Source organism: Ruegeria sp. YTSA226 (assembly GCF_059609905.1).
Map to the genome: position 1 here is coordinate 394,517 of NZ_JBXWMQ010000001.1, position 55,310 is coordinate 449,826.

The following is a 55,310-nucleotide window of genomic DNA, read 5'->3' on the forward strand; positions in this document are numbered from 1 at the left end:
GGCGATGGAGTTGGTCTGGGGCTTGCCATCTCATCCGGTATCGTGAACGACCATGGGGGACGGCTGACCGCGCGCAACAGCCAGTACGGTGGCGCGGTGTTTGAGATGCAACTGCCGATACTTGGAAGCGATGGCCTTGAGGCCGCTGAATAACGAGGAATGAATATGGCACAGGCCATGAAAATCGCCATTGTTGATGACGAACAGGACATGCGCCAGTCGATCAGCCAATGGCTGGCACTGTCGGGATATGACACTGAAACCTTTTCCAGTGCCGAGGATGCACTGAAAGTTCTGGGTCCGGATTATCCGGGTATCGTCATATCGGACATCAAGATGCCTGGTATGGACGGTATCCAGCTGTTGAAAAAGCTGATGGGCGCGGACAGCACCTTGCCGGTGATCATGATCACAGGCCACGGTGACGTGCCAATGGCGGTTGAGGCCATGCGCGTGGGTGCGTTTGATTTCCTGGAAAAGCCGTTTAACCCTGATCGGATGTCCGAACTGGCCAAACGTGCCAGCAATGCCCGCCGGTTAACGCTGGACAATCGGGCCCTGCGCCGCGAGCTGTCCGGTGGCACTCAGATCATGAACAAGCTCATCGGTGCCAGCCCCGTGATGGAGCGCTTGCGCGAGGATATTCTGGATCTGGGGCAGGCTGACGGTCATGTTCTGATCGACGGAGAAACCGGCACCGGGAAAACCCTGGTTGCACATGCGTTGCACGCTGTTGGCAGTCGCGCAGGCAAAAAATTTGTTCTGGTTTCGTGTGCTGCCCTCGAAGAAGAGGCCTTGGGAAAGCGTCTGTTCGGCCCGATGATGCCAGAAGACAGCCAGTTGCCCGCGATTGAGGAAGCCCGGGGTGGAACTCTGGTTCTGGAGGATGTCGAGGCGCTCAGCGATACGCTTCAGGCGAAACTGCTGAGTGTCATGAACGATCAGGGCACACCTGCCGAAACCCGCATCGTCGCCATTTCTAACCTGCAGGAAGCTGGGAAAACCAGCGAGGACGTTCTGCGCCCCGATCTCTTCTACCGGCTTGCAGCATTGCGGATCACAATGCCGCCGCTGCGTCAGCGCGGTGAAGACATTCTGACCTTGTTCACACGGCTGAGCGAGCAATTCGCTGAAGAATACGGCTGCGATGCACCTCAGGTCAGTGCGCAAGAGGCAGCTCAGCTTTTGCAAGCGCCGTGGCCCGGAAACGTACGGCAGCTGATAAACATCGCGGAACGTGCTGTGCTGCAATCCCGTCGCGGATCGGGGACGATCGCGTCTCTGTTGATGTCTGATCACGAAGAAATGCAGCCCGTGATGACGACCGAAGGCAAGCCGCTCAAGGAATATGTCGAGGCATTCGAGCGGATGCTGATCGACAATACCATGCGGCGACATAAGGGGTCGATTGCCTCGGTTATGGATGAACTTTGCCTGCCGCGTCGGACATTGAATGAGAAGATGGCCAAATATGGCCTGCAACGTTCCGATTACCTGTGACGGGCTTGAGCCGATGCCTTTGTGGCCCTTTGGGTGATACCAAGTAATGTTTTTAGCTGGATAACGAGATCCCGACCGGTGGTCGGGGTCTTCAATGCAGTTTGCCCATTGTCTTTTCCACAGGACTGCTTTTATTGTAACCAGACGGGCTGGGCGGATTTGACGCCGAAAAGTCCCGATCTTTGAGATTCGCTGCTACGCCACTGGTGGAGACCAGGTCCCACACTGGCCAAGCAGACCGATTGTGCCCCTTACCGGGGTGATTGAACGCCTGAGCCCGCAGAAAAGCGGGCGAAAGGAATAAATGGGCAGGCAGCGGTCGTTCGCGCCTGTCGGAGAAGAACCGCGATGACGCGCGCGCAACGACTGAGTGTACGGGCAGGGGGCCACAGTGCCAGACCCTGCAGCGCGCCGTCTGAAATCGCCCTGACAAGACACCACCCCAAAAGCACCCATCCTCCTGGACGGGTTAGGACAACGCGTTTGGCGCGGTGCACCAAGGAAACATGGCTAAGAAAATGCTTATCGATGCCACCCACGCGGAAGAAACCCGCGTCGTGGTGGTTGACGGAAACAAGGTCGAGGAATTCGATTTTGAATCCGAAAACAAACGTCAGCTTGCTGGCAACATATATCTAGCAAAAGTTACACGGGTCGAACCCTCGCTGCAGGCAGCTTTTGTTGACTATGGCGGAAATCGCCACGGATTCCTGGCGTTCTCGGAAATTCATCCCGACTATTATCAGATTCCCGTCGCTGATCGCGAAGCTCTGATGGAAGAAGAGCGCGCCTATGCCGAGGCAATGCGTGCGCGTGATGAGGCTGAGGAAACCAAGCCCAAAAGACGCCGTTCACGCTCGCGCGCCAAGGCTGCCGATATCAAATCGGATGATGCAGTGGAATCGGTCGAAGTCTCGTCCGAACCCACAGGCATGGAAACGATTGACCTGGATGAGAGCGATGAGGCCAATGATCCTTCTGTAGAAGAAGGAACATCTCCGGCCGATCATGTGGCAGAAACTCCTGTAGAAGAGCCGACGGACGAACCGGAGGCGGAAGAAGCAACCGCAGAAACTGAAGACGCGCCTGCGGAAGAAGTCGACCAATCAGATGCTAGCGCTGATCAGGACGGCACGGACAAAGAAGCCGAGGCGCAGGAAAGCACCGCGACTGAGACGGACGCGGATGACGCGACAAGCGCTGAAGCCAACGCCGAAGACGCCCCTGACGAGGCTGGCGACGACGAAGAAGAAAACACCCGTACGGACGCCACCGCAAAAGACGAGACCATTGAGTCGGTTGCCGACGAAGATGACAGCGAAGACATCCGTCCACCGCGCAAACCGCGCGCGCGCCGGTACAAGATTCAAGAAGTCGTCAAAGTACGCCAGGTTCTGCTTGTGCAGGTCGTCAAGGAAGAGCGTGGCAACAAAGGTGCAGCTCTGACCACTTATTTGTCACTTGCTGGCCGATATTGTGTTTTGATGCCGAACACCGCGCGGGGCGGCGGCATCAGCCGTAAGATTACCAACGCGCCTGATCGCAAAAAGCTTAAGGAAATTGCGGCTGAGATTGACGTCCCGACAGGGGCGGGTCTTATCATTCGGACCGCCGGGGCGAAACGCACCAAATCCGAAATAAAGCGCGATTACGAATATCTGCAACGTATGTGGGAACAGATCCGCGAGCTGACGTTGAAATCCATCGCGCCTGCGAAGATCTATGAAGAAGGCGACCTGATCAAACGGTCGATCCGCGATCTCTATAATCGCGACATCGACGAGGTTCTGGTCGAAGGCGAAGGCGGATATCGCATCGCCAAGGACTTCATGAAAATGATCATGCCGTCGCACGCCAAGAATGTGCAGCGGTACGAAGACGCGCTGCCATTGTTCGCGCGCTATCAGGTGGAAAGCTATCTGGCGGGGATGTTCAACCCGACGGTACAGCTGAGATCGGGTGGCTATATCGTGATCGGCGTGACCGAGGCGCTTGTGGCGGTCGACGTGAACTCGGGTCGGGCAACCAAAGAAGGCTCGATCGAGGAAACGGCCCTGAAGACCAACCTTGAGGCCGCCGAAGAGGTGGCTCGCCAGTTGCGCCTGCGTGATTTGGCCGGTCTGATCGTCATCGATTTTATCGATATGGACGAGCGGAAGAACAACGCCGCTGTCGAAAAACGCCTGAAAGAAAAACTGAAAACAGACCGTGCGCGCATCCAGGTTGGTCGCATATCTGGTTTTGGTCTGATGGAAATGAGCCGACAGCGCCTGCGTCCCGGTATGTTGGAGGCAACGACACAGCCTTGTCCGGCCTGCCATGGTACCGGCCTGATCCGTTCGGATGACAACATGGCGCTGAGCATTCTGCGCCAGATCGAGGAAGAAGGCACGCGCCGTCGCTCACGCGAGGTGCTGGTGCGCTGCCCGGTCAGCATCGCCAACTTCCTGATGAACCAAAAGCGCGAGCATATCGCACAGATTGAGGCGCGCTATGGTCTGTCGGTTCGCATCGAAGGGGATGTGCATCTGGTAAGCCCTGATTTCTCGATGGAGAAGTTCAAGACCGCCAGCCGGATTGTTCCCGAAGCCAGTGCGCCGGTTGTATCGGTTGATGCCACGCTGATGGAAATGGTCGACGCCTCTGAAGAAGAGACCGTCGAGGAAGAAACGCCGCAGGCTGAAGATGAAACCAAACCCAAGCGCAAGCGCCGTCGGCGTCGTCGCAAGAAGGGCAATGGTGGTGCCGAGGGGCAGGATTCTAACGGGCAGGAGGCTGATGAAGATACAGCTGAAGCGTCCGAGGAAGCTGTGGAAGAGCCTGCAACAGATGCCGTAGAAGCGGTGGAAGAGACGCAGGAAGAAGCGCCTGCCAAGCCTAAACGCCGCCGGGCTCCGCGTCGCAAGAAGAAGGACGCCGAAGATGCCGAGACGATAACCGAACAGGTCGTCAAAGCTGAACCAGAGGCCAAGGTCGAATCTGAAACGGAAGCTCCGGCAGAAATCGAAACTGTCGAAGCCGAAGCAGCACCGAAACAGGAAACGGTTTCGGAAACTGCCGTGCCGAAAGAAGAAACGCCGGAAGCGGCAGAGCCTGTTCAAGAGGTTGTTGCGGTTGAAGCCACTGAGGAACCAACAGTAGAAGTCACAGAGCCTGTGCTGGAAGTAGTTGCGGATGAACCGGAAACGCCATCGGAGCCTGCCAAGCCAAAACGGCGCGGTTGGTGGTCGTTGGGCCAGTAACTTGAAAAGGCGGGCCTCAGAGCCCGCCTTTTTATTTGATAGGTCTCAAACGGACTTCTGGATGGTGTAGACCTGATGCCCATCAGATTCTTCCTGTGACAGCAAGCGATGTCCACTTTCCATGCAGAAATGTGGAACATCAATGACTGCAGCGGGATCATCAGCCAGCACTTTCAAGACCGCTCCCGCGGGCATTGACTTGAGCCGTTTACGGGCCTTCAGGACGGGCAGCGGGCACAGCAGCCCCAACGCGTCCAGTGTCTCGGTTTGGTTTGACATGTACCTGAGATATTTCCACTTTCAGACGGTGTCCAGCGTGCAACCACGAGGATGTGACCGAATGGCCCCGTGACGCGGGCGACTTCATGACATATGTGCTGAAACATGTTCGGAATTGATATCATTGACGCAGGGCTGTTGCCCGCCATGTTCATCGCATTGCTCGGTGGGTTGATTAGCTTTTTATCGCCCTGCGTGCTGCCGATTGTGCCGCCCTATCTCGCCTATATGAGTGGCGTCACGATCAACGAGATGCAGGATGAGGCCCGTGCACGCAGAAAGGCGACACTTTCGGCGCTGTTCTTTGTTATGGGGCTGTCCACGGTGTTTCTGTTGCTTGGCTTCACAGCCTCTGCGTTTGGGGCGTTCGTGCTGCAGAACCAGGTGCTGTTCGCCAAGATTTCAGGCGCGGTTGTCATAGTCTTTGGCCTGCATTTCCTGAACGTTTTCCGCATCCCATTCCTTGACCGCGAGGCCCGGATCGAAGCCGGAGACAGCGGCGGGTCTGTCTTTGGGGCCTATATTCTGGGTCTGGCCTTCGCCTTTGGCTGGACGCCCTGTATCGGCCCGCAACTGGGTGCGATCCTGTCGCTGGCTGCCTCCGAGGCATCCGTCGCACGTGGGACATTGTTGCTGGGCGTCTATGCAGCGGGTCTTGGCATACCTTTCCTGCTCGCAGCGATGTTCCTGAACCGATCCATGTCGGTGATGAACCGAATAAAGCCCCATATGGCACTGATCGAGAGGATCATGGGTGGCCTGTTGCTGTTTGTTGGTATCATGCTGATCACCGGCCTGTTCACTGAGTTCAGTTGGTGGCTGTTGGAAGCCTTCCCCGCGCTGGCAAACTTTGGGTAACCCTCTTATCTGACTTACTTTGGCTGTAATGCTGCGCTAACCTGCGTCGCAGAAGGTAAGACCATGAGCAGTCAGACAAATCAGCCTCGGGTGAAACGGCGTAGGGTATTCTATATTCCCGGATATGACCCGATCCCCCCACGGCGCTATCGCGAGCTTTACCGCAGTGAAAGCGCAAGACAGGCGGCTATTTCAGGGTATGAAATCTCGGTCTCGCCCAAAACCGGAGAGGGCTTGTATGGATGGCACGTCCATTCGGTTCAGGACGGGGCTGAAGTTCACACAGATGTCGAGGTGCTGGTCTGGTCCGACATCGTACGCTCCAGCATGTCGAACTCGATTGTGGCCACCTATCTGCAGATGCTGCGTACGGCATGGATCTATATCTCGACCGGCGTGTTATGGCGCCTGATGCGATTGCGCAAAGGTCCGGTGATAGCCGCGCTTTATCCGATCGTGATGCTGATCGCACAGCTTTTGGTCGCAATGGCTGTGGTCATCGGATTGACAGTTCTGCTTGCGCCGGTCCTGTCTTTGGTGGCGTTGGTTCTGTCTATTGGTGTTGCCTATGTGCTGATGCTGTGGTTCCGGAAAATCGACAACAAGCTGTTCGTCTATTACCTGATGCACGATTACGCCTATTCAGCGGCTTCAGGCGGTAAAACACCTCCTGAATTGACCGGACGACTATCGGAGTTCACAAATGCGATTGCCGCAGCTCTTACCGATGAGACGGATGAGGTTCTGATCGTCGGCCACAGTTCCGGCGCTCATCTGGGTGTCACGGTTCTGGCCGATCTGATCCGATCCGGACGGGTGGGCACAGACGGGCCAGAGCTGTCCTTTCTGACATTGGGGCAGGTGGTTCCCATGGTCTCGTTCCTGCCCAACGCATATGATCTGCGCGCGGACCTGAGGTTTCTTTCGAAACGCGAAGACTTGGCTTGGGTCGACATTTCTGCACCCGGGGACGGCTGCGCATTCGCTCTGTGTGATCCTGTCGCTGTAAGCGGGGTCGCGGATGCCGATCAGCGCTGGCCTTTGGTGTTATCTGCCGCGTTTACGCAAACGCTGTCAGCAGAACGGTGGCGCGCCCTGAGGTGGCGGTTTTTCAGACTGCATTTCCAATATCTCTGTGCCTTTGATCACCCGGACAGGTACGATTATTTCCGCGTGACTGCCGGGCCTCTGTCGCTTGGGCATCGGTTCGCCGATCGCAAACCTTCGGGATCCCGGATTGTGCGATCTGTATCCAAGTATGTTTCGGTGCAAGCATGACCCCGCCAAAGCCCACATCGCGGTCAGACAGGGTTTCGCTGTGGCGCTATTTCAGGTTGTTTCGCAAGGACATCCTCTCGGCACAGCCGCAGCGATTGTACCGCGCATGGATGGCCGAGTTTAAGACGCCGTTCTTTCGATCATATCTGACGAACCAACCAGAACTTGTTGAAACCGTCCTGAAAAAACGCCCCGATGATTTTCCGAAATCAGACCGTATTGGCGAGGGTCTGCGGCCGTTGCTGGGGAATTCGGTCTTTCTGACCAATGGTGAAAACTGGAAACGCCAGCGCCGGGTTATCGACCCGGCGTTTGAGGGCGGGCGCCTGAAAGATACCTATCCGGCCATGGTTCAGGCGGCAGAGGCCTGCGTCGCGCGTCTGCGCGGACAGGCCGGTTCTGTCATCGAGTGCGAAGAGGTCACCAGTCACGTCGCCGCGGATGTGATCTTTCGAACGCTTTTTTCTGTACCGATTGAAGACCGCGTTGCGTCTCAGGTTTTTGAGAAATTCCGAACCTATCAAAGAGAGCAACCGCTGTTGAATTTGGCGGCATTTCTGCCTCTGCCCAAATGGATGCCGCGGCTACATTCCAGAAAAACTCGCAAGACCGCGCGTGAAATCAGGACGCTGATCACCGAAATGACCGCTCAACGCGCGAGGATGATTGAGGCCGGGCAGGCGCCGCATGATCTGGCAACAAAGATCATGACAACGGCTGATCCCAAGACCGGCAAGTGTTTTGACACGCAGGAGATGGTTGATCAGGTGGCGATCTTCTTTCTGGCAGGCCACGAGACCAGCGCTTCTGCGTTGGCTTGGGCGTTGTACCTTTTGGCGACCCACCCGGATTGGCAGGACAAGCTGGCGGCCGAGGCGCAAGGGCTGGACCTATCCGATTTTACCTCCGTATCGCTGTTGAAGCTCAGCCGCGACGTGTTTCGCGAAACGCTGCGCCTGTACCCTCCGGTCCCGATGATGGTGCGAGAGGCCACATGCCGCGAAAACTTCAGGGGCCGGGCGATTAAACCAGGCTCGCAGATAGTCATCAGCCCATGGCACCTGCATCGGCACGAACGTCTGTGGGCAGACCCCGACGGGTTCGACCCGTCCCGCTGGGCTAAGGGCAATGAGGAAAGTTGTCCCAGAGAGGCTTTCATCCCATTCTCGGCCGGGTCGCGCATTTGCATCGGTGCCGGTTTTGCAATGGTCGAAGGTCCGTTATTGCTGTCGTCACTACTGCGGAAGTTCAGGTTCGAAATCTCGGACATGCCAGAGCCGGTTCCGGTGGCTCATCTGACCGTCAGATCCAAAGATGGAATTTGGTTGCGCCTGGTTGAGCGCTAACAAACTACCATCGGCATGCTCCATGCTGTATGCGGTTGAAAAACGCGGAATCATTTCGAACGGGAAAGTCATATGTCCAAAACACAACAGCGCGAGCAGATGTCCAACGGTGCCGGTTTTATTGCAGCACTGGACCAAAGTGGCGGCTCGACCCCCAAGGCGCTGGCGCTTTATGGGGTAGACGCGTCAGAATACGGCTCGGACGCAGAGATGTTCGGCGAAATCCAGAAGATGCGCGCGCGTATCATTCTGGCGGATGGCTTCACAAACGACAAAGTCATCGGCGCGATCCTGTTCGAACGCACGCTCGGCGAAGAGATTGATGGCCGTAAAGTCGCAGATTTTCTTTGGAACGTAAAAGGCATTGTTCCGTTTCTGAAGATCGACAAGGGCCTCGAGGATGAGGCCGATGGCGTTCAGGTCATGAAACCGATCCCCGGTCTGGCCGATACTTTGGCTAAAGCCGAAGGCGTTTTCGGCACTAAGGAACGTTCCGTGATCCATGAGGCCAACGCCAAAGGCATCGCAAACGTTGTCGCGCAGCAGTTCGATGTGGCGCGTGAAGTCGTTGCCGCCGGGTTGGTTCCGATTGTCGAGCCCGAGGTGAACATCAACTCGACCACCAAAGCCGAAGCTGAAGCAATTCTAAAATCGGAAATCTTGCAGAACCTAGATCAGTTGGATGATGGTCAGGATGTCATGCTTAAGCTTACCATCCCCAGCCAGGCTAATCTGTATGACGATCTGGCTGACCACCCCAGAGTTTTGCGGGTCGTAGCCCTGTCCGGCGGATATTCGACCGAACAAGCCTGTGATCTGCTGGCGCAGAATAGCAAGATGATTGCGTCTTTCTCTCGTGCGCTGACCGAAGGACTGTCGAAAAAGCAGTCAGATGCCGAATTCAACACGGCCCTAGGCAGCAATATCGATAAGATTTCTCGCGCCTCTGCCTAAGCTGCGCTATTCCGGTTTAGTGAAATCGCGGCGCATCTGCGCCGCTTTTGCCCGCATAGAGCACTCGGTCGCATGATCGTTTACAAGACCCATGGCCTGCATGAATGCAAAAACCGTGGTCGGGCCCACAAACTTCCATCCCCGCTTTTTAAGGTCTTTGGACATGGCAATAGATTCAGCCGAAGTTGAGGCTGTTTGTGGCGCTGGCGGTGAACTGGCCTCATAGCGCCAGACATAAGCTGCAATCGACCCCTCAGCTGCCACCAGCTCCTGGGCGCGCCGGGCGTTGTTGATGACTGCTTCGATCTTTCCGCGATGCCTGACAATGCCTGCATCCAGCAAAAGACGGGTGACATCGGCCTCATCAAACTTCGCTATTGCGTTGTAATCAAAATGTTTAAATGCTTTTCGAAAGTTCTCGCGTTTGGAAAGAATGGTGCGCCAGCTGAGGCCGGACTGAAAGCTTTCAAGGCACAGCTTCTCAAACAAACGCTGATCGTCGCTGACCGGATAGCCCCATTCATTGTCGTGATAGTCGAAAAACTCTGGCGCAGACTGACACCATGCACAACGCGGTTGACCGTCTGGGCCGGTAACTGTTTCGCTCATCACTAAGTTCCCTTTTTGTTCTGGTATGAGCATAGGCATTTTCCAGAGGCCAAATCAAGAACGGAAAGTCAGCCGCGATACCAGTTCAGAATATAAACGCGTATTGCCGAAGCCAATCCGACCTCAGGGTCACGGTTAAAATCAATTTCCGCAGCTAAGGCATTGATTGCCATATCCTTATCAGCTGCAATGGCACGAAAGGCTTTCCAAAACTCGTCCTCAAGAGATACCGAGGTTCGATGGCCCTTAAGCGTCAATGAGCGTTTGATGGGACGTCCGCTCATTTGTCGATCTCATGTCCGTCCAGATCGCGCCGCGACTTATCCAGATGCTTTTTGCTGGCGTCTTTCTCGGCTTTGTTGCGCCCGAATGACACGGCGTTTTGGTCCGCGCGGGCCTTTTTCTCGGCCCGCGCCTTGTCTTTTCTGTACCGGTTCAGATTGACCGGCTTTGCCATCAGTCCTTGGGTCCAATCATTTGTTCGGGGCGCACAACCGCGTCAAAGGTTTCGGCGTCGACAAAGCCAAGCGCGATGGCCTCTTCCTTAAGGGTGGTGCCGTTTTTATGCGCGGTCTTGGCAACAGTCGTTGCGTTGTCGTACCCAATGGTTGGCGCCAGCGCGGTGACCAGCATCAGCGATTCCTTCATCAGTTTTTCGATGCGTGGTTCGTTGGCCTGAATGCCTAGCAACATCCGCTCGGTAAAGCTGTCTGTGGCATCACCAAGCAACTGGATCGACTGCAAAAGATTGTAGGACATCATAGGGTTATAGACGTTCAGTTCGAAATGCCCCTGGCTGCCGGCGAATTTTGTGGCGGCATCGTTGCCCATGACGTGTGCTGCGACCTGTGTCAGTGCTTCGGCTTGTGTTGGGTTTACCTTGCCTGGCATGATGGACGATCCGGGCTCATTCTCAGGCAGGATCAATTCGCCCAGACCGGAACGCGGTCCAGATCCCAAAAGTCTGATATCATTTGCAATTTTATAACAGCTGCCAGCAATGGTCGCCAAAGCACCCGATAGGAAAACCATCGCATCATGGGCGGCGAGCGCCTCGAACTTATTCGGAGCGGTAACAAAGGGCAGGCCGGTGATATCTGCCATATTCGCAGCGACCGCTTCGCTCCACCCGGATTGAGTGTTTAGGCCAGTACCAACAGCAGTTCCGCCCTGGGCAAGCTCGTAAATTCCAGGCATCGCGGCGTTGACCCGTGCGATACCCTGACGAATTTGATGGGCGTAGCCGCCAAATTCCTGACCCAGTGTCAGCGGCGTGGCATCCTGCGTATGGGTCCGGCCGATCTTGATGATGTCTTTGAATTCTTCGGCCTTCTGCTCCAGCCCCGAGGCCAGCTTTTCCAGACCCGGCAGCAGAACGTCCCGAACGCTCATACCTGTGGCGATATGCATGGCTGTCGGGAACGTGTCGTTCGAGGACTGGCCCATGTTGCAATGATCGTTCGGATGAACCGGGTCTTTTGTGCCGATTGTACCACCCAGGATTTCGATAGCCCGGTTCGCAATAACCTCGTTAGAGTTCATGTTCGACTGGGTGCCGGATCCTGTTTGCCAGACGACCAGCGGAAAGTTGTCATCGAACTTACCTTCAAAAACCTCACCCGCGGCCTGAATCACCGCATCCGCAATCCGCGCGTCCAGTTTCCCTGTCGACTTGTTCTGCATGGCGCAGGCTTTTTTGATCACACCCAATGCCCGCACGATGGCCACAGGCTGTTTTTCCCATCCGATCGGGAAGTTCATAATCGAACGCTGGGTCTGTGCACCCCAGTATTTGTCTGCGGGAACCTCCAGCGGGCCAAAGCTGTCGGATTCGGTGCGGGTTTGAGACATCGGTCACTCCGTCATGTATACCATTGCATGCCAATTACAGTCAGCAGCGTCGCGGTGCAATCGGCCAGTTGCGCGCACCATAAACTTATGCCTGACAAAGGTATAGGCGCAGAGCTGCGTCATTTTTCTCGTCGCAATCGCCATCACCGCCATTGTACGCGCCGGTGGGTGAGCTACTATAGAGTCAGAGCACGCCGGAGGCCGCAATGCGTCTGAATCACCCGACCACTTGCCTGAAATTCATTATCTATTCCTTTGCCACCGTTCTGTGGGCCTCCTTGGCGGTAAATCCGCTTCATGCGGCAGATATTGAGCCCTTTGTTGGCAGCTACGTTGGGTCTGCCAATGTTGTCGATGCAAACGGGACCGAAACACCTCGTGATATGAGTGTGTCAATCCAGGAATTGAAGAACGGGTTCAATGTTAGTTGGAAGACGACAACTTACAAACTGAATGGCCGCGTCAAGGAACAGGCATTCTCGATTGATTTTCAGACCTCGGACAGATCGGACATCTTTTCCGCGGCCATGAAGCGCAATGTATTCGGCCATGAAGTTCCGCTTGACCCGATGCAGGGGGAACCGTTCGTCTGGGGCCGGATTGAGGGTCAAACTCTGACCGTGTTTTCGTTGTTCATTGCAGAAAATGGCGGCTATGAGCTGCAGCAATATGACAGAACGTTGGCAGAAGGCGGTCTGAACCTGTCATTTTCCCGTTTCCGCAACGGTACCAAATCACGTTCCGTAGAGACGTTCCTGACGAAAGAGTAAGCCCCGCGAACCGCGAGGCTTTCCAGCGCATATACTATTTTCTGAAGCTGTCCAGCGACACGACATCAGCGTCATGCTGTTGCGGTTCTTCTTCGACCTCGATTATCTCATCGTCCATCGGATCAAAGTCATCCTCTTCATCCGGGCTTTCAAAACGCAGGCCAAATTCCACAGAGGGGTCGACAAATGTTTTGATCGAGGCATAGGGAATGTACAAAGGTTCCGGCGCGTCGCCAAAGTTGAGCGTGATGGCAAATCCGCTTTCGCCGACCTCAAGATTTTCGAACCAATGCTGCATCACGACAGTCATCTCTTCCGGATAACGATCATGCAGCCAGTCGGCAATTTCCACGCCGTCACACCTGGTATCAAACGTAATGAAAAAGTGGTGCGCACCCGGCAGGCCATTTTCTGAAACGCTGGTCAGAACCGTCTTGATCAACCCGCGCATGGCGGTGTGCATCAGGTTCCCATAGTCGATGTCTTGCGACATGTGTCATCCTCAAAAGTGGCTTCCCTAAGCATAAGGGATTCCTTTGGAAACGAAAGGCCGGTTACACGCTGACTGTTCAGAGAAAAAACAGGCCGGTGCCAGCAGCTAGCATAACCATTAGCGTAAGCGCCATGCCGAATTTAAGTTTAAAAATCAACGCTCCGGCGAAGACAGTCAGCACAGCAGCTTTCACATCCAATGAGGTCAATTCAGGCCAGGGCAGGCTGATTGGTCCAAAGGTTTTATTTGGCAGTTCTGAAAACAGCACATTCAGGGCAAACCACACGGATAGGTTGAGAATCACCCCAACCACAGCAGAGGTAATACCTTGCAGGGCCGCCGATAACCGGGGCCGCGCAGCGATGTGGTCAAGATAGGGGGCTGTGAGGAATATCCACAGAAAGCAGGGAACGAATGTTGCCCAAAGTGCAACGATACCTGCGGCGATGGCCAGCATCGATCCGCCCGAGATCTGACCGGTCAGCATAGCGACAAATTGTGTTACCAAAATCAAAGGCCCCGGTGTCGTTTCCGCCAGACCAAGCGCGTCGATCATCTGATCTGTGGATATCCAGTTATACTGATCCACAACGGTCTGCGTCATGTAGGCTAGAACAGCGTAGGCCCCGCCAAATGTCACAACTGCGAGGCGGGCAAAGAACCAGCCAAGATCGCTGAGAAGTTTCTGACCAGAAAGACTTAACAGCCACAACGGGCCAAGCCACAGAACCAACCAGATCGACGCGTTCCGCAGCACTTCGCTTAGGCGCGGGGTGGGGGTGTCGACCGGTCGGGCGGCGACGCCGTTGAAGCTCAGATACCCCCAAAGGGCTGCCGCCGCGATGATCGCGGGGAAGGGGAGGTCGAACAGAAAGATTGCCAGAAACGCGAGGCCCGAGATCGCACGATATGAGACGTCCGACAGCGCTTTGCGGGACAGGTTTCGCAGGGCCTGTAGCACGATGATGATCACCGTAGCTTTGACGCCGAGAAACGCGGCCTGCACCAGAGGAAGCGCGCCATAGGCCGCGTATAGTGCCACCAATGCTGAGATAATGATCGCACCGGGCAGAACAAACAGGCTGCCTGCGATCATACCGCCCGAGACGCCGCGCAGACGCCAGCCGGAATAGGTTGCAAGCTGCATCGCCTCGGGGCCGGGCAGCAACATGCACAGCGACAGAGCCCGAAGATAGGTTTCTTCGTCCAGCCAGGGACGCCTTTCGACGAGTTCCTGATGCATCAATGATATCTGGGCTGCCGGGCCGCCGAAGGACAGCAATCCAATGCGGCCGAACACTCGGATGAGTTCAGGATATGTTGGTGTGCTCATTTCTCGACTGCCGGCCAATCATGTTTCTCAACAAACCCGTCGCGGGCCCAGAGATACAAGGCATCGTACAGATGCATCCCGGCCTCGATGGCCTGATGGTCGTCTTTATATAGGCGCGATAGCCCCACCGAGACCGCAAGAAGCCCGGCTGCTTCGGGCGCCAGATCATGCCTGTTCGTATCCGCGGCCCGGACAACTGTCGCAAGCCTGTTCATTGCGGGCGTAGCAAGCTGGAAATCTTTTACCAAAGCATCAAATGTGCAGTTATCCCCACGATGGCTCCAGCGGACGCCCTCAACATCGAACGGGGTGGCGTTAAAGACTTCGGATACCTTTGCCACTTCGGATGGGGCAACAAACAGAAAACGTGCGTTGGGGTCGATGAAACGCCGGATCAACCAGGGGCAAGCAATGCGATCAATCTTAGGCCGATGGCGCGTTACCCAGAGTGAAGGAGACGCTGGTATATCTGCAAATGGGATGCGCGGTGCATCGGGCGTCTCGCGCCAAGCATACATGCCGCCTTCCAGATACTCAGCGGCCACGCCTTCACTCCTCAGCCAGGAAACGACGGCCTGGCTCAGCTTTTTGCCCTTTTGGCAAATGATGATGCAGGGGCGGTTAGCGATGAGCCCCTTCAGCCCATCCAGATCCTTCGCCGGATGACGAACCGAGCCCGGTATCAGATAAGGGTCCTGTTCAAAATCGGTGTCAGTGCAGATGTCCACTAGAACAGGCGCCCGGGACGTTCCGATCAGACGTAACAGTTGTTTCGATGTTATAGCATTAGGCGCAGGCATGGCATGTCTCCTGTGATCGACGGATACATGCGAAACTTGGGCTGTCGCCTCACGGGGCGTTCGCAATCTTACCCCATAGGCTTTGCTACCGCGACAAACCAGTCGGGGTCAAGATTGCGAGCTCATTTCCTAGGCCCAGTCCAGCCGTTGACCAGTCATGCATACGGGCAGGGTGTCCTTGGGAAACTGACCAAGCTGTTCAAATAAGGAAATGAAGTCAAACTGGTTATACGCCTCGACAATACGACCTTCTTTAATGCGGCCAATCATACTGCCAGAGGCCTGCAGTGGTGCGCCGTTATCGGCGCGTGTTGTGCTGACCTGCAATATCGCCGATACCCAATCGCCATTTTCGATGATTTTGGGCAGCTCAACATGGATATCGCCCAGAATGTGGCGAAACGCCATGACCAGATCCCGAAAATCATCGGCCCCCACCTGCATTTCCGGAATCAGTCCTTCGGCTGTCGTTTCCGGCGCGAAATACCGATCAATCGCATCGGTATTTCCGTTTTCCCAAACCTCTGAATACCATTCTCTGAGTATATCTGCGTGTGACATCCCAGCTCTCCTTTTCCTCACGGGCCGAGCATGACGCGAATGAGTGAACAAACTCTGAACGTGAACACAGACAGGGTTAAACAGCAGACATTTAAGGGAAAATGCAGGTTTCTGTTGCCAGGTACCTGCGAACCCCGCCTTACGCTGCTAGGCGCAAGGGCTTAAGTTTCGGTCTTGCTACTGCTTACGCAGCAACTGCAACCGGAGCACGATTGTCATTTGCAATTGTACTGTTTGGGCCGGTACGGTGGCACCCCGCCGAGACAAAGCTAACCCCTTTAGACGTTCGTCGATCCTATTTCGGCCCCGCGATCCTCAAATGAAGGATATTGGTGGAGCCGCCGGGTACCGCCCCCGGGTCCGATCCGCTTATTACGAGCGCGTTTATGTCCATAGTCCCGAAGGACATCCCTTATATAGGTGAGCCACAAGGGGAAAGCAAACCCCATACTTCAACGAAAAGACGGATTATATAATAACGCCTTAGCTTGGTCGGTTAATGTTTGCCAGGATCAGCCACAGCGCCAATATCAGCTCGATTCCCCCAAATGTCATCGCTTTGATCAAAGGGGGGTGATCCAGAATGACGGAAACAAACCGGCCCAAGGCTGCGCCGGCATAAACAACGCCCAACATCGCATAGGCCATGGGAGTGTTCAGCCAAATGACCGCAATTCCGGTGACAACAAAAAGTCCACCGACCGAAGCTCGCATTTCGCTTAGACCCATCGTGCTGTTCGTGGGTGCCAGATCCAGCGAGGCCGCGGTCCAGGCGGGCGCGAGAAACCCAAAGAGGCCGAAACCGATTGTCAGAACCGCCGCTGCAGCATTCAAAATCGACGTCATTGTACCCTCATTCGGTTGGTTTGCGCCGCTGTTTGGCAACGTCCAGGGCAAGCTTACGGGTATAAGCTTCGAGATCCACCAGTGCTGAATCTACCGCAGCAGCGTCCCGCCGATCCAAAGCATCGGCAATCTGGTTGTGCAACACGATGATCTCTTCTCGGGACCGCGCCGTAAACGTGATCATGTTCATCAAAGGCTGCATCGCCTCGACGGCGCCGGCCAGTTGATAGGACAACACCGGATTGCCGGCCCCATCGACCAATGCCCGGTGAAAGGTCACATCCGAGGCGCAAAAGGCTTCGTCTGTCAGCCCGGGTTGAGCCTGCCGAAATATCTCGGCACGCATCGTCGCCAGATGATCCGCCGTCCTGCGTTCGGCTGACAAAGTAGCGCAGGCGCGTTCCAGCGAATACCGAGCCTCGCAAGCCGTTTCAAAACTGACCGCATTCATGGACAGCAGCAACGTGGATGTGGTGATCTGTTGGGAATACGCATCCTGATAGCTCAGCCGGTTGACAAATGCTCCGCCCGTCGCGCCACGTTGGGTGCGGATCAGGGACTGTGCCGCAAGGCGTTTAAGGGCCTCACGCACGGTTGGTCGGGACACCTGAAACTGGTCGGACAGCTCCGCCTCAGAAGGCAGGCGTTCATCGACAATCAACCGACCTGAAATGATTGCATCGCGGATTGATTGGGCGATCTGAACCGAAAGATCAGCGGGTTTCTTGGGGTCGATTTTCATTTTGAGCAGGACCGCAGGCAAAATTTCATTTGTCTGACATTTAAAAGTCTGACATTTGAATTGCAAGGACTGAGTCGGGAGGGACAAGTGAATCGCGCGGTTCTACGAAATGGATTTTGGTTGGGATTCTACGCTCTGATCCTGTGGGCGTGGTGGATGATGTTCGTGATGAACCGCGCCATGGATCTGGACTGGATCGGTCGTCCCGGAGCAATGGGGCAGGCGATGCGCGCCATGGATCCCAGGATGGACATGTATATGCCCATGGCAGAGTTCGGCCCGCTGTTTTGGATGTGGGCCATCATGATGGCTGCGATGATGTTGCCGACCATTATTCCAACTTTGCGCAGCTATGATGATCTGATCCGCAGTGCAAACGGGACGCGGTCCGGCTGGATTGGTGTCTTGGTGGGTTATTTCGTGGTCTGGGTCGGGTTTGCCGCGCTCATTACCGGGGTGCAACTGGTTCTGCTGTTTGGCGGCGTTGTCGACATGCTGGGCATTGCGAAATCCGGGCTTGTTGCGGGCGGGTTGATGATCGCCGTCGGCGCCTTTCAATTCACCCGCGCCAAAGAGCTGTGCCATGGGGTCTGCCATGCCCCAATGACCTATTTTCTCGGCCATTGGAAAACCGGTTTTTCAGGCGGTTTTCGCATGGGGCTTGGCCTTGGTGCGTTCTGCGTCGGATGCTGCTGGGGCTTTATGGCGCTCGGCTTTGTGGGCGGCGTCATGAGTCTGCTGTGGATGGGTCTGGCGACATTTTTCATGGTTCTCGAAAAACTACCCCAGATCGGTCACGTGATTACACGACCGCTGGGATTTGCTCTTATCGCGGGCGGCTGTGCCTTGCTCGTGTACCCCTTTATCTATGGAGGATAAGCTATTGGCTAAGAACAAAAAACCAGAGGCAGATCGCCTGCCGATCAGCCAACGTATCGACAGCCGCATGCCCAACCCCAAGCGGCGTGAGATGAGCCCGACGAATTGGGCGATCAAGGGAGAGCTGATCCTTAACTGCTCGTGCGATCTGTTCTGCCCCTGTGTCGTATCGCTGGGCGCGCATCCTCCGACCGAGGGTCATTGTCATGCCTGGATGGGAATTGTCATCGATGAAGGCCATTTCGAGGGCGAGGACCTGTCGGGCCTCAATGTTGGCCTTCTGGTCGATATTCCGGGTCGCATGGGTGAGGGGCAGTGGAAAGTTGCCGCCTATGTCGACGAACGGGCCAGCGGTAAGGCCTATAACGGGTTGCTCCAGATATTCAGCGGTCAGGCCGGGGGCACGACCGGCTTGTTTACCATGCTGGTCAGCGAAATTATCGGGGCCGAACGTGCTCCGGTTCAGATCGAACGCGACGGGACCAAGCGCCGCATCATGATTGGTCGGAAAATCCAGGGCGAAATCGAGATGTTGGCGGGCAAAGACCCCGAGCATCCTGTGATGGTCTCAAACTCGAAATACTGGATGGGACCGGACATTATCGTGGCGCGCGGCACCAAATCCAAGGTCCGCGATTACGGTCGGGTCTGGGATTTCGGTGGAAAATCCGCCGAAATCTGCCCAATCGATTGGCAAGGGCCGAAATAATACGAAATCACAAAGGATTACGTGCAATACGTGATCCTAATTTTCAATCGCCAGACACGCCATCGCGGCCTGTTGCACCAGATTCTGACGGGACCGCAGGCTTCGAATTGTGATCTGGCATTATGCCCGAGGAGGCTTAAGTGGCCAATATTTCCTTCTCTCGCCGGTTGCGGCGCACACCTTTTTCTGAAGGGGTCGAAGCCGCAGGCGTAAAGGCATTCACGGTTTATAACCGGATGCTATTGCCAACTGTATTCGACAGCGTCGAGGCTGATTACCGGCACTTGAAAAAGCATGTGCAGGTCTGGGATGTCTCGTGTGAGCGACAGGTCGAACTCAGAGGTCCCGACGCGGCACGCCTTATGCAAATGCTGACGCCACGCGATTTGAGAGGCATGTTGCCCGGCCAATGCTATTACGTCCCTATCGTTGATGAGACCGGTGGCATGCTGAATGATCCGGTTGCGGTGAAACTGTCCGAGGACCGCTGGTGGATCTCAATCGCGGATAGCGATTTGTTGTTATGGGTCAAAGGAATCGCGAACGGCTATCGGTTGGATGTTCTAGTGGATGAGCCCGACGTCTCACCCCTGGCCATACAAGGGCCCATGGCGGATGAGCTGATGTCCCGCGTATTCGGCGAGCGCGTCAAAGACATCCGGTTCTTCAAATTCGACATGTTCGAATTTGCGGGCCGCGATCTGGCCATCGCCAGGTCCGGGTATTCAAAGCAGGGCGGGTTCGAGATTTATGTCGAGGGCAGCGATATCGGAATGACGCTGTGGAATGCGCTGTTTTCGGCCGGTGAGGATTTGAACGTGCGGGCGGGTTGTCCCAACCTGATCGAACGCATTGAGGCTGGGTTGCTGTCCTACGGAAACGATATGACCGACGACAACACCCCGCATGAATGTGGTTTGGGCAAATTCTGTAACACGCATACCGCAATCGGCTGCATTGGCCGGGACGCATTGTTGCGGGTCGCGAAAGAAGGGCCGATCCAGCAAATCCGTCCGATTGAAATCGCTGGGCCGGCCGTTGGTGCCTGCGTTGCTCCATGGTCGGTTTACGCGCAGGGGAAACGGGTCGGTCAAATCACTTCTGCCGCTTGGTCTCCGGATTTCAACACCAATGTTTCCATTGGGATGCTCAAACTCAGCCATTGGGATGCGGGTACAAGGGTTGAGGTCGAAACGCCCGACGGTATGCGTGAGGCGACTGTACGGGAAAAGTTCTGGATCTGATCGCAAGCGGCGTATCGGGTTCAGAAACAGGTTATTACACGGGGTCGGGGCTGTACTCTGACGTCCAAAACAGGAGGACATTTTGATGTTCAACGCACTGGTGATGGAAAAAGACGAGGAAAGCGGGCTGGCCAGCCCCTCGGTTCAACAGCTTTCGGAAGGGGATCTGCCGCAGGGTGAGGTTACCGTGGCGGTTCAGTATTCAACGGTAAATTATAAGGATGGTCTTTGCCTGTCGCCCAAAGGCGGGGGGCTGGTACGCAGCTATCCGCATGTTCCTGGCATCGACTATGCGGGGACGGTCGAGTCGTCTTCGGATGAGCGATATAAACCGGGTGACAAAGTGGTCCTGACCGGTTGGCGTGTCGGTGAGGCGCATTGGGGTGGGTACTCACAAAAAGCCAATGCCCGTGCCGATTGGTTGGTTCCGCTGCCCGATGGGTTGGAGCCCCGCCAGGCGATGGCCGTCGGAACCGCTGGGTTCACCGCGATGCTGGCGGTTATGGCGCTTGAGGATCATGGGCTGAAACCGGGGCACGGTCCGGTCTTGGTCACGGGCGCGGCAGGTGGTGTCGGCTCGGTCGCGACGGCGATTCTTGCCAATTTGGGATACGAAGTGGCAGCCGTCACCGGACGGCCGGAAACCAGCGATTACCTGAAGTCTTTGGGCGCCACGACCATTGTGCCACGCGAAGAGTTGAACGAGACAACTAAGCGCCCCTTGGAAAGCGAGGCATGGTCTGGCTGTGTGGACGCAGTTGGCGGCGCAATGCTGGCACGCGTTCTGGGGCAGATGAAATACGGTGCCTCGGTCTCGGCCGTGGGGTTGGCTGGCGGCGCGGGCCTTCCGGCAACTGTTATCCCGTTCCTTTTACGCGGTGTGAACCTCTTGGGGATCGACAGCGTGATGCAGCCTTATGAAAATCGGCTGCGGGCCTGGCAGCGGATAGCAACCGACCTTCCGATGGACAAGCTTGAGGCGATGATCCATCCCGCAAAGCTGAGCGATCTGCCCCAATTAGGGGCGGATATCCTGCAAGGTCAGGTAAAAGGTCGTGTTGTCGTAGACGTAAACGCCTGATCCGGAATGAATATGTCTGACCGACCGCATTGATTTGCGGTCGGTTAATTTTGTGGCTGCAGGTTCGCGGAATTCCGGCAAACACCTCTGGTCAATGGCGTAAATACGGACCATCATTGCTATACATCCCAAATTGAATGGCTTATGAGCCATGCAAACAGTACCTGAAGACGGGGAGTGAGCAGAATGTCTGACGATTTCGAACTGGACACAGACGACCTGAAACGCCGCATGGACGGCGCAATGTCAAACCTCAGAACCGAATTTGCATCGCTGCGCACCGGGCGCGCCTCGGCCTCGATGCTCGAGCCGGTGATGGTCGATGCCTATGGTTCGATGACGCCGATCAACCAGGTGGGAACGGTAAATGTGCCCGAGCCGCGTATGGTAACGGTCAATGTCTGGGATAAAGGGCTGGTCGGCAAAGTGGAAAAAGCGATCCGCGAAAGTGGGCTGGGCATCAACCCTCAGCTTAACGGAACGATCATCATGCTACCGATCCCGGAACTGAACGAAGAACGCCGTCGCGAGTTGGGCAAAGTCGCCGGACAATATGCCGAACACGCGCGCGTTTCGATCCGCAATGTGCGCCGCGACGGGATGGATCAGATCAAGAAGGCCAAGGCCGACGGTATGTCCGAAGATGACCAGAAGTTCTGGGAAAGCGAAGTGCAGGATCTAACCGATCAGATGATCAAGGTAGTAGATGCCGCGCTTGAGACCAAGCAGGCAGAAATCATGCAGGTCTGAGACCGGGTGATGCCCTCTTCCTCGCATACCATGCCCGAAAGAGGGCCCCAGCATGTCGCGATCATCATGGATGGCAATGGTCGCTGGGCGCAGGCCCGCGGGCGACCTCGCCTGTTTGGCCACCACGCCGGGGCAAGACGTGTGCGCGATGTGGTCGAGGCCTGCCCAAGGCTTGGTATTAAGTATCTGACTGTTTTTGCGTTTTCGACCGAGAACTGGAAACGCACTCAGGTCGAAGTTGCCGGTCTGATGAGCTTGTTTCGGCGCTATATTATCAAGGAAACCCGGACGCTCCGAGACTCGGGTGTTCGGGTGCGTTTCATCGGAGACAGGGTCAGGTTGGATGCCAAACTGATCGAATTGATGGATACGCTTGAGGCCGAGACCGAGGGAAATGATCTGGTTCACCTGACCATTGCGTTGAACTATGGCGGTCGGGATGAAGTCGCGCGGGCTACCAAACGTCTGGCACAGGATGTCGCTGACGGGCGATTGCATCCTGATGATGTAGACGAAGAAACGCTGCCGAAATATCTGGACACACATGTTCTTCCTGATCCTGATCTGGTGATCCGAACCAGCGGCGAGGCGCGAATTTCCAATTTTCTGCTATGGCAATCCGCCTATTCGGAATACGAATTCATCGACACGCTCTGGCCAGATTTCACTGCGGCTGAGCTTGAGCGCCTGTGTCTGAGCTATGGCAGCCGCGACCGACGGTTCGGAGCTGTACCGGCATGAGTGACGGGCGCTGGTCCGACCTGACTGCCCGCGTATTGTCGGCGGGAGTCCTTGTTGCCGTTGGCGCTGTCGAGGTCTGGCTGGGCGGTCTGTGGTTCGAAGCTTTCATTTCCATTGCTTGCGGGCTGATGACCTGGGAACTGGTCCGTATGATCGACCCGGGCAGGAAAGCTGTTGCGATCCAGCTTGCCATATTGACCGGTTTTGCGGTGGTGCTGAGTTACCATCTTCCGGCACTCTATAAACTTCCCTTCTTGCTTGCTCCGGCGCTGGTCGGGGCAGGGCAGGTCAGCCGGTACCGGGGTATCTATACTCTCTTCGCGCTGTGGATCGCTGCCGCGGGACTGGGCTTTATCTCAATCCGGACGAATATGGGATTTGTCTGGATGGTCTGGCTGATATCGGTCGTCGTCGCCACGGATGTCGCCGGATATTTTGTCGGAAAGGCATTGGGTGGACCAAAATTCTGGCCACGAGTCAGCCCGAAAAAGACGTGGTCGGGAACAGCAGGAGGCTGGGTAGCGGCTGCCATTGTTGGCTTAGCCTTTGCGGCTTACGGCGGCTTCGGAACTTGGTTCATCGTGATCTCGGTTCTGGCGTCAATGGCCAGCCAGGCCGGCGATATTGTCGAAAGCGCGGCCAAACGAAAATTCGGCGTCAAGGACAGTTCGAACCTGATTCCCGGCCATGGCGGCTTCCTTGATCGATTCGATGGGATGATGGGGGCCGCTCTGTTCGTTCTGCTTGTGGGGTTGATTTATTCCCCCGGAGCCATGTGATGCGCAAAATCTCTGTTTTTGGCGCGACGGGTTCTATCGGGCAAAACACGATAGATCTGATTGACCGAAATCCATCAGCGTATGATGTTGTCGCCCTGACCGGTGGAGCCAATATCGAACAACTTGCGCGTGACGCCAAACGTTTGAAGGCGGATATCGCGATTACAGCCCATCCAGACCGGCTTGAGGACCTGCGAGTGGCCTTGGCCGGTTCTGATGTCGAGGTCGCCGCCGGGGCGAATGCTCTGGCCGAAGCTGCGGCGCGACCGGCTGACTGGGTCATGTCTGCCATCGTTGGGGCTGCGGGGTTGCAACCAGGGCTGACGGCGCTTGAACAGGGCGCGACGCTGGCTTTGGCGAATAAAGAAACGCTTGTCTGCGCGGGTTCTTTGGTTCTGGATACTGCCCGAAAGCACAATGCCCGATTGCTACCGGTGGACAGCGAACATTCTGCCGTTTTTCAGGCTCTGGTCGGTGAAGATATGGCATCGGTCGAGCGTATCATCATCACTGCCAGCGGCGGCGCCTTCCGGGATTGGCCACTGAGCAAATTGGCCTCGGCCACGGTTGAGCAGGCATCGAGCCACCCGAACTGGAATATGGGGCAGCGGATCACGATTGATAGCGCTTCGATGTTTAACAAGGCGCTCGAGGTGATCGAAACACGCGAATTCTTCGGAATATCCCCGGATATGATCGAAGTGATTGTGCATCCGGAATCCATCGTTCATGCGATGGTCGGGTTTAACGATGGAGCGGTTATGGCCCATATGGGCGCGCCAGATATGCGCCACGCGATCGGATATGCCCTGAATTGGCCAAAACGTCAGACCCTTCCGGTCGAAAGGCTGAACCTTGCAAAGCTGGGACAGTTGCGATTTCAGGAACCAGACGAAAACCGATATCCGGCTTTGCGGTTAGCGCGCGACGTCATGGAGCGGGGCGGGCTGTCCGGAGCGGTTTTCAACGGAGCCAAAGAATGTGCACTCGACCATTTCATTGCAGGTCGCATTGGTTTTCTTGATATGGCAGACATCGTGGCCGCCGTCTTGGATCGTTTCGATGCACAAGACAACCATATTGACGCCCCAATGACCCTTGATAACGTGCTGCAAACCGACCATCTGGCACGTATATGGGTCGATAACGCCGTTGCGCAACGAGCAGGAAAATAAATTGGACGTACTCTCACTGATCCCACAGTTCGGCAATTTGATTTACACCATATTCGCCTTTGTGATCGCGTTATCCGCCATCGTAGCCGTACATGAATACGGGCATTACATCGTTGGCCGTTGGTCCGGCATCTACGCCGAAGTGTTCTCAATCGGTTTCGGTCCCGTACTCTGGAGCCGTATCGACAAAAGAGGAACGCGCTGGCAGATCGCAGCGCTTCCATTCGGCGGGTATGTCAAGTTTTTGGGTGACGCCAATGCCGCATCCGGCAAAGATGAAGCGGCTATGTCTGAAATTTCTGAGCAAAGCCCGGAGGAGCTGCGCCGCACAATGCATGGCGCGCCACTTTGGGCCAGGACGGCAACTGTTGCGGCAGGGCCAATCTTTAATTTCGCAATGTCGATACTGGTCTTTGCCCTAATTTTCTTTACGCAAGGCGCAACCAGAGACCCTCTGACCGTTGGGTCACTGCATCCTCTGCCGGGGACAGTGCAAGAGCTGCGTGAAGGTGATGAAATCCTCGCGATTGCAGGTATTGACCTGCCAGATTTCGAACAAGAAGGGTCGTGGAGCGAGTTCGTAGACTCTTTGCCCGTTGACCCCGTTCTTGATTACACAGTTCTTCGTGACGGTGACACATTGGACGTTTCCGCACCTTGGCTGTTCCCCCCCCTGATTCAACAGGTTGTTCCGCGCAGCGCAGCAATGGATATCAGCCTGGCACAGGGGGATGTCATAACAGCGGTTAATGGCGACCCGGTTTATGCCTTTGAACAGCTCAAGGACCATGTGGAAAGCTCTGATGGGCGGCCACTGCTGTTGAATGTCTGGCGTGACGGAGCGGAACTGGAGTTTGCCCTGGCTCCACGCCGCACGGATGAGCCGCAGTCTGATGGTGGTTTTGTAACGCATTGGAGGATCGGGATCGTCGGCGGCATGATGCTAGAACCTGCAACCGAAAGGGCGGGCATCCTGACATCTCTTGGCGGCGGTGTGCGACAAACATTGCGAATTATTGACGGGTCTCTTTCAGGTATCTGGCACATGGTGACCGGAGCGATCAGCACCTGCAACATGTCCGGCCCGATCGGAATCGCCGAAACCTCGGGTGCGATGGCCAGCCAGGGAGCGCAGAACTTCATCTTCTTTATCGCCGTTCTGTCAACTGCTGTCGGTTTGCTGAACCTGTTTCCGATTCCGGCTTTGGATGGGGGACACTTGGTATTTTACGCATATGAGGCCATCTCTGGGAAACCACCCAGCGACAAAGCGCTGCGGATTCTGATGGGCATCGGAGTGTCAATCATTCTGGCTCTGATGCTGTTTTCCGTCTCAAATGACCTGTTCTGTTGATTTGGGCGGAGCTTGCACAATCTAGTCGCAATTCCGCCCCAATTCCCTCATAGGATGTGTTCGTTTCATAATTTTGTCTGTCAGAGGCGATCATGGCGAATGCTATCAAAAAATCATATCGCAGCTTTAGCTTCCTGCTTGCGCTGAACTGGGACTCGATCTTGTTTTTCGGCGCGACTGCGTTGGCTATGGGTGGATGCGCTTATCTGATCACCATGTGATTCTGTTCCTTTCTTTTTATTTGCTGAACAGCGGCCCAATGGGCCGCTTTCTGTTTTTCGGCTTTTGACAAGGCCAGACAATCCCGTTACTCAGCTTTAAAGTCTTAAAATTCTGGGTAGAGAAAAATATGACCGACAGGCGAGGCGCAGGCACATCCTGCGGGGGGCAAAAGCCGGTAAACAAGATTTTGTGGCAGGCCCTAACATTCTTTTTCTTATTTGCCACAGTTAGTTTGCTGTCACTGCCGCAGGCTGCTCAGGCGCAAAGCTACACCATCAACTCGTTCGAAGTTGAGGGGAACAGGCGCATCGAGACATCGACAATCATTGCACGTTCGGGAATCGAACCTGGGCAGACGGTGACAGCTGGACAACTCAACGATGCCTTCCAACGGCTGCTTGACAGTGGTGTTTTTGAAACAGTCGATTTGACCCCTCGTGGCAGCACTTTGGTCATCAAAGTTCAGGAATATCCGACGATCAACCAGATCAGCATCGAGGGTAACAAGAGGCTCAAGGATGAGCTGTTGCTCAATGCCGTTTCGTCTCAACCCCGCCGGGTCTTTACGCCTCAGGTCGCTGAAGCTGACGCAGACATGATTGCCGAAATCTATTTGGCTCAAGGACGTGTTGCAGCAACCGTCATCCCCAGAATCATCCGCCGCAGCGACAATCGGGTAGACCTCGTTTTTGAAATCTCCGAAGGTACGACGATCGAGGTTGAGCGCGTAAGCTTTGTTGGCAACCGGGCTTATTCCGACCGGCGTCTGCGCCGTGTGCTTGAAACCAAGCAAGCCAATTTCCTGCGCACGTTCCTGCGGGGCGATACTTTTATCGCTGACCGGATCGAGTTCGACAAACAAGTCATCCGTGATTTCTACTTGTCGCGTGGCTATGTCGATTTCCGCGTCAACAGCGCCAATGTTGAATTCACACGTGAGCGCGACGCGTTTTTCCTGGTGATGAATGTAACTGAAGGTCAGAAATTCTCATTCGGCAAGATCACCACCGTAAGCGAAATACCCGGTGTGGATGCGGCCGAATATCAGGCCGCACTCAAGGTCAAGCCGGGTGTCACCTATTCTCCTTCACTGGTCGAAAACTCTATCGCCAGGCAAGAGCGTTTGGGCATTCGGCAAGGGGTGGACTTTCTGCGGGTTGAGCCGCGCGTCACGCGCAATGCACGTGATTTGACGCTGGATGTTGAATTCGTTCTGACCAAAGGACCGCGTATCTTTGTCGAGCGTATCGACATCGAGGGCAACACCACAACGCTTGACCGCGTGATCCGTCGTCAATTCGACACCGTCGAGGGTGACCCGTTCAACCCGCGAGAAATTCGGCAGGCGGCTGAACGTATCCGGGCATTGGGCTATTTCGCTGTCGCTGACGTTGAACCGCGCGAGGGTTCGACACCCAGCCAAGTGATCGTGGATGTCGACGTCGAAGAACAGCCAACAGGCTCGCTCAGCCTCGGTGGTAGCTACTCGATCTCTGACGGTTTCGGCATTGCAATCGGCCTAAGTGAGTCAAACTTCCTAGGCCGTGGGCAGACCGTCGGGGTTACGATTTCGACCGCACAGGATTCAGAAGAGTACTCCCTGAATTTCACCGAACCCTATCTTTTGGGCCGCAAGCTTCGCTTTGATCTTGGTCTGGGTTTGGCGTCGACCGACTCCAGTTTTGCCAGCTATAACACCGAGCGTGTGTTCTTTAACCCTCAGTTGAGCTATGCGATCGGAGAGCTTTCTTCGTTGCGCGTTCGCTATGCCTGGGAAAACAGCGAGATGAAGCAGCAGGACAACGAGGCAAACGGCGCGGTCATCGCCTCTGAGATTGATCAGGGTGAACGCACGACAAGTTCTCTGGGTGTGTCCTATGTATATGACAGCCGCCTTGGTGGGCTTAACCCCAATGCCGGTGTTCTGTTTGAGGTTGGCCTGGATGCCGCTGGGCTGGGTGGGGACAACAAGTTCTACAAAACCAGCGCACGCGGGATTGCCCAAACACGCGTTCTGAGTGAAGAAGTCGTTCTTCGTGCATCGCTTGAAATGGGTGCAATGCACTGGACCGGCAACGATTTCAGCCGGACGCTGGATCGCTTTGTGTTGGGCCCCAATAAATTCCGCGGGTTCGAGCCAGCCGGTTTGGGGCCACGGGATCTGTCAAATGGTCAGGATGACGCTATCGGCGGGAATTACTATTGGGTCGCGCGTCTGGAATCGGACTTTCCTCTGGGCTTGCCCGAAGAATTGGGCCTGCGTGGAGGCGTGTTCTATGATTTCGGTAACCTGTACAATATCGACGATGTAAACACTTCGGGTGCCAACATTGTCGGTGCGGATGGGTCTATCCGTCATGTTCTGGGTGTTGCAGTCCTATGGGAAACACCGTTTGGCCCACTGCGCTTTAACTTTTCGCAAGCGCTCAAGAAAGAGGACTTTGACAAGGAACAGAATTTCGACCTGACCATTCAGGCGAGGTTCTGATCTCGGATGCGAGGTAGTCTTCGAACCTATATGCAGGGCCCCATTCGGGCCCTGTGTCTTTTTCTGACCTTAATCCTGGCAGGACCGGTTACCGGACAGCAGCTTGGCGTGACACAAGCCAGCGTCCTGACAATCTCCAGCGAACGGTTGTTTTCTGACTCGGCGTTTGGACGTCGCATTCTCAGTGAGATCGAAGCAGAAGGGGCTCTGCTGGCTGCCGAGAACGAGCGGATCGTTGCAGAGCTCAGCGCGGAGGAGAAGGACCTCACCGAAAAGCGCGCCTCTCTGTCTGCTGAAGAATTTCGTCCCCTCGCAGAGGCGTTCGACAGAAAGGTTCAGAACCACCGAGAAGGGCAGCGCGCCAAGCTTGATGCCCTTGCGCGTCGCAGTGAAGATGCACGACAGATGTTTTTTGAACTCGCCCGCCCAGTATTGATCGATCTTTTGCGCGAATCTGGCGCCTCTGTCATTATTCAACGCTCCAGCGTGTTTCTCAGTTCGGATCTGTCCGATGTGACAGATGCCGCCATCACCCGAATTGATACAGCCATTGGTGATGGAACAACACTTGACGAAGGTACAGGCGAATAGGTTTGCTTGCCCTCGGGTCGCGGTGTTGCTAACCACATTGAAAAGAGAAATCCAGAACAGGATATCAGAACTATGAGCACGGACACCAAAAGCGCCGACATTCAGCTGATTCAACGGATATTGCCGCACCGCTATCCGTTTCTGCTGGTCGACAAGGTGGTCGAGATTTCAGGCTTTCAGTCAGCGGTCGGCATCAAGAACGTCACTATGAACGAGCCGCATTTCCAGGGCCATTTTCCTGGTACACCGATCATGCCTGGTGTGACCATTGTTGAAGCAATGGCGCAGACCGCAGGTGTTATGCTTGGCGTTGGGATGGATGTGATCGACAGCGACTTGTTGATCTATTTCATGAATATCGACAAGTGCAAGTTCCGCCGCAAGGTCGTGCCCGGTGACGTGCTCGAGATGCATGTTGAAACTGTGCGCGGCAAGAAGGGTGGCAAGATTTTCAAGTTCTCTGGCAGGGCCACGGTTGATGGAGAGGTCGCAGCCGAAGCTGAGTTCTCGGCCTATGTTGATTGGGACATGGAAAAGACAACATGAGTGGCATTCACCCTAGCGCAATCATCGAAGACGGTGCTCAGATCGGAGAGGGCTGTGTCATCGGCCCTTTTTGTTTTGTTGGTTCAAGGGTGCGGTTGAAAGACCGGGTAGAACTGAAGTCGCATGTTGTTGTTACTGGTGACACCGAGGTGGATGAAGACACCATAATCTTCAATTTTTCGGTCATCGGTGAAATCCCGCAAGACCTTAAGTTCGGCGGTGAAGATACGCGGCTGGAAATTGGCAAACGAAACCGTATCCGTGAACATGTAACAGTGAATTCTGGAACAGACGGCGGTGGCGGTGTAACCCGGATTGGCGATGACTGTTTGCTGATGGCTGGTGTTCACGTGGCTCACGACGTTCAGATTGGCAATCGCGTGATCATGGTGAACCATTCTGGTGCCGCGGGACATTGCATTATCGAAGACGATGTTATCGTCGGCGGGATTTCGGGTTTGCATCAATGGGTTCGTGTGGGCCGCGGGGCGATTATCGGCGCGCTGACGATGGTGCCCAACGACGTGATTCCCTATGGGCTTGTTCAAGCGCCTCGCGGCGAGCTGGACGGCCTGAATCTTGTTGGCCTCAAACGGCGCGGTGTCGCACGAGCTGATATTTCAGCTTTACGCGCAGCGTTTCGCGAATTGTCCGATGGTGACGGAACTTTTATGGACCGCGCCAAGCGCTTGGGTGAAGATGCCGAAAGCGAATATGTCCGCGAAATCGTCAATTTCGTAACCGGCGATTCGGATCGGTCCTTTCTGACACCGAGGAAGTAACATCATGTTGGCACTGATCGCGGGAACAGGTGTGTTGCCGGACGAAGTGGTTTCCTGTCTGGCTGAACGGCCCTTGATCTGCGCGATGGAAGGCTTTGCCCCGGATACTCTGTCTGCCGACATCGTTTTCCCGCTGGAACAGCTTGGATCATTCATCGCAGATCTCAAAACCCGTGGCGTAACTGAAATCTGTATGGCCGGAGCGGTTCAACGTCCCGCCGTTGACCCGTCGCGCATTGATGCCGCGACGATGCCGTTGGTGCCTATTTTGGTGCAGGCGATTCAATCCGGCGATGACGGCGCATTACGGGCTGTCATTGGGATATTCGAAAACTCAGGCCTGAGTGTCCGTGCCGCGCATGAGATTGCGCCTGAACTGCTGCCTCCGCTTGGTTGTTTGACAGAGGCACAGCCCTCAGATGCGGATCGGGCAGATGCGGATCGGGCATCCGGTATCCTGCGTGCCATGGGGGCAGCTGATATCGGCCAGGCCTGTGCAGTTTCCAAAGGGCAGGCTTTGGCGATCGAAGGGATTTTTGGCACCGCATGGATGCTCGAGTCTCTGACTCAACGGCCTGATGCGGGTGGTGGGGTGCTTTTCAAGGGTCCAAAGCCCGATCAGGACTTTCGCGCGGATCTGCCAGCTATTGGACCTGAAACCATTTCCAGCGCCGTCGCAGCTGGTTTGTCCGGGATCGTAATCGAAAAGGGCGGGGTGCTTGTATTGCAGCGACAACGTGTAATTGCTGAGTGCGATCGCCTGGGTTTGTTCCTTTATGTGCGTGAGCGAACCAACTGATGCGGGTGTTTCTGGTCGCCGGCGAACCTTCGGGCGATCGATTGGGCGGCGCGTTGATGGAAGGGCTACGTGCACTTGTCCCAGATGTTACATTCGACGGGGTAGGCGGACCATTGATGCAGGCCCAGGGTCTGAACAGCCGCTTTCCGATGTCCGAATTGTCAGTGATGGGCCTGATTGAGGTATTGCCAAAATTCTTTCACCTCAAGCGCCGGATATCTGAGACAGCGCAGGCCGTGCTGGACACCAAACCTGACGTATTGATCACCATCGACAGTCCGGACTTCTCGTTGCGCGTTGCCAAGCTGGTCAAAGCGGCAAGCGATACTCGAACCGTCCACTATGTGGCCCCCAGCGTTTGGGCGTGGCGACCGGGGCGTGCGGATAAGATGGCCAAGGTCATCGACCATGTGCTGGCGTTGCTTCCGTTTGAGCCGCCCTATATGGAACGCGCCGGGATGGAATGCGATTTTGTTGGCCATCCGGTTGCAAGCGAACCCATCGCCTCAGATCACGATATCCAGGAGTTTCGCGCCGCCTATGATCTTGGGGATGCTCCGCTGGTTCTTGCCTTGCCGGGGTCGCGCAAGGGTGAGGTTGACCGTCTGGCCCCTGTATTTGGTCAGGCCCTGGGGCAATTCCTAGCCGACCGGCCGGGTACGCGGGTTATTGTTCCGGCGGTTGCACATATGGTCGAGGCCGTAACCGAACATCTGCAGACATGGCCAGGCAATCCCGTCGTGATCGACCCGCGCAATGTTCCGACCGAAGAGGCGGTTCAGCAGAAACGCGCAGCTTTTGCCGCAGCGGACCTTGCTCTGGCGGCATCGGGTACCGTGTCGCTTGAACTTGCAGCCCAGGCAACACCCATGGTGATTGCCTACCGCCTCAGCTGGCTGACCCAGAAACTGGCAGTACGTATGGTCAATCTGGACACGGTTACATTGGTCAATCTTGTCTCGGAAACGCGTTCCATCCCGGAATGCCTGCTGGATGACTGCCTGCCGGACAAGATTGCCGTAGCGCTACGAGAGGTCGCCCTGAAACCTGACGCGCAGCGCAGCGCGATGGATCTGACAATGGAGCGCCTGGGCCGTGGCGGCGACGCCCCTGGTTTCAGAGCTGCAAAGGCCGTGTTGGCCAGAATGCCGTCCTGATGGCCGAGTTCATCCTCTTTGGTTTTTCAGCCTTTCTGGCATTGATACTGACCAATCTGGATAATCTTGCCGCCTTGGTGGCGCTGATCTTGGTGTCAGGGGACAAGCGGGCCGTCTTTGGCTTTCTGTTCGCACAGGGCTTGGTGATTTCGGCGTCCTTGCTGTTCGCCATGGGGATCGAGGGCGTAATACCGGGCTGGGCCGGGTATCTGGGGATGATCCCGCTGACACTGGGCTGTCTGGCCGCCATCCGCCAATGGCGCGGGCAGGGCGTCGACACTCCTGCGCATCTCGAAGCCGGAGCATCAATTTTGGTGACAACCTTACTGTTTACTAGCCTGTCGATGGACACTTTGGCCGTTCTGGCGCCGTTATTGGCGGATTCAACGCCAGGCTTTCGGATCGCCGGAGCCTTCGGCGCAGGGCTTGCCGTGGTAGGATTGGCCACGCTGGCTCTGCTGGGCGCCAAATCTCCGCTCATCAGTGGTCGCATCGCGCGCAAGCTTGAGATGCTTGTTCCTTACGTGATGATCTGCGCTGGCCTTTATATTCTTAGCAACTCGTGGACTGACGCAGTTTAATATCCGCGCCAGATCCAGCCGCCGCCAAAGATACGGCTGCTATCGGACGCATAGAAAACACAGGCCTGACCGGGTGACACACCTTCTTCCGGGGTCAGCAATTCGACTTCGGCCGTAGTGTCCGAAAGCGGGCGGATGATGGCCTCACGCGGGGGGCGGGTCGAGCGAACCTTGACCAGGACGTGCCATTCATCGCGTGACGTAAACGGCTCATCGCCCAGCCAGTTGATCTCACGCACCGGAATGGTGCGGGTGGCCAACATTTCTTTGGGGCCAACCACAACCTGTTTCTTGTCGACATCCAGCTTCACCACGTAAAGCGGATCGCTGAGGCCTCCGATACCAAGCCCGCGGCGCTGTCCGATGGTATAATGGATAACCCCGTTATGCTGGGCCAGCACACGACCATCCGCATGAACGATCTCACCCGGTTCCGCCGCGCCGGGGCGCAGCTTTTCGATTACGCTGGCATAGTTGCCGTTGGGCACGAAACAGATGTCCTGACTGTCGGGCTTGTCGGCAACAGCCAGCCCATATTGCGCAGCCATTTCGCGCGTTGCGTCCTTGGAGGGCAGGTGGCCCAGTGGAAAGCGCAGGAAATCCAGCTGTTCCGGGGTCGTCGAGAACAGGAAATAGGATTGATCGCGGTTGGCATCCTCGGCGCTGTGCAATTCCGGCCCGTTGGGGCCTGTCTTGCGCTGAATATAGTGGCCGGTGGCCATGCAATCAGCCTCAAGATCCTTGGCGGTTTCCAGCAGGTCCTTGAATTTCACCCGTTCGTTACAGCGAATGCAGGGAACCGGCGTCGCACCGGCCAGATAGCTGTCGGCGAATTCGTCGATCACGGCGTCCTTGAAGATGTTCTCATAATCCAGAACGTAATGCGGAAACCCGCGTTCCTCGGCCACGCGGCGCGCATCGTGAATGTCGATACCGGCACAGCAGGCCCCCTTTTTGGCCAGCGCAGCACCGTGGTCATACAGCTGCAGGGTGACGCCGATGACGTCATACCCCTGATCCGCCAAATGCGCGGCCACGACCGAGCTGTCCACGCCTCCGGACATGGCAACAACCACCCGCGTTTCAGACGGGGGCTTGGCAAAGCCAAGAGAGTTCAGCGGTGTCTCGGTGTCGAGGGCCATGACGGTTCCAGTACGGGTTAAGAAAGACCGGCAGAATATAGGAAAATTCTAGATACTCTCAAGGGGCGGTTTCACAACACATTAAGTAGCATGGTGTCAGCTTTGTCGCAGCACGAAGAGGACCGAAAGATGTATTTGCACAAAGTAGAGGGGCCCAGGTCGGTAACCCTGCCGGATGGAACGGTTTTATCCCGGGCTGATCTGCCGCCAAAAGAGACAACCCGCTGGGTGGCATCCCGTAAAGCGATTGTAGTCCGTGGCGTTCTTTACGGATTGATTACGCTTTCGGAAGCCAAAAACCAATATGGCCTCAGCGATGAAGAATTTAATTCCTGGGTTTCTGCGGTCGCAGAACACGGAACGGACGCATTAAAGGTCACTACGATAAAAAAATATCGACAACCTAAAGGAGAGCGCGAATAAATGATTCAACGGTAACGTCAGATTAACCATTTTTGAGCAGGCTCGATTTTAATTGGTAAATTGAGCTGAATTGGAGCAGTAAATGCGTATACTTCTTGTCGAGGATGATCCAACCACGTCCAAAAGCATCGAACTGATGCTGACACATGCCAATCTGAACGTATATGCGACAGATTTAGGCGAAGAAGGGATCGACCTCGCAAAACTTTACGATTACGACCTGATCCTCCTTGATCTCAACCTTCCGGATATGAACGGGCATGAAGTGCTGCGCCAGTTGCGGGTTGCGCGGGTGGAAACGCCGATCCTGATCCTGTCGGGGGCCGACGATACAGAAAGTAAAATTAAAGGCTTCGGATTTGGTGCTGACGATTATCTGACCAAACCATTCCATAGAGAAGAATTGGTTGCACGTATCCACGCCATTATTCGCCGCTCAAAAGGGCATTCTCAATCCATAATCCACACCGGGCGCGTTGCAGTGAATCTGGATGCGAAAACCGTCGAAGTGGAAGGCAAGGCCGTTCACCTGACCGGCAAAGAATATCAAATGCTCGAACTTCTGAGCCTTCGAAAGGGAACAACCCTGACCAAAGAGATGTTCCTTAACCATCTCTATGGGGGAATGGATGAGCCCGAATTGAAGATCATTGACGTCTTTATCTGCAAATTGCGCAAAAAACTTAGCAATGCCACCGACGGCGCAAATTATATCGAGACCGTCTGGGGCAGGGGATATGTGTTGCGCGATCCTCAGAAAAACAGCGTCGACGAACCTCGCATTGCGGTTGGCGCCTAGGCGCGCAAGTTTTACGTCGCCAAGGGTCCGGGGCGACACCCTCGTTCACTGAACAGCACGTCTGGACCTAGCCATGCCCTCGCCCTATCACTGAACTCCAAGAACAGTTGACGGGGCGAGGGCATGAGCAATTCCATTTCTGTATCAGACCTGACGGAAGATCAGGCACGCAATGAACTGGCGCGGCTGGCTGGGCTTTTACATCATGCGAACGCATTGTATCACCAGAAAGACGCCCCCGAGATTTCTGATGCCGACTATGATGCGCTGAAACTCAGAAACTCAGAAATCGAGTCGCGATTTCCGCAACTCAAGCGATCTGACAGCCCATCGGATATCGTTGGTGCCCGCCCTGCCGATGGGTTCTCCAAGATTTCACATGCCGTGCGCATGCTGTCTTTGGGCAACGCTTTTCATGACGAGGACGTCTCTGATTTCGATCGGTCTGTCCGAAAATATCTAGGGTTGGATGACGAGACGGGTTTGAGCTATACGGCTGAGCCCAAGATCGACGGTCTCTCCCTTTCGCTTCGGTATGAGAGGGGTAGGCTTGTCCAGGCGGCCACGCGGGGAGACGGAGAAGTCGGGGAAAATGTTACCGCAAATGCGCTGACTATTTCGGATATCCCACACGTAATCACCGGCGCGCCAGACATCCTTGAGGTTCGTGGCGAGGTCTATATGTCTCACGACGACTTTGATCGTCTAAATGAGAGCCAGTCCAAGAAAGGCGAAAAAACCTTCGCCAACCCGCGAAATGCCGCCGCAGGATCCCTTCGTCAGTTGGATTCCGCAATTACCCGTTCTCGTCCCCTCAAGTTTTTTGCTTATGCCTGGGGGGAACTGTCTGAGCCTCTGGCAAGCACCCAATACGAAGCCATACAGCGCCTGAAGGAATTCGGATTTTCAACCAACCCGCTAACCCGTTTATGCGCGGATACAAAGCAGATTCTGGATCAATATCGCAGCATCGAGCTGCAGCGCGCGACGCTTGGATATGACATTGATGGTGTGGTCTACAAGGTAAACGATCTTGCGCTGCAATCACGGCTTGGGTTCCGGTCCAGCACACCCCGCTGGGCAATTGCGCATAAATTTCCGGCCGAGCTTGCCTGGACCCGTCTTGAAGCGATCGACATTCAGGTTGGCCGCACCGGCGCGCTGAGCCCGGTGGCCAGGCTGCATCCGGTTACTGTCGGCGGTGTGGTCGTGTCGAATGCAACGTTGCACAACGAAGATTACATTTCTGGTAAAGACGCAAAAGGCGGCGAGATACGCGAAGGCAAAGACATTCGGATCGGCGACTGGGTTCAAGTTTATCGCGCCGGCGATGTGATCCCGAAGGTTGCCGATGTCGACATTTCGAAACGCCCGGATGATGCCGAAAAGTTCATCTTCCCGGAAAAATGCCCTGAATGTCACAGCGATGCGATCCGCGAGGAAGGTGACGCGGTCCGTCGCTGTACCGGCGGCGTTATCTGCCCTGCGCAAGCCGTTGAGAAATTGAAGCATTTCGTCTCACGCAAGGCCTTTGACATCGAAGGGTTTGGAGCAAAGCAGATTGAGATGTTCTATGATGATCCCGATCTGCCAGTTCGTACCCCGGCTGATATTTTTACTCTGAAACAACGAGATAGTGCGAACCTGAACAGGCTGGCTAATCGCAAGGGATGGGGGGCGCAAAGCGCCACCAATCTGTGGCAAGCGATTGATGAAAAACGAGTTATTCCACTGGGTCGGTTACTGTTTGCACTGGGCATTCGACATGTCGGCGAGGCAGCGTCGAACCTAATCGCAACGCATTACGGATCATGGGATGAGCTGGAAAAAGCGGTTACCATAGCGCATAGTCAGACCGGGTCAGAATGGGATGAACTGCTGAACGTTGACGGTGTTGGTGAGGTTATGGCCCGCGCATTGGTTTCAGCCTTCGCCCAACCTGCCGAACGGCAGAGTATCGACGATCTTGTGGCTCAGCTTGATGTCCAAGACGCGAAACGGCCCGATACCTCGGGCAGCCCTGTTGCGGGGAAGACCGTGGTTTTTACGGGAACGCTTGAAAAGATGACCCGCGCCGAGGCCAAGGCTCGTGCCGAGGCATTGGGCGCCAAAGTGTCGGGGTCGGTCAGCAAGAAAACCGATCTTTTGGTTGCAGGACCGGGTGCTGGATCAAAGGCGAAAAAGGCGGCTGAACTTGGGATCGAGACGCTCGACGAAGATGGCTGGTTGCAGCTGATCGACGGCAAATGAGTGGTCGGCCCGAATCTCTGTTCCCGCTGTTTTCGCGGCTGGAAACGCTTGACGGCGTGGGGCCGAAAACGGCTCAGGTCTTGGCGCAGTCAGGTGTCGAGACCCCGCGCGACGTCTTGTTCGGGCTGCCTTATGCGGTGATTGATCGGCGCAGGCGCGATACCATTCAAGGCGTCGATTTGCCCTCGACGCTGACCGTAGAAGTCACCGTTGGCATCCATCGCCCCCCTAGAAACAAGGGCGGTGCGTATCGTGTCCATGTTGAAGACAGCCAGGCTGAATTTCAGTTGGTGTTCTTTCATGCCCGCGGCGATTACTTGCAAAAAGTGCTCCCTCAGGGCGCGCGCAGGGTGATTTCTGGCAAGTTAGAGCTGTTCGACGGGATCGCTCAGATGGTCCACCCGGATCACATGCTGCCGCCAGCGGATGCGAAGGATATCCCTGAGTTTGAACCTGTCTATCATTTGACCCAGGGGCTGACCCAGAAAACTGCCTTCAAGGCGGCGCGCAGCGCGGTTGCACTCTCGCCGGAATTGACGGAATGGATTGATCCCGCGCAGGTCGCAAAAGAGAACTGGCCAGACTGGCTGAGCGCTATACAAGCAGCGCATAATCCGCAGGGTGCGGATGATGTAGCGTCTTTTTCTCCAGCGCATGAGCGTTTGGCCTATGATGAGCTGTTCGCGCATCAACTGACCTTGGCATTGGCCCGCCAACGAGAGCGCAGGGTCAAGGGGATCGCCAGCGCTGGTACGGGCAAGCTGCAATCCCGTGTGTTGTCGAACCTGCCATACAAGCCCACCAACGCCCAACAGCGCGCAATTCAAGAGATCGCAGGGGATATGGCCTCCGATACGCGCATGAACAGATTGCTTCAGGGGGATGTTGGGTCCGGCAAGACTCTGGTTGCGTTCATGGCACTACTGGTCGCGGTCGAGGCGGGCGGGCAGGGCGTCATGATGGCCCCAACCGAGATTCTCGCTCAGCAGCATCTGGAAGGGTTGCGCCCCCTCGCCGAAGAGGCGGGCGTGGTTCTGGAAATCCTGACCGGTCGTGACAAGGGGGCGGATCGGCGTGCCAAGCTGTTGGCGCTTCAACGGGGGGATATTCACATTTTGGTGGGCACTCACGCCGTATTTCAAAGCGATGTCGCGTTTCAGGAATTACGGCTGGCAATCGTCGACGAACAGCACCGATTTGGGGTCCGTCAACGCATGGAGCTTTCGGAAAAAGGCAAGGGAGCAGATGTTCTGGTCATGACCGCAACGCCGATCCCTCGCAGTCTGGCCCTGACTCAATACGGTGACATGGACGTGTCCGTACTTGATGAAAAGCCGCCGGGGCGAAAACCTGTCAAAACAGCGGTTGTGAGCACTGAACGGATTCAAGAAGTCGTCTCGCATCTGCAAAAAGCTATTGCTGAGGGCCGTCAGTGCTATTGGGTCTGCCCGCTTGTCGATGAATCCGAAGTATCGGATCTGACCGCTGCCGAGGAACGGTTCAAAAGGCTGCGTGCCATTTTGGGGGACGGGGTCGTAGGGCTGGTTCACGGCCAAATGCCGCCCGCCGACAAAGACGCTGCGATGAAGGCATTTCAGCAGGGGCAAACCAAAGTTCTGGTGGCGACCACGGTAATCGAGGTTGGCGTGAATGTTCCAAATGCCTCGATCATGGTTATCGAAAGGGCCGAGATTTTTGGCCTGGCGCAGCTGCATCAGCTTCGCGGTCGTGTTGGGCGAGGCGAGGCAGATTCGACATGTCTGCTGATGTATCAGCCACCCCTCGGCGAAGGGGGGCGCAAAAGGCTGGAAGTTCTGCGCGAAACCGAAGACGGGTTCAAAATCTCTGAGACAGACCTGCAAATGCGCGGAGCGGGCGATCTGATCGGTACTGCGCAGTCAGGTCTGCCGAAGTTCCGTATCGCCGATTTGGAAAGGCAGGCCGGTTTGATGGCAGTTGCGCAGTCTGACGCAAGGGCTCTGCTGGGCGTGGACGCCAAACTTGAAACGCAAAGGGGCAAGGCGGCTCGTGTTCTTTTGTGGCTGATGAAACAGGATCAGGCAATCCGTTTGATATCAGTTGGTTAGACGAAAACAGGAACATTAGTTCACAAATGTTCTCAAAAAGTTCTTTACCAAGACAGCAAAATATGAGAACAAAAGGTCAACAAAGGATTAAAACCCTGACCGGAGGAACCAATATGCTGACCCAGATCAAGACCACCCTAAATCGTTCCCAGTCGACGCTGCTGCAGGACGCAGCAGGTGCGGTTGCACTGGTGGTCATACTTATGGTCGCACTTCATCTTCCCGGAACGTATTAAGTCTTTCTGCCTGCGATCTCATGCCGATCACGCCGCGCTTGTCATCCCCATTTCAATCAAGGGTGACCTGCCTGTCCCAATACCCTTGAAGGGCCATGCCTCGGCCCCGCGCGGATATCCGGACCCCACATGAGAAACGCATTACCTGCCGCCGCCCTTTCCGCCCGAAAGGTGCGGCGGTTTTTTTTAGAGCTGACCGGTTTTCATAATTTCCAACAACGCCGACAGAACCGAGTTCACTGCGACCGATGCCAGGATCATCCCCATGACACGGCTGATGATGGCGGCGCCTGAATGGCCGATCAGCCGAATGATCGGCTCGGCCAGCAACATCAGGACAAAGGCAATCGCAACAACCGACAGCATGACCAAAGCCGTGATCCCCTGATCAGCAACACTGTACCTGTTGTTATCGGTCAAGATGACGATGGCCAGCATCGCACCTGGTGAGGCAAGCGAGGGGACGGCAAGAGGAAAGATCGCTGGGTTGTGTTTGTGGAGTTCGTCTTTGATGTCGTCCTCGGCAGCGCGCTGCTCGACTTCCTGTTTGGGCTCGCCAAAAATCATGGTCAGCGCGAACAGGAAAAGGATAATGCCGCCAGCGACTTGAAAAGAGTTCAGGCCGATATCCAGCGCCTCGATCAGCAGTTGCCCGAAGACCAGGAAAAACAATAGAATCCCGGCGCTTATAAGCGAGGCCACAAGCGCCATCTTACGGCGTGCGGCGGCCCCAAGCCCTGCGGTAACAGCGATGAAGACCGGGATTGTTCCAATCGGATCAATAACAACCCAAAGCGTGACAAAATGCTCAAGTAAACCGTTCAAAACTGGAATTCCCTTCGTTTATTCCGAAAGGCTATAACGTTTCGCCCGTCAAAACCATGTTTAGGCGCAATTTGCACGTTCCGCCTGTTCAAATGCCTCTGCGGTTGCATCAAGAACCAGCAGGATCGAGGCATGACGGTTCTTATATTCCCGAGCGGGCATCAAAACCTCAAGCCCATCAAATGGGGCCTCGGGTGCCGATCCATCCTTTTTCAGCATCGCGGACAGTTGCTCGCGCGCCTTTTCGACCTGAGCACGCGTTGTGCCGACGATTGCTCCGCCAACGACCGAAGCAGAGGCCTGTCCCAGGGCGCAGGCTTTCACGTCCTGACCGAACTCTGAAATTCTGCCATCCTGAACTTTTACATCAACAGTGATGGTCGACCCGCATAGGGGCGAGCGTTTTTTCACCGTAGCGTCAGCGTCATCAAGCCGGCATAGGTGTGGGATGTCAGCAGCAAGGGCCAGAATTCGGCCAGAGTATAGCTTTATCAGGTCATTCTCGCCGGACATGGCTTTCCCTCGTTGAATGTTCCCAATACATAGTGGCCATCCACCGGGATGCAAAAGGTTTTTGTCATGTCTTCCTCAGTCGCGTTCGATGCATCGAGTTTGAAATTCAACGAGGCCGGGCTGATTCCAGCCATCGCTCAGGACGAAAATACGGGCGAGGTATTGATGATGGCCTGGATGAACCAGAGCGCCATTGAAAAGACGCTTGAAACCAGACGCGTTACCTATTGGTCCCGCTCGCGCCAGTCATTCTGGATCAAGGGCGAAAGCTCGGGCCATGTGCAGGAATTGGTTGATCTCCGCGTGGATTGCGACCGGGATTGCCTGCTTGTCCTTGTGCGCCAGACCGGCCCGGCCTGCCACACCAACCGTCGATCTTGTTTCTACACAGCGGTCAGAGACGGGGACGAGGTCGAAATCATGCACCCCATGACCTGATTGGTCAAAGCCCCACCATCGCCCGAATATCTTCGGGCGTCGCACCTTCCTCGCGGAACTTGGCAATGGCACGCGCATCGTCGCGCTTCGCCAGTCGGTTTCCGGCCTGATCGCGTATCAGGCGGTGATGCAGGTAGATGGGTGTCGGCAAATTCAACAACGCCTGCAGCAGAACGTGGATACGTGTGGCTTCGAACAGATCCCGACCGCGAACTACATGCGTAACTTTTTGTGCAGCGTCATCCAGAACGACCGACAAGTGATACGACGTGCCCATATCCCGGCGCGACAGAACGACATCCCCAACCGTTTCCAACATCTCTGCCTGTGTGAACCGGACACCGCCGGATTCAGCACTTGGACCTTCTCCAATCTCTTGAAACGATGCGGTGTTATTATCGTTCTGAAACAGACTTTTAGCTTGTTTTACAGCTGTCGCCATATCCAACCGCAACGGAACATCCAGAGGGCGTGGTTTACCCGATGAACCCTGTTGTTTCCAACGTGTGCGACACGTCCCCGGATAGATAATCCCGTCCGGACCAAGAAGTGGGGCTCCTTCCTGGGGAGCGCTGGCCGCGTTGGCGATGTCTTTTCGGTTGCAGCTGCACGGGTACAGCAGCTCCCGCGACCACAGATCGTCCAGTACGGCATCATAGACTGCGGTTCGCGTGGATTGGCACAGCACCGGTTCAGGCCAAGACAGGCCAAGCCAATGCAAATCATCGTAAATCTGAGTTTCCCATTCCGGGCGCGAGCGAGATCGGTCGATATCCTCGATCCTCAGCAAAAACTGGCCATTCTTCGACTTTGCAAAATCATGCGCCAAAATCGCCGAATACGCGTGGCCCAGATGCAGTGGTCCTGTGGGCGAAGGGGCAAATCTGGTTGCTAAAGTCACACTTTTTCAACAATATAAACGTCAGACTTCATGTCCATTCCCGGAAGGTGCGGGCCATATTCCCGAAACAGCAATCGTGCTGCGCCCATATCCAGCCACTCACTTAGGCGAACGGTATAGCAGTGATCTTCAAGCGTATGATCATTATAAGAAAAAGCTAAAAGACCGTGTGATGGCAATGCGTTTATCAGCATATCCAGTGTCTCTGGCGGTGCGGCGCCGACGCCGATGACTCCGATCGCTGTGATTACTTTATATGCGCCAGCTTGCAGAGGGTTGGGATCTGTGATGTCGAAACTGGTTAGGTTGCGATAAACCCCCTTTGTCAGAGCGCCCTCTAACATCTGCGGGGTGGGGTCTATTCCGTCGATGACCTCAAATCCTACCGCGTTCAGTGCGACACCCGACAGACCGGTACCGCAGCCATAGTCCAGAATTGGGGTTTTCGTTTCAGGTAATTGCGACCAGAGAGCCCGGGCGATACGTCCCGGGGTCGCATAACCGTTTGACCCAACCTCATCATCATAAGACGAGGCCCATTTTTGATAATGTGCTTTGGTCGCCTGAGGCGAATCCAGCCCATAGACATCCTTTAGGAATTTATCGCTCATACCGATATGTTAGGACGTCGGGGCCGGACCCGTCCAGTCACCAATGCGCCAACCACTTGGTCCATTCTTCCTTGGCCCGGTCAGTATAGGCCTTGTAGCGGTCTTTTCGGCCACGCCGACCGCCTTTTAACCCATCGACAGGACGGAACAGACCGAAATTCACGTTCATGGGCTGGAATGTCTTTGCCTCGGCACCGCCAGTGATGTGGTGGATCAAAGCGCCCATGGCACTGTCCTGCGGAACTTCGGGAACGGTACGGCCCAACATCTCGGCAGCAGCCAGACGTCCGGCCAAAAGACCCATCGCGGCGCTTTCCACATAGCCTTCGACACCGGTAATCTGACCAGCGAACCTGATATTGGGCTTTGATTTCAGCCGCATCTGGGAATCCAGCAATGTCGGAGAGTTGATGAACGTATTGCGATGAATACCGCCCAGCCGCGCAAAACTGGCATTCTCCAACCCCGGAATCATGCGAAACACATCGGTTTGGGCTCCGTATTTCATCTTGGTCTGAAAGCCGACAATGTTGAACAATGTTCCTAGCGCGTTATCTCGGCGCAGTTGAACCACCGCGTGAGGCTTTACCTCGGGCTGATGCGGGTTCGTCAGGCCGACCGGCTTCATCGGTCCGTGGCGCAACGTTTCACGACCGCGCTCGGACATAACCTCTATCGGAAGACAACCGTCGAAATAGCCTGCGGTCTCTCCTTCATGGAACTCGGTCTTGTCCGCGGCCAGCAGGGCGTCGATGAAGGCGTCGTACTGTTCTCGGTCCATCGGACAATTCAGGTAAGCGGTGCGTTCTTCTTCGGTCTCACCCTTGTCATACCGAGATTGCATCCAAGCTTTGCTCATGTCGATGCTGTCTGCATAGACGATTGGTGCAATGGCATCAAAGAACGCCAACGACTCGGCGCCGGTTTCCGCGCGGATTGCTTCTCCCAATCCAGCAGACGTCAGAGGGCCGGTGGCAAATATCCATTGGCCGTCAGAGGGCAGGGCGGTCACTTCTTCGCCAGTGATTTCGACAAGGGGGTGAGCCTTTAACTTGGCCGTCACAGATTCCGCAAACGGATCGCGATCCACAGCCAATGCGCCCCCGGCCGGCAGTCGGTGCGCATCTGCCGTCTTCAAGATCAACCCTTCGGCCTCGCGCATTTCCCAATGCAGCAGTCCAACGGCGTTCTGTTCGTCATCATCCGACCGGAATGAGTTCGAGCAGACCATCTCGGCCAAGTTGCCGGTCTGATGCGCAAAAGTTCCGACTTTTGGGCGCATTTCGTGAATCACGACCTCAACGCCCATTTCCGCCGCCTGCCATGCGGCCTCGGACCCGGCCATGCCGCCGCCCACGATATGCAATTTCTGTGTCATAAGCTGCCACATAGGGCACAGAAGATCACAACGCAACACAGCAGCGATGGCGCACGGGAAATCATGTTTTCAAGGGATTTTTGGGGTCGCCGATGCGGGAATGTCTGCGCCAGTGAGAGAAACCAGCTCGGAGGGACCTTCCGCCCACGGCGACCCAAAAAGTGTTCAAGGCCTTAGCCTCGTCTCAGCATTGCCACAGTAACGCCCATTTGAAAAGTCCAAAAATGGCGACATTGCGGAAAAATATGCATGACAAATTCCTTATTGGCTCCAATTTGGATCTCTTTTCCCGATAAATGCAGATATTCCTTCTTCGGTATCCCGATGCATCATATTCTGAGCCATTACCTCGCCGGTATAGGAATAGGCCTGATCCAATGGCATATCCAACTGGCGGTAGAAGGCCTGTTTTCCGACTTTCACGGCAGATCCCAGTTTGGAGGCAAGCTGCTCCGCCAGTGAAACAGCCTCATGCTCCAACAGCATTCCTGGCACCACGCGATTGACAAGACCCAGCTCAGCAGCTCGTGACGCCGGAATGAAATCTCCGGTCGTCAACATCTCGAAGGCGTGTTTGCGTGGAATGTTTCGGCTAAGAGCAACCATTGGAGTCGAACAGAACAGCCCGATATTCACACCGTTTACGCCAAACCGCGTCCCTTCGGCAGCTACAGCAAGATCGCAGGTTGCAACCAACTGGCATCCGGCCGCCGTAGCAATGCCGTGCACCTGGGCAATAACCGGCTGCGGAAGCGACTGAATCGAAAGCATCATTTTCGCACAGCGATTGAAAAGGTCCTGGAAATAGGCTTTGCCGCCGTCTTCAGATTGGCGCCCAGCTGTCATTTGTTTCAGATCATGACCCGCACAAAAAGCTTTGCCTTTACCAGAAAGGATCACCGCCCGGATGGAACTGTCTTCGCGCAGAGTATCAAGTTCAGTCTGCAGCGCAGCCAGCATTTCGTCACTTAGGGCGTTGAGTCGGTCTGGCGCATTCATTGTAAGCCTAGCTACGGCGTCTGCGTCATTTCGTTCCAGAATTCCCATCTTGCCCTCCGATCTGATGTGAGGCCAACTCTAGGTCGGCAAATCCAGGAGGGGAAGTATGTCATTGGCAATGAATCGGGAGGAACTGGAGGATTATATGAGCCAAATCTTCCCCCAGGTCAGTCAGGATTATTCGGTCCAGGATCTGACCGAAGAGTCCATCGTCATGAGACTTGCCGTTGGCGATCGTCATTTGCGCCCCGGTGGGACCGTCTCGGGGCCGTCTATGTTTGGATTAGCTGATGTAAGCGTTTACGCACTGATCCTGGCGCGCAGGGGCCAGCAATCTCTGGCCGTGACTACTGGTTGTTCAATGGACTTCATGCGTAAACCGGATGGAAATGCAGATTTGATTGCGCGCTGCACCTTGCTGAAGCTAGGAAAAACCCTTGCCGTAGGTGACGTTCTAATATTTTCGGAAGGGTCAGACAAACCCGTCGCTCGCGCAACGATGACCTATTCTTTACCACCAGAGGGGTCAGCTGCGGCAGCTTTTGGGTGAAAAAATGGCCGGGATAAACCCGGCCAAGGAAGAGGTCCCATATAGGGACTGGGGATTACCTAGCCCTGCCAAAAAGGGCGTTCGATCTCTCGTCTGGCCTGGTAATTAGTCAGGCCCACATCCTTCAGCAGCCTGTCATCGAGATTGGACAAGTTAATTCGGCTGCGGCGTTGCCGCTCCCATTTTGTGACCGTCGCCGCAAACCGCACGGCCAGTGCGGCAATCAGCGGCAGCCGGGGGCTGTCGTTAAGCGCTATCAGGGCGGGGTTGTGCATTGCGCGTGTCATCTTGGGGTTCCTTTCAAATTGTATTGACACAAACGTAATATGTTCGGTATGAACAATTGATACATTCAGAATTGTGCTGCAATCAAAGGAAGAATTGTAATGGATACAATTTGGCCAGAGTCACTGCCTAAATCCAAAGGGCCAAAATATACACTGGTCGCCGATACAATTCGAAAAGCTATAGATAACAATCTTTTGGAAGTCGGTACAAAGCTGCCGCCGGTGCGGGAACTTGCCTATAGGTTACAAATCACACCGGGCACCGTTGCGCGCGCCTATACGATACTCACAGATGAAGGTCTGCTCAGCGCCGAAGTAGGACGTGGTACATTTGTGGCCCCGCCCAAGGCGCCTCTGCTCGATGATGTCTGGGCTCGGCAACTTCATCTCAGAGATGACAAATATGAAGCCAATGTCAGCCTGTTCAGCCCGAGGCTTGCCGATATGGGGCAGGTGGCCCTGATCCGCGAATGTATGCAGAAAGTGGCACAATCCGATCCACGCCTGTTTATGAACTATCCAACCCGCGATGCGTATAAACCTATGCGACAGGCTGTTGTAGATTGGCTTTCCGATTTGCCATTGGGACCAATTTCGCAGGACGATATCGTTCTGACCCACGGCGGACAAAACGGTCTTTGCCTTGTATTTCAGACAATATTACGTGGACCAAAGCCGATTGTTCTGGTCGAAGATCTGTCATACGCAGGGTTCCGACGCGCCGGTGAGTTGATGCGTGCAGAGGTCATTGGCGTAAAGATGGACAAATGGGGCGTGGATCCCAACGCTATGGAGCATGTCCTTCGCCAGTCGGCGGCGCAGGCCATATGTGTCTCACCCGAGGTTCAAAATCCGACCGGCTCACATACACCACTGGAACGCCGCAAAGAAGTTGTGGAAATCGCGCGGCGGTTTGGCGTCCAGATAATCGAGGACGACTGCTACCGCATGGGTGATGCAAGAGCGCCCAGCTATCGCGCCCTGGCGCCGGAAAGGGGATGGCATGTGTCGTCGATCTCGAAGATTTTGACGCCCGCACTGCGTGTCGGGTTTGCCATAGCGCCGCGCGAGCGCAGCGTTGATCTGCGCCGTTCAGCGGAATATGGCTATTTTGGCCTTGCTCAGCCGCTTGCCGAACTGGCGCGGCTGATGTTGTCTGATCCGCGGACGCGCCAAATCGCAAAAGATGTCCGGACCCGGATGGGGGAATATGTGCGCGTGGCCGTAAACGCCCTGGGTGGGTTCGACCTGAACTGGGCCTCAGATGTACCTTTTGTCTGGCTGAACTTGCCTTCTGGTTGGCGAGCGGCTGCGTTCAGCCGCGCAGCCGAGCGAGAGGGAATTCAACTGCGGTCTGCCGATGAGTTTGCTTTGCGTGACGGGCGCGCGCCCAATGCGGTGCGCATTGCCATGAACGGGCATGTATCGTTGGATCAATTCGAGGACGCAATGCAGCGTCTCAGGCGTCTGCTGGATAATCCACCCGAACAGATTTCGGTGTAAGGGGACGCTTAATGGATATTCGGGAAATGCGGGGCAGGGGATTTGTCGTCACACCGATGCTCAAAAGTGACTTCGAAGACCTGCACCTTGCAGCCAGCGATCCGTTGATTTGGGCCGGGCATCCCGCCAAATCCCGCCATCAGAAAGAAGTTTTCGCCCCTTATTTCGATTTTCTGTTGAGCGCAGGTGGGTCAGTGACAGTACGCGAAGAGGCGACAGGCCGGGTCATAGGGTGCTCTCGCTATTATGAGCCTCCCGAAGTTCCCGGGGGCATCGGCATCGGATACAGCTTTATCACCCGTGATCACTGGGGCGGAGCCAGCAATCGGACGATCAAATCGCTGATGGTAAATCAGGTGTTCGGCGAACTTGATGAGGTCTGGTTTCATATCGACCCAACCAACTTGCGATCACAAAAAGGGACCGCGAAACTTGGGGCGCGGTACGTTGATACCCGGCAACTTGTTCTTGGTACCGGGGCTGGGCAGTGGATGCGTTGGGTATTGACGGAAAAAGATTGGCAAAAACATGGGGTAAAATAATACCTATTTTGTAATACATTGTTTTTGCTAAGTTAAAACTGATTTGCGTGTATTGACCCGCCTTTCGCGTGGGTTTAAACCCCATCCATCGAATTCGGACCGCTCCGTATGGGGGCGGTCTTTCACATCAAACAGGACTATCCTGCCATGAAAACCTTTTCTGCAACACCTGCAGACATCGACAAGAAATGGATCCTGATCGACGCCGAGGGCGTTGTTCTGGGCCGTCTTGCTTCGATCGTCGCCATGCGTCTGCGTGGCAAGCACAAAGCGTCGTTCACCCCGAACATGGACATGGGCGACAATGTCATCGTGATCAACGCTGACAAAATCCAGATGACCGGCAAGAAGCGCGAAGAGAACTTCTACTGGCACACTGGCCACCCGGGCGGCATCAAGTCGCGCACCAAGCAGCAGATCCTCGAGGGCAAATACCCCGAGCGCGTCGTGACCCAGGCGGTCAAGCGCATGCTGCCGGGCAACCGCCTATCGCGTCAGGTTATGACCAACCTGCGTGTTTATGCCGGTGCCGAGCATCCCCATGAGGCGCAAGCGCCCGAAGTTCTGGATGTTGCATCCATGAACAAGAAAAACACCCGGAGCTAATGACCATGGCCGATCAGATCAATACTCTCGAAGAGCTGAGCGCCGTAGCAGGCGTTGAAGTTGTGGCCGAAGAAGTCATCGTGCGTGAACCCGTACGCGACGAACTGGGTCGTGCCTATGCCACCGGCAAGCGTAAAGACGCTGTTGCCCGCGTTTGGATCAAGCCGGGTTCCGGTAAGGTCACCGTGAACGGCAAAGACCAGGACGTGTACTTTGCACGCCCCGTTCTGCAGCTGATCCTGCGCCAGCCGTTTCAGGTTGCCGGCGTAGAAGGTGAGTTCGACGTTGTTGCAACCGTCAAAGGCGGTGGCCTGACCGGTCAGGCCGGTGCGGTCAAGCACGGCGTCTCGAAAGCGCTGCAACTGTACGATCCGTCGCTGCGTGGCGCACTGAAAGCCGCTGGTTTCCTGACCCGCGACAGCCGCGTTGTGGAACGTAAGAAATACGGTAAGCGCAAAGCGCGTCGTTCGTTCCAGTTCTCCAAGCGTTAATCGCTGGCACGAACCTTCAAGACTGTTTCAAACGGCCGCACAATGTTGCGGCCGTTTTTCTTTTGTTGATTGGGATTTGGTTTGCCGAATCTGTTTTCGAACTCAGCCAGCTGCTTTGGTTTCGATCAGCGGGGCCAGAATCTGGAACATGAAATCAGACAGAACCCTGTTGCCGTCGGCATTCAGATGACCATCGTATCTGAAATACAGATCTTTACCTGTGGAGCTGTATTCTTCGGTGAGGTAGGGCAACGCTTCGTGCCACTGAAATCCTTGCTCGGCCACCACACCCTCCATCAGGCGGTCGGGTAGGCCGGGATCAACCTCGGGATCAGAAGATGTTTTTGCGGCCTGGAGAACCTGAAACAACTGTGGGACAGACACGACCACAAGCTCGGATCCCTGCGACTGCGTGAAGGTGGCCATGCGGGTAAACACCTGCTTTGTCGTCTCGACTTTGGCCTGAAACAGCTCGCTCATCGGGGTGGTGAAAAACGCCTTTCGCGGCGTCATCAGGTACAGTTGGGTATAGCTCTGATCGTTGGCCATCAGCATTCGCTTTAACATCGTGACCGAGTGCAGCGAGGATTTCTTGATATTCCCGGACCCCACAACCGAGCTGACATCGCTGTAAGCGACATCAACGCCATCAACGGTCCGAATAGGCTCATTTGCAAACATATCGTTGGGAAGAAAGGTCACCAGCACAATATCGGGGTTATATTTTTCGCTTAACCGCTCAAGATACAGCGCCTGTTGAGATGTGTTATATCCCGGCACGCCTGCGTTGATCAGCTGCACAGACATGCCTTCATCCAGGAATTTCTGGGCCAAAAGTTCAGGCCAGATATCGCCCAGCTCGTTTGAAGCGCCGAAGGTAAATGAATCCCCCAGCAGCAGGATCTTGATGGTGCTTCCATCGTCTGCGGCATTGGCTGGAAAACGCGTTTCACGAAACCCGTTTTCGTCGACTTTATACTCGACCGTGAACTCTGGTGCATTGATGGCGACGACAGTGTTTGGCCTGTTCGTATGCCCGACGACCGGGTCCTTCAATCCAAGTGGACCACCCTCTGGATATGTTGTCAGAACGCCTTGTGGTGACAGCCAACGGATGCCCAGCTCCACACCAGCAAGAAGCGTTGCAGAGATCATCACGATGATCAGAAAGTTCAGAATTTTTGACCGCATTTTTTATCTAACTACCTAGAATACCATTTACTGAATTGGTCCCGTTTTCATGGTAATGACGAGGACGCACAAAACACATTTCTGAATGTTGAGATTAACAGCCCGCACACGTCAAGCGTGAGACGAAAAGAAAGTCACTCCAACACGGATTTGTCAGTCCGTTTCACGTCCTAAAGCCTGTTGAGCCAAAGCAAGGAATTTCTGCCGAGTCTGGTCGATCTTTCGTTTGTTCAGGCTTGGGAACCACCTGCGAACTGGGATCGCCTGCTTATTTCCGAAACTGTCTATCCAGACCCATCGTCCTGAGCCGTCGGCCAGCGTCTGATAGACGATGTTGCCAGGGTTCTGGTTACTGACCAAAACGTTCTCTTTAACCAAAATGTCAAAATGCGCGTTCAACGAATCCAAGTGATGCGGCTTAAGGCGACGGCTTTGGACCAAGCCAATAAGGCTGGGCGATAGCTGTCCGTCAGGCTCGGAAATCCGCTCGTACATAAGCGCCAGACCCAGGTCCGTCTGAACCACACCTCGCACCTCACATACGGGGATAGGAGCAGCGGATTTCTGGTGACGCACCATAAGATCAAACGACTCGTGAAACTCGCGCAGAAATCCTTTGAACGCCGTCGAGCGTCGAAACATCCGATCAAACCAGGTATCCGTCACAAGATGAGCTTCGTCATCTATCGTCTGAGGTTGCGGGATCTTCAGCAGAGTGTCCGGCAGATCAGGGTGTTGATAGACAAATTGCCGATTACCCTGCGCGATGATCTTACGATCTTTCAACGACAACAGATTTTCGATTCGAGTTTTTTCCATTTGGCTTAACTATAGCGGTTTTGCATTGGAACCAATTATCCGCAGGTGGATAGCTCAAAACAAAATGAAAAAGCCGTCCGTATTGGAACGGACGGCTCATGGTTTCTAACGCCTGAATGCTGATCAAACTCTGTTTTTCAGTCGTTACTCTTCGTGGACCAGCTTCCAAGCACCGTTTTCAACAACGCTCACAAACACCGTATCGGCACCTTGGTGGTCGTCCGGCGAAAACGAGATGTGGTTTCCAACCAGTTCGTCGTTGTAGTCGAGTGTCTCCATCGCAGCGATAAAACTGTCATGAGTCAGATCGGGGCCGGCAGTTTCCAGCGCCTTAACCATCATTTCAGCCGCGGAATAGCCCAACATCGCAAATCCAACGGGATCTTCGCCTGTTGCAGCCTTATACTCTTCGATGAAGGCTGCAGGGGCCGGTTGGTCCGCGCGGGCCCACAAGTCCAGCCATGAGGCGGCGGCATAAAAACCATCCGTCACGCCACCCGGCACCTGGGCAACGACGGTCAGGAAGCTGGCTGATGTTCCCAAGAATTTCATATCCGTTAGACCCATCTTTTTGGCGGTGCCAACCACAGTGATCGCCTGCCGAACCCCAAGGGCCATGGTGACGATGTCGCAGCCTTCATCTCTGAGCTTGCTCAGAGAGCCCACGAAATCGGTCTCATCGGGCTTGTGGGTGGTTTCTGTGCCAAAACCGATCCCAGCCTCTTCGGCACCCGCCTTGCTGCCTTCCAGAATCTCCTCGCCGAAATCGGTGGGCAGATACATGGTGCAGACTGTTTGCGATCCGAATTCGCTGGCCAGATAGTTCACGCCGACACGCGCCTGATCGAAATAGGTGGAAAAGGACGTGAATTTGTTGCGCACTGGTTCTTGCAGCATTTTCTGCGACGACGTCAAAGGCGCGACATTCGGAATGCCCTTGGGATCCAGCAGTTTGAATCCGGCCAGGTTCATCGGCGTACCCAGAGATTGCAACATCGCAAACACCTTGTCGCGGTTCAGCAACTTGTTGTAGCCCTGCATCGCGCGCGGCATCTGATAGCCATTATCCTCAACCACAAAACGGATAGTCCGACCGTGAACACCACCTGCAGCGTTCACGCGGTCGAACACTACATTGGCGCCTTTGGTGGCTGGGACACCAACAGCGGCGAAGATACCGCTCAGATCATTGACCGAGCCAATTACAATCTCATCATCCGTAACACCCTGTGTCTGAGCGCTGGAGAGTGTCGCGACAGCCGTCAAAACTGTGGCAGCGGACAGCCGTTTAATCAGATTCCTCATTATAATCCTCCCTTTGGATAACGTTTTGTCTAATTGTACATGTCTTCAATAAGATGTTCGTGTTTCTTTTCTACAAAGCTGCGCTTGAGCTTCATTGTGGCCGTCAGTTCGTCATCATCTGCCGTCAGCAGAACATCTATCAGGCGGAAATCCTTGATCTGCTCAACCCGTGCGAAATCCTTGTTTGCGGCCCCCACTTCGTCTTTGATCTGGTCCCGAACCTCGGCGGAGGCACAAAGAGAGGCGAAATTCGAGAAGGGGACCTTTCGATCCTGCGCAAATTTCTCCACGTTTTCCTGATCTATCATGATTAGTGCAGTCAGGAACTTGCGCTTATCGCCAATTACAACTGCGTCCGAGATAAAGGGGCTGAACTTGAGACGGCTTTCAATCTCGGCCGGGGCGATATTTTTGCCGCCCGCCGTGATGATAAGATCTTTGAGGCGACCCGTAATGGTCACGAAACCGTCTTGGTCGATCTGGCCCATATCACCAGTACGCAACCAACCATCGGCAGTGAAAGTCTCGGCTGTTTTGGCGTTGTTTCGCCAGTAACCCTGAAAGATGTTCAACCCTTTAAGCTGAATCTCTCCACCTTCGGAAATACGGACGTCATTAACGGGCACAGCCTTTCCAATGGTTCCGATCCTGTTGTTTCCAAGTGTATTCAATGTCGCCAGGCCCGATGTTTCGGTCATACCAAAACCTTCGACCAGAGGTACACCAATGGCCCAGTACCATTTCAGCAAGTCCGCCGAAATCGGAGCGGCACCGCTTCCACCGCGCCGCATATTGTCCAACCCCAGCATCCGGCGCAGGTTACGCAGAACCAAACGGTCCCAAAGCCAGTACTGCGCGGCAACACTGGCCGGGAGCGGCTTGCCCGCCAGGATATATTCGGCACGTGCCAGACCCGCCTTTACCGCCATTCCAAAGGCCGCGCGCCCGGTCGAGGTTGCATCCTGGGCCATGATCTGAACCTGAGAATAGATCTTTTCCCATACACGCGGGACCGCCGTAAACGTCGAAGGAGAAACCTCTTGCAGATTTGCGAAAACAGTCTCGGGGCTTTCGGCAAAGTTGACGACAGATTTCGTTGCCAGCGGGAAATATATGGAAACATCACGCTCGAGGATGTGGCAGAGCGGCAAAAAGCACAGCTGTTCATCTGTTTCCAACGCGGGCAAGGAATGGGCGCCGGCTTCGATTGCGGCCAGGATGTTCTCGTGGCTCAGCATTGCGCCTTTTGGCATGCCGGTCGTGCCGGACGTATAGACAAGAAGGGCGGTATCCTGCGGGGATGCAAGCGCGATTTCTGCGTCAAAGCGGTTCGGCTCTTCACGCTCGGTTTGCTGACCTAGCTCATAAAGATCGCTGATCATCATGCAGCGGTCATGGTCCAGATCATGCAGGCCTTCATCCTCGAGGATGATGACCTTCAAAAGATTGGGAAGATCGTTTTCGACCTCAAGAAACTTGTCCAACTGCTCTTCATTTTCGACCACCAGAAAACGGCTGTCACTGTCATTGATCAGATATTTCAGTTGCGCGGCCGAATCCGTCGTGTAGATGCCCGAGGCGATCCCCCCGACGCCCTGAATGCCCATATCGAACCAGGCCCATTCTTTTCGGTCTTCGGACAGGATCGATACGACCTCACCGCGTTTCAAGCCCAGCTTTTGCAGGGCGAGGCCTATCCATTTCGCGTGCTGCCAGTAATCCGTCCAGGAATAGGATTTCCAGATACCGAAATCCTTTTCACGATGCGCCGTACGCGCGCCCAAATTGGCACAACGCTTTTGAAATAGTTGCCCGATGGTTGTGCATTCATCTACATAGACAGGTCGCTGACCGGGATTTGCGTTGTACTGAACACCGTTGATCATGATCTGAGAGGGCAGGGTGCTTATATTCATGCTGCTCACCTCCACGTCTTCTTGCGTTTCCAGCGGCGGTTTTCACGCGCACCTTCTTCCTGCACGCCCAGATAGAAATTCTGGATATCTTCTGACCGCATCAGTTCATCCGCAGCGCCATCCATGACAATGCGCCCAACCTCCATGACATAGCCGTG

60 protein-coding genes and 1 other RNA gene (2 of these 61 running past the window's edge) are annotated in these 55,310 nt (G+C 55.2%); 36 read left to right on the forward strand and 25 right to left on the reverse strand.

The annotated features are described in order from the left end of the window. From AC2FFF_RS01960 to AC2FFF_RS01970, 3 genes are all read left to right on the forward strand, one after another. On the forward strand, positions 1 to 153 hold the final stretch of the coding sequence (locus AC2FFF_RS01960; protein ID WP_281972145.1) for a sensor histidine kinase. Its footprint begins 1,626 nt before the window's first position; 153 of the gene's 1,779 nt are visible here — the last part of the coding sequence; its start codon lies off the left edge, out of view; it ends in the stop codon at positions 151 to 153. A 12-nt stretch (positions 154 to 165) separates the two neighbouring features. After that, positions 166 to 1,500, forward strand: a complete 1,335-nt coding sequence (locus AC2FFF_RS01965; RefSeq protein ID WP_142633961.1) for a sigma-54-dependent transcriptional regulator — start codon at positions 166 to 168, stop codon at positions 1,498 to 1,500. Positions 1,501 to 2,006: 506 nt separating this feature from the next. Beyond that, positions 2,007 to 4,742: an Rne/Rng family ribonuclease gene (locus AC2FFF_RS01970; protein ID WP_496882818.1), complete on the forward strand. Its 2,736-nt coding sequence runs from the start codon at positions 2,007 to 2,009 to the stop codon at positions 4,740 to 4,742. A 45-nt stretch (positions 4,743 to 4,787) separates the two neighbouring features. Here the strand turns inward: AC2FFF_RS01970 and AC2FFF_RS01975 are convergent, their stop codons facing one another. Then, positions 4,788 to 5,021, reverse strand: coding sequence for a sulfurtransferase TusA family protein (locus tag AC2FFF_RS01975; RefSeq protein WP_271946987.1), 234 nt, complete (start codon positions 5,019 to 5,021; stop codon positions 4,788 to 4,790). Positions 5,022 to 5,126: 105 nt separating this feature from the next. Between AC2FFF_RS01975 and AC2FFF_RS01980 the strand changes: the two genes are divergently transcribed. The 4 genes from AC2FFF_RS01980 (at position 5,127) to AC2FFF_RS01995 (ending at position 9,457) form a co-directional block, all read left to right on the forward strand. Next, on the forward strand, positions 5,127 to 5,879 hold the full coding sequence (locus tag AC2FFF_RS01980) for a cytochrome c biogenesis CcdA family protein (protein ID WP_271946989.1): 753 nt from the start codon (positions 5,127 to 5,129) through the stop codon (positions 5,877 to 5,879). Between the two features lie 63 nt (positions 5,880 to 5,942). Next, on the forward strand, positions 5,943 to 7,157 hold the full coding sequence (locus AC2FFF_RS01985) for a hypothetical protein (RefSeq protein WP_281972143.1): 1,215 nt from the start codon (positions 5,943 to 5,945) through the stop codon (positions 7,155 to 7,157). Next, on the forward strand, positions 7,154 to 8,503 hold the full coding sequence (locus AC2FFF_RS01990) for a cytochrome P450 (RefSeq protein ID WP_281972142.1): 1,350 nt from the start codon (positions 7,154 to 7,156) through the stop codon (positions 8,501 to 8,503). Before AC2FFF_RS01985 ends, AC2FFF_RS01990 begins: the two co-directional genes overlap by 4 nt. 72 nt (positions 8,504 to 8,575) lie before the next feature. Continuing rightward, complete coding sequence (locus tag AC2FFF_RS01995) at positions 8,576 to 9,457, forward strand: fructose bisphosphate aldolase (protein ID WP_281972141.1); 882 nt, start codon at positions 8,576 to 8,578, stop codon at positions 9,455 to 9,457. 6 nt (positions 9,458 to 9,463) lie between these two features. On the opposite strand, the gene AC2FFF_RS02000 is transcribed toward AC2FFF_RS01995, so the two are convergent. The 4 genes from AC2FFF_RS02000 to fumC form a co-directional block, all read right to left on the reverse strand. Next, positions 9,464 to 10,066, reverse strand: coding sequence for a DNA-3-methyladenine glycosylase I (locus tag AC2FFF_RS02000; protein ID WP_281972140.1), 603 nt, complete (start codon positions 10,064 to 10,066; stop codon positions 9,464 to 9,466). 68 nt (positions 10,067 to 10,134) lie between these two features. Then, positions 10,135 to 10,350 (reverse strand): ribbon-helix-helix domain-containing protein, encoded by a 216-nt coding sequence (locus AC2FFF_RS02005; protein WP_271947000.1) that lies wholly within the window; start codon positions 10,348 to 10,350, stop codon positions 10,135 to 10,137. Continuing rightward, positions 10,347 to 10,523, reverse strand: coding sequence for a DUF4169 family protein (locus AC2FFF_RS02010; RefSeq protein WP_281972139.1), 177 nt, complete (start codon positions 10,521 to 10,523; stop codon positions 10,347 to 10,349). The genes AC2FFF_RS02005 and AC2FFF_RS02010 overlap by 4 nt, the downstream gene beginning before the upstream one ends. Then, on the reverse strand, positions 10,523 to 11,917 hold the full coding sequence (gene fumC, locus AC2FFF_RS02015; RefSeq protein ID WP_496882819.1) for a class II fumarate hydratase: 1,395 nt from the start codon (positions 11,915 to 11,917) through the stop codon (positions 10,523 to 10,525). Before fumC ends, AC2FFF_RS02010 begins: the two co-directional genes overlap by 1 nt. Positions 11,918 to 12,123: 206 nt before the next feature. Here fumC and AC2FFF_RS02020 point away from each other — a divergent pair, with 206 nt between their 5' ends. Further along, positions 12,124 to 12,687 carry a hypothetical protein gene (locus tag AC2FFF_RS02020; protein WP_281972138.1) on the forward strand — a complete coding sequence of 188 codons (564 nt, stop codon included), beginning with the start codon at positions 12,124 to 12,126 and terminating at the stop codon, positions 12,685 to 12,687. A gap of 34 nt (positions 12,688 to 12,721) precedes the next feature. Here AC2FFF_RS02020 and AC2FFF_RS02025 read toward each other — a convergent pair whose 3' ends face one another. The 7 genes from AC2FFF_RS02025 to AC2FFF_RS02055 all read right to left on the reverse strand — a co-directional run bounded on the left by AC2FFF_RS02025 (position 12,722) and on the right by AC2FFF_RS02055 (position 17,462). Next, positions 12,722 to 13,180, reverse strand: a complete 459-nt coding sequence (locus AC2FFF_RS02025; protein ID WP_281972137.1) for an SspB family protein — start codon at positions 13,178 to 13,180, stop codon at positions 12,722 to 12,724. Between the two features lie 76 nt (positions 13,181 to 13,256). Further along, complete coding sequence (gene chrA / locus AC2FFF_RS02030) at positions 13,257 to 14,513, reverse strand: chromate efflux transporter (RefSeq protein ID WP_281972136.1); 1,257 nt, start codon at positions 14,511 to 14,513, stop codon at positions 13,257 to 13,259. Next, a complete protein-coding gene (locus AC2FFF_RS02035; protein ID WP_281972135.1) occupies positions 14,510 to 15,313 on the reverse strand; it encodes a chromate resistance protein ChrB domain-containing protein in 804 nt (267 codons plus the stop codon). The genes chrA and AC2FFF_RS02035 overlap by 4 nt, the downstream gene beginning before the upstream one ends. Before the next feature lie 129 nt (positions 15,314 to 15,442). Continuing rightward, the gene (locus tag AC2FFF_RS02040; protein WP_142633933.1) at positions 15,443 to 15,874 is read right to left on the reverse strand and encodes an ester cyclase; all 432 of its coding nucleotides are present in this window, start codon (positions 15,872 to 15,874) and stop codon (positions 15,443 to 15,445) included. Positions 15,875 to 15,974: 100 nt separating this feature from the next. After that, positions 15,975 to 16,320: a transfer-messenger RNA gene (gene ssrA, locus AC2FFF_RS02045) on the reverse strand. 37 nt (positions 16,321 to 16,357) lie between these two features. Then, positions 16,358 to 16,720, reverse strand: a complete 363-nt coding sequence (locus AC2FFF_RS02050; protein ID WP_142633931.1) for a DUF4345 family protein — start codon at positions 16,718 to 16,720, stop codon at positions 16,358 to 16,360. Between the two features lie 7 nt (positions 16,721 to 16,727). Beyond that, positions 16,728 to 17,462, reverse strand: coding sequence for a FadR/GntR family transcriptional regulator (locus AC2FFF_RS02055; RefSeq protein ID WP_142633929.1), 735 nt, complete (start codon positions 17,460 to 17,462; stop codon positions 16,728 to 16,730). Positions 17,463 to 17,618: 156 nt separating this feature from the next. Here AC2FFF_RS02055 and AC2FFF_RS02060 point away from each other — a divergent pair, with 156 nt between their 5' ends. From AC2FFF_RS02060 to AC2FFF_RS02140, 17 genes are all read left to right on the forward strand, one after another. Next, on the forward strand, positions 17,619 to 18,341 hold the full coding sequence (locus AC2FFF_RS02060; RefSeq protein WP_142635127.1) for a DUF2182 domain-containing protein: 723 nt from the start codon (positions 17,619 to 17,621) through the stop codon (positions 18,339 to 18,341). Between the two features lie 4 nt (positions 18,342 to 18,345). Next, a complete protein-coding gene (locus AC2FFF_RS02065) occupies positions 18,346 to 19,050 on the forward strand; it encodes a DUF1326 domain-containing protein (RefSeq protein WP_142633927.1) in 705 nt (234 codons plus the stop codon). 140 nt (positions 19,051 to 19,190) lie between these two features. Next, positions 19,191 to 20,294 carry a dimethylsulfoniopropionate demethylase gene (locus tag AC2FFF_RS02070; protein ID WP_281972134.1) on the forward strand — a complete coding sequence of 368 codons (1,104 nt, stop codon included), beginning with the start codon at positions 19,191 to 19,193 and terminating at the stop codon, positions 20,292 to 20,294. 85 nt (positions 20,295 to 20,379) lie between these two features. Beyond that, the gene (gene acuI / locus AC2FFF_RS02075; protein ID WP_142633922.1) at positions 20,380 to 21,375 is read left to right on the forward strand and encodes an acryloyl-CoA reductase; all 996 of its coding nucleotides are present in this window, start codon (positions 20,380 to 20,382) and stop codon (positions 21,373 to 21,375) included. 186 nt (positions 21,376 to 21,561) lie between these two features. After that, positions 21,562 to 22,125 (forward strand): ribosome recycling factor, encoded by a 564-nt coding sequence (gene frr, locus AC2FFF_RS02080; protein ID WP_142633921.1) that lies wholly within the window; start codon positions 21,562 to 21,564, stop codon positions 22,123 to 22,125. A 9-nt stretch (positions 22,126 to 22,134) separates the two neighbouring features. Next, complete coding sequence (uppS, locus tag AC2FFF_RS02085) at positions 22,135 to 22,866, forward strand: undecaprenyl pyrophosphate synthase (protein ID WP_281994644.1); 732 nt, start codon at positions 22,135 to 22,137, stop codon at positions 22,864 to 22,866. Next, entirely contained in the window at positions 22,863 to 23,645 is a 783-nt protein-coding gene (locus AC2FFF_RS02090) for a phosphatidate cytidylyltransferase (RefSeq protein ID WP_281972132.1), read from the forward strand. Before uppS ends, AC2FFF_RS02090 begins: the two co-directional genes overlap by 4 nt. After that, on the forward strand, positions 23,645 to 24,820 hold the full coding sequence (gene dxr / locus AC2FFF_RS02095; protein WP_496700256.1) for a 1-deoxy-D-xylulose-5-phosphate reductoisomerase: 1,176 nt from the start codon (positions 23,645 to 23,647) through the stop codon (positions 24,818 to 24,820). Before AC2FFF_RS02090 ends, dxr begins: the two co-directional genes overlap by 1 nt. 1 nt (position 24,821) lies before the next feature. Further along, positions 24,822 to 26,174, forward strand: coding sequence for an RIP metalloprotease RseP (gene rseP, locus AC2FFF_RS02100; protein WP_496882820.1), 1,353 nt, complete (start codon positions 24,822 to 24,824; stop codon positions 26,172 to 26,174). Between the two features lie 92 nt (positions 26,175 to 26,266). Beyond that, entirely contained in the window at positions 26,267 to 26,395 is a 129-nt protein-coding gene (locus AC2FFF_RS02105; protein ID WP_271947040.1) for a hypothetical protein, read from the forward strand. Positions 26,396 to 26,523: 128 nt separating this feature from the next. Further along, a complete protein-coding gene (bamA, locus tag AC2FFF_RS02110) occupies positions 26,524 to 28,884 on the forward strand; it encodes an outer membrane protein assembly factor BamA (RefSeq protein ID WP_281972129.1) in 2,361 nt (786 codons plus the stop codon). 108 nt (positions 28,885 to 28,992) lie between these two features. Next, positions 28,993 to 29,475 (forward strand): OmpH family outer membrane protein, encoded by a 483-nt coding sequence (locus tag AC2FFF_RS02115; protein WP_246097131.1) that lies wholly within the window; start codon positions 28,993 to 28,995, stop codon positions 29,473 to 29,475. Between the two features lie 72 nt (positions 29,476 to 29,547). Further along, entirely contained in the window at positions 29,548 to 30,021 is a 474-nt protein-coding gene (gene fabZ, locus AC2FFF_RS02120) for a 3-hydroxyacyl-ACP dehydratase FabZ (protein WP_142633907.1), read from the forward strand. Next, positions 30,018 to 30,803 (forward strand): acyl-ACP--UDP-N-acetylglucosamine O-acyltransferase, encoded by a 786-nt coding sequence (gene lpxA, locus AC2FFF_RS02125; RefSeq protein WP_271947043.1) that lies wholly within the window; start codon positions 30,018 to 30,020, stop codon positions 30,801 to 30,803. The genes fabZ and lpxA overlap by 4 nt, the downstream gene beginning before the upstream one ends. 4 nt (positions 30,804 to 30,807) lie before the next feature. Then, positions 30,808 to 31,602, forward strand: a complete 795-nt coding sequence (locus tag AC2FFF_RS02130; RefSeq protein WP_271947045.1) for an LpxI family protein — start codon at positions 30,808 to 30,810, stop codon at positions 31,600 to 31,602. Further along, complete coding sequence (gene lpxB, locus AC2FFF_RS02135; protein ID WP_281972128.1) at positions 31,602 to 32,759, forward strand: lipid-A-disaccharide synthase; 1,158 nt, start codon at positions 31,602 to 31,604, stop codon at positions 32,757 to 32,759. Before AC2FFF_RS02130 ends, lpxB begins: the two co-directional genes overlap by 1 nt. Further along, positions 32,759 to 33,340: a hypothetical protein gene (locus AC2FFF_RS02140; protein ID WP_271947048.1), complete on the forward strand. Its 582-nt coding sequence runs from the start codon at positions 32,759 to 32,761 to the stop codon at positions 33,338 to 33,340. Before lpxB ends, AC2FFF_RS02140 begins: the two co-directional genes overlap by 1 nt. Here the strand turns inward: AC2FFF_RS02140 and mnmA are convergent. Then, positions 33,337 to 34,482: a tRNA 2-thiouridine(34) synthase MnmA gene (mnmA, locus tag AC2FFF_RS02145; protein ID WP_142633898.1), complete on the reverse strand. Its 1,146-nt coding sequence runs from the start codon at positions 34,480 to 34,482 to the stop codon at positions 33,337 to 33,339. The two genes, AC2FFF_RS02140 and mnmA, sit on opposite strands and share 4 nt — an antisense overlap. Before the next feature lie 129 nt (positions 34,483 to 34,611). On the opposite strand from mnmA, the gene sciP reads away from it, so the two are divergent. The 5 genes from sciP (at position 34,612) to AC2FFF_RS02170 (ending at position 40,277) form a co-directional block, all read left to right on the forward strand. Continuing rightward, positions 34,612 to 34,905, forward strand: a complete 294-nt coding sequence (sciP, locus tag AC2FFF_RS02150; RefSeq protein WP_281972127.1) for a CtrA inhibitor SciP — start codon at positions 34,612 to 34,614, stop codon at positions 34,903 to 34,905. Between the two features lie 82 nt (positions 34,906 to 34,987). Next, on the forward strand, positions 34,988 to 35,704 hold the full coding sequence (gene ctrA / locus AC2FFF_RS02155) for a response regulator transcription factor CtrA (RefSeq protein WP_281972126.1): 717 nt from the start codon (positions 34,988 to 34,990) through the stop codon (positions 35,702 to 35,704). A 123-nt stretch (positions 35,705 to 35,827) separates the two neighbouring features. Then, positions 35,828 to 37,954 carry an NAD-dependent DNA ligase LigA gene (gene ligA, locus AC2FFF_RS02160; RefSeq protein WP_496750488.1) on the forward strand — a complete coding sequence of 709 codons (2,127 nt, stop codon included), beginning with the start codon at positions 35,828 to 35,830 and terminating at the stop codon, positions 37,952 to 37,954. Continuing rightward, the gene (gene recG / locus AC2FFF_RS02165) at positions 37,951 to 40,041 is read left to right on the forward strand and encodes an ATP-dependent DNA helicase RecG (protein ID WP_496750486.1); all 2,091 of its coding nucleotides are present in this window, start codon (positions 37,951 to 37,953) and stop codon (positions 40,039 to 40,041) included. Before ligA ends, recG begins: the two co-directional genes overlap by 4 nt. After that, positions 39,993 to 40,277 (forward strand): hypothetical protein, encoded by a 285-nt coding sequence (locus tag AC2FFF_RS02170; protein ID WP_281972409.1) that lies wholly within the window; start codon positions 39,993 to 39,995, stop codon positions 40,275 to 40,277. Before recG ends, AC2FFF_RS02170 begins: the two co-directional genes overlap by 49 nt. 186 nt (positions 40,278 to 40,463) lie before the next feature. On the opposite strand, the gene AC2FFF_RS02175 is transcribed toward AC2FFF_RS02170, so the two are convergent. Both AC2FFF_RS02175 and AC2FFF_RS02180 read right to left on the reverse strand, forming a co-directional pair. Continuing rightward, complete coding sequence (locus AC2FFF_RS02175; protein ID WP_142633886.1) at positions 40,464 to 41,102, reverse strand: MarC family protein; 639 nt, start codon at positions 41,100 to 41,102, stop codon at positions 40,464 to 40,466. Positions 41,103 to 41,162: 60 nt separating this feature from the next. Continuing rightward, a complete protein-coding gene (locus AC2FFF_RS02180; RefSeq protein WP_281972123.1) occupies positions 41,163 to 41,615 on the reverse strand; it encodes an iron-sulfur cluster assembly scaffold protein in 453 nt (150 codons plus the stop codon). Between the two features lie 48 nt (positions 41,616 to 41,663). Here AC2FFF_RS02180 and hisI point away from each other — a divergent pair, with 48 nt between their 5' ends. Continuing rightward, positions 41,664 to 42,053, forward strand: coding sequence for a phosphoribosyl-AMP cyclohydrolase (hisI, locus tag AC2FFF_RS02185; RefSeq protein ID WP_281972122.1), 390 nt, complete (start codon positions 41,664 to 41,666; stop codon positions 42,051 to 42,053). A 4-nt stretch (positions 42,054 to 42,057) separates the two neighbouring features. Here the strand turns inward: hisI and gluQRS are convergent, their stop codons facing one another. The 4 genes from gluQRS to AC2FFF_RS02205 all read right to left on the reverse strand — a co-directional run bounded on the left by gluQRS (position 42,058) and on the right by AC2FFF_RS02205 (position 45,990). Next, complete coding sequence (gene gluQRS, locus AC2FFF_RS02190; RefSeq protein ID WP_496882821.1) at positions 42,058 to 42,954, reverse strand: tRNA glutamyl-Q(34) synthetase GluQRS; 897 nt, start codon at positions 42,952 to 42,954, stop codon at positions 42,058 to 42,060. Beyond that, positions 42,951 to 43,565, reverse strand: a complete 615-nt coding sequence (locus tag AC2FFF_RS02195; protein ID WP_142633878.1) for a class I SAM-dependent DNA methyltransferase — start codon at positions 43,563 to 43,565, stop codon at positions 42,951 to 42,953. The genes gluQRS and AC2FFF_RS02195 overlap by 4 nt, the downstream gene beginning before the upstream one ends. 37 nt (positions 43,566 to 43,602) lie before the next feature. Next, positions 43,603 to 44,943, reverse strand: coding sequence for a methylenetetrahydrofolate--tRNA-(uracil(54)-C(5))-methyltransferase (FADH(2)-oxidizing) TrmFO (trmFO, locus tag AC2FFF_RS02200; protein ID WP_142633876.1), 1,341 nt, complete (start codon positions 44,941 to 44,943; stop codon positions 43,603 to 43,605). Between the two features lie 261 nt (positions 44,944 to 45,204). Beyond that, positions 45,205 to 45,990 carry an enoyl-CoA hydratase gene (locus tag AC2FFF_RS02205; protein WP_281972120.1) on the reverse strand — a complete coding sequence of 262 codons (786 nt, stop codon included), beginning with the start codon at positions 45,988 to 45,990 and terminating at the stop codon, positions 45,205 to 45,207. A gap of 58 nt (positions 45,991 to 46,048) precedes the next feature. Here AC2FFF_RS02205 and AC2FFF_RS02210 point away from each other — a divergent pair, with 58 nt between their 5' ends. Continuing rightward, positions 46,049 to 46,492, forward strand: a complete 444-nt coding sequence (locus tag AC2FFF_RS02210) for a PaaI family thioesterase (protein ID WP_142633872.1) — start codon at positions 46,049 to 46,051, stop codon at positions 46,490 to 46,492. Positions 46,493 to 46,551: 59 nt separating this feature from the next. On the opposite strand, the gene AC2FFF_RS02215 is transcribed toward AC2FFF_RS02210, so the two are convergent. Next, positions 46,552 to 46,779, reverse strand: coding sequence for a DUF1127 domain-containing protein (locus AC2FFF_RS02215; protein ID WP_142633870.1), 228 nt, complete (start codon positions 46,777 to 46,779; stop codon positions 46,552 to 46,554). A gap of 99 nt (positions 46,780 to 46,878) precedes the next feature. On the opposite strand from AC2FFF_RS02215, the gene AC2FFF_RS02220 reads away from it, so the two are divergent. The 4 genes from AC2FFF_RS02220 (at position 46,879) to rpsI (ending at position 49,921) form a co-directional block, all read left to right on the forward strand. Further along, positions 46,879 to 48,282 carry an aminotransferase-like domain-containing protein gene (locus AC2FFF_RS02220; RefSeq protein ID WP_271947069.1) on the forward strand — a complete coding sequence of 468 codons (1,404 nt, stop codon included), beginning with the start codon at positions 46,879 to 46,881 and terminating at the stop codon, positions 48,280 to 48,282. Positions 48,283 to 48,293: 11 nt separating this feature from the next. Continuing rightward, on the forward strand, positions 48,294 to 48,824 hold the full coding sequence (locus AC2FFF_RS02225) for a GNAT family N-acetyltransferase (protein WP_142633867.1): 531 nt from the start codon (positions 48,294 to 48,296) through the stop codon (positions 48,822 to 48,824). Between the two features lie 147 nt (positions 48,825 to 48,971). Then, on the forward strand, positions 48,972 to 49,430 hold the full coding sequence (gene rplM, locus AC2FFF_RS02230; protein ID WP_113790645.1) for a 50S ribosomal protein L13: 459 nt from the start codon (positions 48,972 to 48,974) through the stop codon (positions 49,428 to 49,430). 5 nt (positions 49,431 to 49,435) lie between these two features. After that, positions 49,436 to 49,921 (forward strand): 30S ribosomal protein S9, encoded by a 486-nt coding sequence (gene rpsI / locus AC2FFF_RS02235; protein WP_271947073.1) that lies wholly within the window; start codon positions 49,436 to 49,438, stop codon positions 49,919 to 49,921. 102 nt (positions 49,922 to 50,023) lie between these two features. Here the strand turns inward: rpsI and AC2FFF_RS02240 are convergent, their stop codons facing one another. From AC2FFF_RS02240 to AC2FFF_RS02260, 5 genes are all read right to left on the reverse strand, one after another. Further along, the gene (locus tag AC2FFF_RS02240; RefSeq protein ID WP_281972116.1) at positions 50,024 to 51,112 is read right to left on the reverse strand and encodes an SGNH/GDSL hydrolase family protein; all 1,089 of its coding nucleotides are present in this window, start codon (positions 51,110 to 51,112) and stop codon (positions 50,024 to 50,026) included. A gap of 153 nt (positions 51,113 to 51,265) precedes the next feature. Then, entirely contained in the window at positions 51,266 to 51,931 is a 666-nt protein-coding gene (locus AC2FFF_RS02245; protein WP_271947077.1) for a YrbL family protein, read from the reverse strand. A 144-nt stretch (positions 51,932 to 52,075) separates the two neighbouring features. Then, positions 52,076 to 53,236, reverse strand: coding sequence for an ABC transporter substrate-binding protein (locus AC2FFF_RS02250; protein ID WP_142633859.1), 1,161 nt, complete (start codon positions 53,234 to 53,236; stop codon positions 52,076 to 52,078). 29 nt (positions 53,237 to 53,265) lie between these two features. After that, positions 53,266 to 55,152 carry an AMP-dependent synthetase/ligase gene (locus tag AC2FFF_RS02255; RefSeq protein WP_281972115.1) on the reverse strand — a complete coding sequence of 629 codons (1,887 nt, stop codon included), beginning with the start codon at positions 55,150 to 55,152 and terminating at the stop codon, positions 53,266 to 53,268. Positions 55,153 to 55,157: 5 nt separating this feature from the next. After that, a protein-coding gene (locus AC2FFF_RS02260) for an ABC transporter ATP-binding protein (RefSeq protein WP_281972114.1) crosses the window boundary here: on the reverse strand, positions 55,158 to 55,310 show its 3' end. Its footprint extends 621 nt past the window's final position; the window shows 153 of its 774 coding nt (coding positions 622–774); its start codon lies beyond the right edge, outside the window — the gene reads right to left on this strand; it ends in the stop codon at positions 55,158 to 55,160.

Excerpts from the sequence above, each read along its gene's own strand:
- AC2FFF_RS01965 (WP_142633961.1), top strand. The coding sequence starts at position 166 with ATGGCACAGGCCATGAAAATCGCCATTGTTGATGACGAACAGGACATG.
- AC2FFF_RS01970 (WP_496882818.1), top strand. The coding sequence starts at position 2,007 with ATGGCTAAGAAAATGCTTATCGATGCCACCCACGCGGAAGAAACCCGC.
- AC2FFF_RS01975 (WP_271946987.1), bottom strand. The coding sequence starts at position 5,021 with ATGTCAAACCAAACCGAGACACTGGACGCGTTGGGGCTGCTGTGCCCG.
- AC2FFF_RS01980 (WP_271946989.1), top strand. The coding sequence starts at position 5,127 with ATGTTCGGAATTGATATCATTGACGCAGGGCTGTTGCCCGCCATGTTC.
- AC2FFF_RS01985 (WP_281972143.1), top strand. The coding sequence starts at position 5,943 with ATGAGCAGTCAGACAAATCAGCCTCGGGTGAAACGGCGTAGGGTATTC.
- AC2FFF_RS01990 (WP_281972142.1), top strand. The coding sequence starts at position 7,154 with ATGACCCCGCCAAAGCCCACATCGCGGTCAGACAGGGTTTCGCTGTGG.
- AC2FFF_RS01995 (WP_281972141.1), top strand. The coding sequence starts at position 8,576 with ATGTCCAAAACACAACAGCGCGAGCAGATGTCCAACGGTGCCGGTTTT.
- AC2FFF_RS02000 (WP_281972140.1), bottom strand. The coding sequence starts at position 10,066 with ATGAGCGAAACAGTTACCGGCCCAGACGGTCAACCGCGTTGTGCATGG.
- AC2FFF_RS02005 (WP_271947000.1), bottom strand. The coding sequence starts at position 10,350 with ATGAGCGGACGTCCCATCAAACGCTCATTGACGCTTAAGGGCCATCGA.
- AC2FFF_RS02010 (WP_281972139.1), bottom strand. The coding sequence starts at position 10,523 with ATGGCAAAGCCGGTCAATCTGAACCGGTACAGAAAAGACAAGGCGCGG.
- fumC (WP_496882819.1), bottom strand. The coding sequence starts at position 11,917 with ATGTCTCAAACCCGCACCGAATCCGACAGCTTTGGCCCGCTGGAGGTT.
- AC2FFF_RS02020 (WP_281972138.1), top strand. The coding sequence starts at position 12,124 with ATGCGTCTGAATCACCCGACCACTTGCCTGAAATTCATTATCTATTCC.
- AC2FFF_RS02025 (WP_281972137.1), bottom strand. The coding sequence starts at position 13,180 with ATGTCGCAAGACATCGACTATGGGAACCTGATGCACACCGCCATGCGC.
- chrA (WP_281972136.1), bottom strand. The coding sequence starts at position 14,513 with ATGAGCACACCAACATATCCTGAACTCATCCGAGTGTTCGGCCGCATT.
- AC2FFF_RS02035 (WP_281972135.1), bottom strand. The coding sequence starts at position 15,313 with ATGCCTGCGCCTAATGCTATAACATCGAAACAACTGTTACGTCTGATC.
- AC2FFF_RS02040 (WP_142633933.1), bottom strand. The coding sequence starts at position 15,874 with ATGTCACACGCAGATATACTCAGAGAATGGTATTCAGAGGTTTGGGAA.
- AC2FFF_RS02050 (WP_142633931.1), bottom strand. The coding sequence starts at position 16,720 with ATGACGTCGATTTTGAATGCTGCAGCGGCGGTTCTGACAATCGGTTTC.
- AC2FFF_RS02055 (WP_142633929.1), bottom strand. The coding sequence starts at position 17,462 with ATGAAAATCGACCCCAAGAAACCCGCTGATCTTTCGGTTCAGATCGCC.
- AC2FFF_RS02060 (WP_142635127.1), top strand. The coding sequence starts at position 17,619 with ATGATGTTCGTGATGAACCGCGCCATGGATCTGGACTGGATCGGTCGT.
- acuI (WP_142633922.1), top strand. The coding sequence starts at position 20,380 with ATGTTCAACGCACTGGTGATGGAAAAAGACGAGGAAAGCGGGCTGGCC.
- frr (WP_142633921.1), top strand. The coding sequence starts at position 21,562 with ATGTCTGACGATTTCGAACTGGACACAGACGACCTGAAACGCCGCATG.
- uppS (WP_281994644.1), top strand. The coding sequence starts at position 22,135 with ATGCCCTCTTCCTCGCATACCATGCCCGAAAGAGGGCCCCAGCATGTC.
- AC2FFF_RS02090 (WP_281972132.1), top strand. The coding sequence starts at position 22,863 with ATGAGTGACGGGCGCTGGTCCGACCTGACTGCCCGCGTATTGTCGGCG.
- dxr (WP_496700256.1), top strand. The coding sequence starts at position 23,645 with ATGCGCAAAATCTCTGTTTTTGGCGCGACGGGTTCTATCGGGCAAAAC.
- AC2FFF_RS02105 (WP_271947040.1), top strand. The coding sequence starts at position 26,267 with ATGGCGAATGCTATCAAAAAATCATATCGCAGCTTTAGCTTCCTGCTT.
- bamA (WP_281972129.1), top strand. The coding sequence starts at position 26,524 with ATGACCGACAGGCGAGGCGCAGGCACATCCTGCGGGGGGCAAAAGCCG.
- fabZ (WP_142633907.1), top strand. The coding sequence starts at position 29,548 with ATGAGCACGGACACCAAAAGCGCCGACATTCAGCTGATTCAACGGATA.
- lpxA (WP_271947043.1), top strand. The coding sequence starts at position 30,018 with ATGAGTGGCATTCACCCTAGCGCAATCATCGAAGACGGTGCTCAGATC.
- AC2FFF_RS02130 (WP_271947045.1), top strand. The coding sequence starts at position 30,808 with ATGTTGGCACTGATCGCGGGAACAGGTGTGTTGCCGGACGAAGTGGTT.
- lpxB (WP_281972128.1), top strand. The coding sequence starts at position 31,602 with ATGCGGGTGTTTCTGGTCGCCGGCGAACCTTCGGGCGATCGATTGGGC.
- AC2FFF_RS02140 (WP_271947048.1), top strand. The coding sequence starts at position 32,759 with ATGGCCGAGTTCATCCTCTTTGGTTTTTCAGCCTTTCTGGCATTGATA.
- mnmA (WP_142633898.1), bottom strand. The coding sequence starts at position 34,482 with ATGGCCCTCGACACCGAGACACCGCTGAACTCTCTTGGCTTTGCCAAG.
- sciP (WP_281972127.1), top strand. The coding sequence starts at position 34,612 with ATGTATTTGCACAAAGTAGAGGGGCCCAGGTCGGTAACCCTGCCGGAT.
- ctrA (WP_281972126.1), top strand. The coding sequence starts at position 34,988 with ATGCGTATACTTCTTGTCGAGGATGATCCAACCACGTCCAAAAGCATC.
- ligA (WP_496750488.1), top strand. The coding sequence starts at position 35,828 with ATGAGCAATTCCATTTCTGTATCAGACCTGACGGAAGATCAGGCACGC.
- recG (WP_496750486.1), top strand. The coding sequence starts at position 37,951 with ATGAGTGGTCGGCCCGAATCTCTGTTCCCGCTGTTTTCGCGGCTGGAA.
- AC2FFF_RS02180 (WP_281972123.1), bottom strand. The coding sequence starts at position 41,615 with ATGTCCGGCGAGAATGACCTGATAAAGCTATACTCTGGCCGAATTCTG.
- hisI (WP_281972122.1), top strand. The coding sequence starts at position 41,664 with ATGCAAAAGGTTTTTGTCATGTCTTCCTCAGTCGCGTTCGATGCATCG.
- AC2FFF_RS02195 (WP_142633878.1), bottom strand. The coding sequence starts at position 43,565 with ATGAGCGATAAATTCCTAAAGGATGTCTATGGGCTGGATTCGCCTCAG.
- trmFO (WP_142633876.1), bottom strand. The coding sequence starts at position 44,943 with ATGACACAGAAATTGCATATCGTGGGCGGCGGCATGGCCGGGTCCGAG.
- AC2FFF_RS02205 (WP_281972120.1), bottom strand. The coding sequence starts at position 45,990 with ATGGGAATTCTGGAACGAAATGACGCAGACGCCGTAGCTAGGCTTACA.
- AC2FFF_RS02210 (WP_142633872.1), top strand. The coding sequence starts at position 46,049 with ATGTCATTGGCAATGAATCGGGAGGAACTGGAGGATTATATGAGCCAA.
- AC2FFF_RS02215 (WP_142633870.1), bottom strand. The coding sequence starts at position 46,779 with ATGACACGCGCAATGCACAACCCCGCCCTGATAGCGCTTAACGACAGC.
- AC2FFF_RS02220 (WP_271947069.1), top strand. The coding sequence starts at position 46,879 with ATGGATACAATTTGGCCAGAGTCACTGCCTAAATCCAAAGGGCCAAAA.
- AC2FFF_RS02225 (WP_142633867.1), top strand. The coding sequence starts at position 48,294 with ATGGATATTCGGGAAATGCGGGGCAGGGGATTTGTCGTCACACCGATG.
- rplM (WP_113790645.1), top strand. The coding sequence starts at position 48,972 with ATGAAAACCTTTTCTGCAACACCTGCAGACATCGACAAGAAATGGATC.
- rpsI (WP_271947073.1), top strand. The coding sequence starts at position 49,436 with ATGGCCGATCAGATCAATACTCTCGAAGAGCTGAGCGCCGTAGCAGGC.
- AC2FFF_RS02240 (WP_281972116.1), bottom strand. The coding sequence starts at position 51,112 with ATGCGGTCAAAAATTCTGAACTTTCTGATCATCGTGATGATCTCTGCA.
- AC2FFF_RS02245 (WP_271947077.1), bottom strand. The coding sequence starts at position 51,931 with ATGGAAAAAACTCGAATCGAAAATCTGTTGTCGTTGAAAGATCGTAAG.
- AC2FFF_RS02250 (WP_142633859.1), bottom strand. The coding sequence starts at position 53,236 with ATGAGGAATCTGATTAAACGGCTGTCCGCTGCCACAGTTTTGACGGCT.
- AC2FFF_RS02255 (WP_281972115.1), bottom strand. The coding sequence starts at position 55,152 with ATGAATATAAGCACCCTGCCCTCTCAGATCATGATCAACGGTGTTCAG.